Below are 57671 nucleotides of genomic sequence, written 5' to 3' on the forward strand. Positions count from 1 at the left end.
CTGCCCACGCTCCCACGCTACGCCCGGCCGCCTGCCCGGGCCCGGGAAACGGGGGCGCCGGACTGCCGACGATTCACGTTTCCACGATTTCCAGGTTTGCCGACACCGTCTCGGCACATCCGTATGGTGCATGGATTTCCGACGGATTGTGGAGGACAAGTGGGCATCATCGCCTGGATCCTGATCGGTCTGCTGGCCGGTGCCATCGCCAAGTTGCTGCTGCCGGGCAAGGACCCCGGGGGCATCATCATCACCATGCTGATCGGTATCGCCGGTGGCCTGCTCGGCGGCTGGCTGGGCAAGGTGATCTTCGGAGTCGACTCCATCGACGGCTTCTTCGACCTGTCGACGTGGATCGCCGCGATCGTCGGTTCGCTGATCCTGCTGGTGCTGTACCGGCTCGTCAGCGGCGACCGGCACTCACACCGGCACGCGTGACTCCGACGGTGGGGCAGGGCTCAGGACGCGGGCCCTGCGAACCCGCCCCCAAGAGCCGTGGCGCTCAGTCGGCCCGGTCGGGCAGCAGGGCGTGGGCCGCGGCGAGAATCTCGGTCAGGCGCAGACCGAAGACGGCGTCGCACGCATGGGGCCGACCCGTGCGGGCGGCGCCGATCAGTGCGTCCACGGCCCGGCCGAAGGCGGCGAGGGCGCCTTCGGCACTCTCCGGAAGCGCGCTCACCCCGGCCGCCCCCCGCAGTTCGACGGTGGCTCCGGCCGCCCCGGGCGGGGCGGTGAGGCTCAGGGTCAAGGTGCTGGAGGCACCCCCGGCGTGCTCCAGGATCACATGAGTGGTGTCTCCGGGGCCGTGCGCGGCGGCCGCCACGCGCCGCACGTCGCCCAGGACGGGCAGCAGCACGGACAGGGCGTGCGGTCCGACGTCCCACAGGCCGCCCTTCTCCCGGCGCCACGGTGAGGCCGAGAACGGGCTGTCCGTCGTGAACACCGCGCCGAGCCAGTCCGCTCGCGCGGTGAACCAGTCCGCCCGGCCCGCCTGTTCGGTGATCCACGCCTCGGTCTCGGGCTGGAACCGGGTGGTGAGGAAGACCACCGAGGCGACGCCGGCATCCCGTACCGCGTCGACGACCGCCCGGCCCTGCGGCACCGTCGCGGCCAGCGGCTTGTCGAGCAGCAGATGGCATCCGGCGCGGGCCGCACGCTCGGCGAGCGGGGCCTGGACGTCCGGCGGCAGGGCGACGGCGACGGCGTCCACCTCGGCGAACAGGGCGTCCACATCGTCGTAGGCGCGCGTGCCGTGACGTTCCGCCAGCTCGGCGGCGGCCTCCGCGCGCCGCCCCCACACGCCCACGAGCTCCGCCTTCTCGTGTCCGCTCAGGGCTGGGGCGTGCACCATGCTGGCCCAGGGGCCGGTGCCGAGCAGTCCGATGCGCATCGCGTCAGCGTCGCACACTCCGGGCTCGTCGGGGAGGGCGGGGCATTCACCGGGGAACGAGGCGCCTCAGGCGGCCGGCCGCTCCACAGCGGCCCGCTCGCCCGTGATCGCCGTCCGCGCGTGCTCCGCCGGCCCGCTCCGCCGGTCGCCCCGGACCAGACGCAGATGCCTCCGCCGTCCGGCATGCCGTGGCCGGTCCGGGGCGGAGGTGAGCAGGCGCTCCTCCACCCGGTCCATGACCACCAGCAGGGCGGCCAGCAGCGGCAGCAGCAGTACGGCGACGATGACCACGACATCCTCTCGGCCGGACAACGCACTTCGAGTGCTCGCAACGGCGTCACGGATGCGTGCGGTGCGCGTGAAGGAATGGTGACGATCCCAGGCCGGCCGGCGGCCGCACGAGGATCCCGGCCCGGCTCGCGTGCGACACGATCGCGTCATCTCCTCGGCGTGGCGCGCGAGATGGGCATGATCCACGGACTTGCGGGCATACGGTGCACAAAACTCTAGAGAGGGGCACCTCGTGCTGGTCCCGGACCCGAAGGTCGTCAGGAAGCTGCTGACCCGCTACGCATCGCTGCGGATCGCCCAGGCCGAGCAGAACACGCCGGCGGTGACACGGGAACTCGAGGACGTGAGTTACACGCTGTGCGTGATGATGGCCACGATGGACATCGGCGAGGCCGTCGCCCGGGCGGACGCCCTGCTGCCGGCGGAGGGGCGGTGGGCCGGAACGGACACCGAGGGGGACGGCGGGCTCTCCCTGGCCGTGTGACGGGGGAACCCGTACACGGACCCGCCCGGATCCTTACACTCGTCAACCGTGCCCATGTCCATGGGCCGTTGTCGGAAAGGCATGTTGACGGGTGTTCCAGGATTCTCCCATATACGACCGGCTTGTCGCGGAACGCGGCGACATACCCGCGGGGGTACGCAGAGAGGCCGACCGCCTGCGCAGGGAGCTGGAGGTCGTCATGCTGCCACTGCGGTCGCAGGGACTCGCGCCCGGCGCCGGACTGCCGCCGGCCGCGGCACCTGCCCCGGCGTGGGAGCGGATGCCGCAGTTGCCGGGCCCCGGGTCGCCCTGAGGCACCGGACACCCCGTGCGGTCCGGCCGCGGCGCCGCGGCCGGTACGGACGTGATCAGCGGGCGGACCTCTTCGTTCCGTTCGCCGGTGAGCACGGTTCGGCCGAGCCGCACGCCAGCCAGTCGGCGATGCTGCGGGCGATCGGCTGGCCGGTGTCCATCTCCACGAAGCCGAACTGACCCGACTGGTTGCACTCCAGGAACCACCAGATCCCGTCGGCGTCCTCCGCGAAGTCGAAAGCCCCGTAGGTCAGTTCGGCGTCCTTCAGGTATCTGTGGACGGCCTCCGCGACCCGCGGGGGCACATCCACGGGGGCCCAGGGGCCGGCCGACGGGGCGAAACGGACGTCCACGTCGTCGGGGTTCGCGTCCGGCGCCACCGGCTTGCGGGCGGCCAGCAGCCGTTCCCCGACGGCGGTGAGACGGATGTCCGCCCGCTTGGCGACCCGGCGCTGGAGCAGCGTCGGGCCGAAGGCGACGGCCGCGAAGTCGGTGTCCGGGGCGACCCGGCTGGTGGGCACCGCGCGCGGCGGCTCCTGCGGATGGGCGCCGGAGACCGGCTTGACCACCAGATCCGGGAAGCGCTCGGCGAACTCCCGGGCGGCCTGCGGAAACGTGGTGATCAGCGTGGCCGGCACGGCGAGCCCGCTGCGCTGGGCGGCACGCAACTGCCACGGCTTGTGGCGGGCCCGGCGGGCGGCGTCCGGATGGTTCATCCAGCGGGCGTCCGTCGAGCGGAGCATGCCGTACAGCGCCTGGGAGGACTCCTCCGTCAGCCACTGGGACGGCTGGGCGGCACGGGCGGCGGCTGCTCCCGGCCTGCGCACCCAGATGGAGCGCAGGCCGTTCATGCTGACCAGCCGGCCCCCGACGGACAGGTGTCCACGGCAGCCGCCGTGCACGTACTCGCCCGACAGGGCGACGCCGCGGGTCAGGTCGGCGGGGTCGAAACGGACCACCGGGACGCCCGACTCGTTGAGCCGGAGGACCACCATGTCGGCGGTCACGTCCTCTTCGGTGGTCAGAATGAGCACGGTCATCTTGCGGGGCCCGGCTCAGTCGTCGAAGTGCGTCTTGGAGCCGGCGGTGGAGGTCGTGGTCCCCAGTGCTCTGAGTGTCGCGTGGTCGGTTGCGGCGATCCGCCCGTCGGGGAAGACGTTCAACTGCAGTCCGGAGTCGTACGCGTACGGAGTGGTGACGTCCAACTGCACAGCGGGGCGCGCGTAGTTGAGCGTGAACGGTTGCATGGTCTCTCCCTGTTTCGGCTTCCACCCCCTTATACGAATCGAACGGGTGGTTGGTTTCCTTACTCTCCGTGATCACCGCCGGAAGCTGGGAAAACAGCGGAGCGTTGTTGCGCGAGTGCTGAGATAGCATCCGGCAGGGCGCCAGGGAGAAAGACGGATGTGGAAATGACGGACCAGCCCGATGAGCTGTTCGCGGCGGTCGACTCGCTGCTCGCCGCCGTCGACGGCGGCACCGTGCTGCCCGTCCCGGCGGAGCGGACCCGGCTGCGGGAGGCGGCCGGGCTGACCCGGGCCGCCGTGGCCCAGGCCCTCGGCGTACGCGTGCCCAGCATCGAGGCCTGGGAGGCGGGCCGCGCCGAGCCCAAGGGAGAACGCCTGGAGGCCTACCGACGGCTCCTCGCCGGTCTCGCCGACCGCTACCCGGCCCCACAGCCGCCCGCCGCCGTCCCGGCCGCACGCGATCTCACCGCCCGGCCGTCCACCGGCCGCCGGGCCGAAACCCCGGGCGAGGGAATCCCCGCCGCCGGGCAGCCGGCCGCCGGACGCGACGACGAGGCCGGCACGCGGCCCACGTCGCCCAGGCGTCCGGCCCCCGCGAAGGCACCAGGCTCCCGGCCCCGTACCCCCGCCGAGCCCGCCCCGGCCGGGGCCGTCGACCCCCGCTTCGCCCACGGCCCGCTCGCCGTGGTCGACGCCGCGGAGGGTGAGGTGACCGCGTACTGCGTCGGCGGGCTGGTGCTGGACGTGCCCGCGCGGTCGCTCCCGGCGCTGGTGGAGTGGGCGCTCGGCGAGGCGCGGCTCGGGCAGGCCCGGCTGCACCGGTCGGGCAAGGACGCCGACCCGCTGGTGGTGCTGACGGCGGCGGCCTGCGAGCGGTACGGGCTGCCCGCGCGGCTCACCGACGACGAGCGGCTCGCCGGCCGGCTCCCGGAGTCCCACAAGGCCGTACGGCAGCTGAAGCAGGCCGACTGGCTGCTGACCAGGCGCGGTCTCGGCCCGTGGGCCCGGATCTACCGCCCCGCACAGGGCGGCCGGCGCGCCTGCGTCCAACTGTGCGTCCCCGCCTGGCACGCGCTGGACACCCGGCACTGGGGCGAGGCCGCCTCGCTGCCGCCCGCCGACCTGGCCCGTGTCCTCGGCGCGTACGCCGCCCGGGTCCTGACCCCGCGCGGCTCCACCGCGGTCACCGGCCTGGAGCTGATGACGGCGCTGCATCCGCCCACCCGCGCGGTCAAGCAGGACGACGGCCAGTGGGTGTCCGCACCGAACCCGGGCGCCCTGACCGAGGCCGTGGACTGCGCCCCGTGCGAGGCCCCCGACGGCCACCCGCTCCTCGCCCATCTCCCGCGCTTCCACCAGCGCACCCCCGCCGAGGTGCTGCGCGAGGAGGCCTACGACTGGGCCCGGCCGCTGACCGACGAGGAGTGCATGCGGCCGTACCTCGTCGGCATCGACGTCAACATGGCGTTCGCGGCGGCGGCCAACCGTACGGTCGTGGGTCTCGGCGCGCCGGTCCACCTCCACAACCCCGCCTTCGACCCGTCGCTGCCCGGTTCCTGGCTGGTCGACCTGTCCCACGTCCGGCTCGACCCGCGCCTGCCGAGCCCGTTCACCCCGGACGGCGAGCCGCCGGAGGGCCCGGCCTGGTACGCGACGCCGACCGTGGCGTACGCGCTCGAACTCGGCCACGAGGTCGGCCCGCTGGAGGCCTACGTACGGCCCGAGCACGGCCCGTACCTGGACGCCTGGTACACCAGGCTGCGCGACGCCTACATCGCCACCATGGCCGATCTCGGCGTCACCACCGGCATGGCGCCCAAGGACTTCCTGGCCGCGATGGAGGTCCACAAGGACCGGGACCCGGAGCTGGCCCTGGTACTCGCGGCGATCAAGGCCACGGTCAAGGGCGGCATCGGCAAACTGCGCGAGCGCGCCCGCAGCGGCTGGCGGCCGGGCGAGCGCTGGCCCGCGCTGGACCGGCCCACCTGGCGCCCCGACATCCGCGCCGCCGTCATCTCCAAGGCGCGCACCAACATGCACCGCAAGATGCTCGCGATGGCCCGCGCCACCGGCCGGTACCCCGTGGCGGTGCTCTCCGACTGCGCGGTGTACGCCTCCGACGGCCCCACCCCGCTCGACCTCCTGCCCTACCGGGACGGCAAGCCCCTGCCCGGCGGCTTCCGCATCGGCGTCAGCCCCGGCATGGTCAAGCACGAGGGGACCCAGAGCGTGCTGTGGGCGGAGGGGCTGCGCGAGGAGCACGGCGACCACCTCAACCTGGCCCGCTACATCAAGTCCGGCCGGATCAGCGCGCCGGACGAGGGGGAGTAGGCGTACGCCGGCGGGGTGCCCGGTCAGCCGGCGAGGGCCCGCCGGGCCACCCTGAGGGCCTGCTCCGCGTACCCGCGGCCGAACAGCACCGTGTGCACCAGCAGCGGGAAGAGCTGGTGCAGGCCGACGCGGTCCGCCCAGCCGTCGGCGAGGGGCGCCGCCTCCTGGTAGCCGGCCAGGATCCGGTCCAGGTGGGGGCAGCCGAAGAGGTGGAGCATGGCCAGGTCGGTTTCCCGGTGCCCGCCGTGCGCGGCCGGGTCGATGAGGTGGACGTGCCCGTCGGCGCCCCACAGCACATTGCCGTTCCACAGGTCGCCGTGCAGCCGCGCGGGCGGCTCGGCGGGCCCGGCCAGACCGGGCAGCCGCTCGCAGACCCGCTCGACGGCGGCGGCCTCGGCGCAGCGTAGGGTTCCGTCGTCGACGGCGCGCCGCAGGTACGGCAGTACGCGGTGCTCGGCGTACCAGCGCGGCCAGTCGGCGCCGGTGCTGTTGCGCATCGGGGCGAGCCCGATGTAGGCGTCCTCGGGCCCGTCGGGCGGCGGCGCCCCGAACGCGGGCGCCCCGGCGGAGTGCAGGGCGGCCAGCGCACGGCCGAAACGCGCCGCGGACCCGGCGCCGGGCGGCCCGGTCGGGATCCGCTCGGTCACCATCCACTGCTCGTCGTGGCCGTGTACGGCGGGCATCCGGACCGCACCGGCGGCGGCCAGCCAGCGCAGTCCGGCGACTTCCGCCCGTACCGCGCGCGGGCCGTCCCCGCGTTTGACCACCACCACCACCGTGCCGCCGTCGAGGGTGACTTCGGCCAGTGCCCCGGACAGCGGACGCCCGCCGGTCACCGGACGCCCGGTGAGCCGGGACGCCACGGCCCGCGGTTCCTCGCTGCTGTCGACCACGGCCCCAGGGTACGGGCCCGGCCCGACCGGCGAGCGGATCACTCCCGGTCGGTGTCCGGGGCGCCGGTCAGGCCCACGGGGTTGCCGGACGGCAGCAGGCCGGCCTCGCGCACGGTCCTGGCCAGCGGTTCCAGAAGACGGGCGAGGCGTTCGGTGGCGCCCTGGTCCAGGACGGCCCACGGCCGCTCCGCGGCGGCGTCGGTCCGCGCCTCGACCGCCTCGTGCTCCGCGACGCCGGCCGCGGTGAGCGTCCCGTCGGCGGCGAGCAGCCCCCGCTCGCGCAGCTCGGTCTCGGCCGCCCGCCATGCCGTCAGGTCCCATCTGCGGCCCTCGCGCAGGACGGCGCCGTCGGACTCGCCCGCGGCCGACTTCAGCACCATCGCGGCGACCGGCCCGAGCCCGTGGCCCACCAGGACGGCGACGTGACCGTCGCCGCGGTGCTCGCGCAGCGTGGTGACGGCCTGCCAGAGCCGCACGTGCGGCTCCTTCGGGCGCTCCAGGGCCTGGTTGGCGGCGCCGAGGACCCGGCCCTCGGTGTCGGCGGCCATCGCCGCGGCCCAGGCCAGGTCGGCGGCCTCGGTCAGCTCGGGGGAGGTGACGGCCGCCGGCCCCAGCAGCCGCGTCATCGCGGCTTCCACGGCCCGCTCCCGCGCCTCGAGGACCTCGGCCGGGGCGGCGTACCCCCAGGCGTCGGGCAGGGCCCGTTCCACCCGGCTTCGGTGGAAGACGTAGAAGCAACTGGTGACGACCGCCGGGGGCACCGCGCCGAGCGGTGCGGCCCGCAGCGCGAAGTACCCCATCCAGAAGCCGCGCATCCCCAGGGCGTCGGTGGTCTGCTGGATCCCGGGCGCGTAGACCAGGTCGTGCACCGGTTCGTACCGTTGCCACATCGCCCGCGACAGTGCCTCGCCCACGGCTTCCTCCGGCTCCCGCCCGGCGCTCGCCGGGCAGTCGACGCGATTATGACCACCGTCATGGTCACCGGGGAAGCGCCCGCACGCGTCCGAGTGCGTTGCCGGGGAGCTCGGTGAACCACACGGAGCCGTTCGGGCCGGTGGCGAGGCGGAAGGGGACCTTGTCGGCGCCGGAGGGCACCGGGAACTCCTCGACGGCGCCGGCCTGCGTCACCCGGCCGATCCGTCCGGCCTGCTCGGCGAACCACACCTGTCCGTCGGGGCCCCGGGTGATCCCGCTCGGCCCGCTGTCGGGCTCCGGCAGCGGGAAGCGGGTGACCCGGCCGGTGGAGTCGACGCGGTCCACGGAGTTCGTCCCCGAGGCGGTGACCCACATCCCTCCGGGTCCGGCGACGATGTCGTCGGGGAAGTCGTCGGCCCCCAGCGGGAATTCGGTGATCCGCCCGGTGCGATCGATCCGGCCGGCCTTGCCGCCGAGCAGTTCGGTGAACCACAGGGCTCCGTCCGGCCCCGCGGTGATGCTGTGGGGGCTGCCGTCCGGGGTGGGCACCGCGTACTCGGTGATCCGGCCGGCGGTGGTGATGCGCCCGATCCGGTTCGCGTCCGATTCCGTGAACCACAGGGCGCCGTCGGGCCCGGTCGTGATGCCGAGCGGTGTGCTGTCCGCGCGGGGCAGCCGGTACTCGGTGATCCGGCCGGCGGTGGTGATGCGCCCGATCCGGTCCGCGCCCGACTCGGTGAACCACAGCGCGCCGTCGGGCCCGGTCGTGATGCCGAAGGGGGCGCTGCCCGCGGTAGGCGTCGGGTGGTCCGCGACCGTTCCGTCCGCCGCCATCCGCCCGATCCGGTCCGCACCGGACTGCGCGAACCACAGTGCCCCGTCCGGCCCGGTCGTGATCCCGGACGGGAAGCCGGCGGCGGTGCTGGTGATCGGATACTCCGTCACCTCGCCGGCCCCGGCGCGGGCGGGGGAGGCGACGGCGGCCACACCGGCCAGGGCGCAGAGGACCGCCGCGAGGACACGACGGCCCCCTCGGCGGACGGCCGGCGCAGGTGTGTCGGGCATGGGGCCGGCCCCTTCTGGGCATGAGCGCGCACCGGCACCGGCGCCGGCGGCATCCCTGATCTCGCGCCCCACGCTAAGGTCCGCCCCGCCACCGCTCGAGCCACCGGACCCGGACGAGTGACCCCCGCGTGTCGGCGTCTCAGCCGGCCGCGGGGCCGGTGCGGGCGTGCAGCAGCCTGGGCGACGCCTCGAAGCCGTGGCGGGCGTAGGCCGGGACCGCCCGGGGACTGGAGTGGACGGTGACCCGCTCCAGGCCGAGTTCCCGGGCACGGTCGAGGACCGCGTCGATGAGCCGGCCGCCGAGGCCGTCGTCGCGCTCGCCGGGGATGACGTAGACGCACTGAAGATCGCCCGAGGCCCGCTCCAGGGCGTGCGGAGTGGGCACCCGCGGCAGGACCGCCGGCCAGGCCATGCCGATCACGGCTTCGCCACGGAGCAGGACCAGGCAGCGGTGCGAGGCGGCGTTCTCCCGCGCCCAGCCGGTGAAGTGACGTACGGACTCGTCGCGTCCGGTGTGCGGTTCGCCGCCGTTCTCGAGGATCCACCGCCAGCGGAGCCCGGCGACGGCGGCCAGTTCGCCGGGCTCGGCCGGGCGGATGATGATGTCGTCCACCCGTGCATTCTGCTGTGTTCCGCCAAGTCCTGGACGGTGATGGCGAGTTCCTGGTCGGTGAACGCGCTGTAGGACGGGTTGACGTCGCTCTCCCCGCCCCGGCCGTCTCAGCCGCGGTTCGGGTTGGACATCAGGTACGTGCCGGACGAGCAGGGGTCAACTCGGGCGCCACGATCAGCGGCAACGTCGTGGTGAAGGACAACGCGATCGTGCAGAGCGGCGCCAACCTCTCCGGCGGCGCCGGTGACGGTCAGGGCTGCCGCAGTGGCCCCGGCCGCGGTGAGGAACGACCGTCGGCCATGTCGCCCTCGCCGACGACCTGCTGGCGGTAGCCTCCTCCTACTCTGTGGCGACCTGGGTGAAGCTCTCCGGCCGCCCCGACGCCTGGACCCGCGTCTTCGACTTCGGCACGGGCGTCACCGCGAACATGTTCCTGACGCCGCTGAGCGACGCCGGCACCCTGCGGAACGCCATCACCGCGGGCGGCGGGGGAGCGGAGCAGCGGATCGACGCCGACCCGCTGCCCACCGACCGCTGGGTGCACGTGGCCGTGACCTACGGTGCCGGAACCGCCGTGCTCTACGTCGACGGCAGGGAGGTGGGCCGCAACACCGAGGTCACCGTCGAACCCCGCTACTTCGGCAACCACATCCGGGCCGCGTACATCGGCAGGTCCCAGTACTCCGACCCGTACCTGAAGGCGGCCGTCGACGACTTCCGTGTCCACGGCCGGACGCTCACCCCGGCCGAGGTGGCGGCGCTGGCCTCCGGTTCATGACACGACCGTCGCCTTCCGCGGCGCCGTACGGTGTGCCCGCCGGGCGCGCTCCCCGCCGCCCGCCCGGCGTACGGCGAACGGCGCCGCGAGGCCGGTCAGGGCGAACATCGCCCCCACGACGTACCACCCGGGGCGGCCCCAGCCGATGCACAGCGAGATGAGCAGACCGGGACCGAGGGCCTCGCGAAGGAGACCTAGCCGCTCGGTCACCTCGCCCGTGGCGGGCGGGCTCGCCTACCACCGGGCGGGGCTGGCACGATCGGCGAACTGTGGCACTCCGCCGCAGGGTTCGACTGGACGGCCATCAGCCCGTCGAGGGAGGAGGAGGTACGGCCGGTCCCGCAGGGCGAGCCGGCGGGGGCCGCCGCCGGCCGGGACGGGCGTGACCGGCGGGAGGAAGGCCAGGAGGGCCGCGGCGGCCGTACAGGCGACCGCCGTGCCGAGGACCATGAGCCGGTAGGCGGCGAGGGTGCCGACCTGGACGGCCCAGCCCGCCAGCAGGGCCCCGAGGGAGACGCCGACGTTGGTCACGGCACGCAGATGGGCCCGGAACTCCTGCGGCCGGTCCCCGCCGTAGTGCCGGACGAGCGGACTGCGGGCGGCGACCCCGGCGGCCTTCGCCCCGGTGGCGGCGCTGACCACGAGGACGAACGGTCAGAACCCCCTCGCCGGCACGAAGGCGACCGCGGCCGGCGCCTGGACGACCAGCGTGGTGGCGTAGACGCCGCGCGCCCCGCCCCGGTCCGCGAGGTGCCCCACGGCGATGCCCAGGACGAGCGAGAGGAGACCGGCGACGGCGAGCCCTCACCCTGCCGGTGACCCGAGGGCGGTGACGGCCGCGCGGAGGTGTCCGCGGGTCGACCGCTGACGCGGTGACAGTTCGCCACGTTCGGGGGAACCGGCGGCGCGCCGGTAACCCGGCTGGGCGGCCCGGATGGTGCGTCCCGGTGGCGTGGCTGACGGTGGTTCATGTCGGAGGTCGGGTCATGACAGCTGATGGAGTATTGGCTGCCCGGCACCGGCGGAAGGATTCCGAGATGCGATCTGCCCGCATGATCCTGGCCACGGCGGCAGCGACGGCCGCCCTCGCCATCGCCGCTCCCGGGGCCCACGCCTACGGGGGCGACGAGGGCCGCGATGACTCTTCCTACAGCAAGAAGCAGGACGACGACAGCAGCCACGACGAGGAGCGTGGCGGGGGCCACTCCGGTGGCGGCAAGCACGAGTCGAGCGGAGACGACTACGACTCGGAAGGGGACGACAGCGGTTTTGACTCCGGTTCCTCCAAGGACGACGAGCACGACAAGGACAGCGGCGGCTGGAGCAAGGAGAAGGACCACGACAAGCCGCGCGGCGGCATGCACACCGGAGGCGGCGCGCTGGCCACGCCGGGCGTGACCGCCGCCGGGCTGTCCGTCGTGGCCGTGGCCGCCACCGGCATGTACGCGCTGCGCCGCCGCAAGGTCGCCGAACCGGCCGTCTGACCGGAGTCCGATGCCCCAGGGCTACGGCCGCCGCCCGCGCACCTCGCGCTCGGCGGCCGGCTGCCCGCCCCCGACAGCCGCGCTGCCGTGTCCGAATGAGGTGGTTTCCCATGGCAGCTGACCCGCAGACGCCCACCCGCACCCCCACCGTCACCGGGCCGGCCCCGGCCGGGCCGGGCTCCCGCTCCGGTGGGCGGCTGGTGTGGACCGCCGCGATCGCACTCCTGGCCGTCGCCCTGATCGGCGGCAGACAGGGACCGTCCGGCTCCTCCGACCCGCCCGGCGCGGCGAGCGTCGCGGGCGCCCCCACCGCATCGGCGTCCCCGGACGCCCCCCGGTCGGACAGGTACCTGTCCCGCTCCCGGCCGACGCGCCTGTCCATCCCGGAGATCGCGGTCGACGCCCCCTTCACATCCCTCGCCATCGGCGACTCCGGCCGGCTCCAACCGCCGCCCGCCGACAACACCAACCTCGTCGGCTGGTACTCCGACGGTGTCTCGCCCGGGGAGGCGGGCACCGCGATCATCGCGGGCCATGTCGACACGAAGACCTCGGCCGCGGTCTTCGCGGAACTGGGCGAGCTGAAGCCCGGCGACCGCTTCACCGTGGAGCGGGCCGACGGTACGAAACCGTCCTTCGTGGTCGACAGCGCGGAGACCTTCGCCAAGGACGAGTTCCCCAGCGAACGTGTCTACGCCGACACCCCCAGGGCGGAGGTGCGGCTCATCACCTGCGCCGGGGACTACGACCGAACGGTCAAGGACTACACGGACAACCTTGTGGTCTTCGCCCATCTGGTCTGAGTCCGGTGCCCCCGGAAATGCGGAAAGGACCGGCGGTCGAGGAAAACGAGGTGAAACGACGGCCGGAAAAGGCGGCCGGAATTCGACGCAACCATTCATCCGTTCCGGGTGCGCGGGCGAATTCCCGGAAATCGCGGGAACCGGCGCGGTGGGAAAGCGGTCTTAGGGTCCGCCGACGGCGAGGAACGCCTTCGCCGTCATGACCGAAGAACCGAATGCACCGGGGGAACGAAAAACAATGGCCATCCGTATGCGCACCCGCAGGACACTGCTCACCGCCGCCACCGTCACCGCGGCCCTGTCCCTGGCCGCCGTGACCCCGGCCCTCGCCGGAACCGGCGACGGCCATCACACCCGGGCGGCGGCCACCGTACAGGGCGACCCGCGCGACGTCACCCAGCGCGTCGCCGACTTCTACGGCGCCTACATCGACTCCGTCTGGGACAACGAGGACCCGGCGGCGGCCGCGAACGCCAAGGCCCTGCGCTCGTTCTACCTGTCCGCCGCCGCCCAGCGGAAGGTCACCGCGTACGAGGCGGAGGAACACGCGGACGGCATCCTGTTCGCACAGAACGTGCCGGTGAAGTGGAAGGTCGCCTACACCGGCTCGGGCGCCGGCCACGCGACCAGCAGGGTCACCCTCACCTGGGGCGACGGCTCCGACGCACAGGTCACCCGCATCGACGTCCAGTCCGACCTGAGGACGAAGAAGATCACCGACCTGAAGCAGGCCGGCTGACACCCTCCCCGCGCGACCACCCGCCCCGGTGCGCAAGCGCTGCCAGGGCGGGTACCCGGCGACCGTGCCTGTGTCGCATCCCGCGGAGCGGTCCCGGAACGGGCGAGGGTGGTTCGAGCGGCTGGCCGAAGGTGCCTCCAACCTCACCAGCTCGATCGCCTTCTACTGCTTCTGCCTCGCCCTGGTGGCCGCGTTCGTCGCCGTCCACGTCGCCGGCCTCCCGTTGACCTGGCAGCTGCTCGTCGGCGACATCATGACCTCGGTCAACCTGCTCCTGCTGGCCCTGTTGAAGAACTCCGAGCGACGCGCCGAGCGCGCGGTGCAGCACAAGCTGGACAGCATCGCCGCCGCGCTGCTGGAGCAGAGCGAGGGCAGGACCGGCCAGGCCCACGAGGACCTGCGCAACGCCATCCGCGTGGAGGAGGAGATCTGAGCCCGGCCGGCTCCGGGCCCCGCTTCAGTGGTCCTGGCCGCGTCCGCCGCCGCGCTGACGCGTGTCCCCGGCCGGGTGGGACGCTGCCGTGCCACTCGACTGGCCGCCGCCGGTCGAGCCGTAGCCTCCGGGGACGCCCGGCGGCATGTCGGCGTCGGCATCCGCCGTACTGACGCGGCGGCGGGCCCGCACGTTCGGCCGGCGCTCCGGGTACGGGTAGTCGAACGGACGCGAGGCCTCGCGCTCCCGGTCCGCCTCGGTCTGCTCGCGGGCGGCGCGCTCGGCCGCTTCCCTGTCGTCGTGGCGGTGGTCGTGTTCGCTGTCGTTCATGCGCCGCCGAGTACCCGGGGCCCCGCGTCGGCAACGTCCGGCGTGTCGAAGCACCGGCACGGGGCACTGAGAGACGATGGGAACACCGCGGAGAGCCACAGGCAGGGCCGGAGAGGCAGGGCTCCATGGAGCAGCGGGTCGCATCGCATGCGGCGGGCGGTAGCGTCCCGGCGGACCCCGACGTACGCCGGCGGATCCCGCGCACCGATGCCGTGCTGCGCGATCCGCGGCTCTCCGAGGCGGCGGCACGGCTGGGCGCGGCCGTGGTGAAGACGGCCGTGCGGCAGGCGCAGGAGCGGGCGCGGGCCGGTGCCGTCCCGCCCGAGCGGGTGGCGGACGCGGCCGTCGCGCTGCTGCCGGACACGGCGGGCGGGCTCCGCCCGGTGATCAACGCCACCGGGGTGCTGCTGCACACCAACCTCGGCCGGGCCGCGCTGTCGGCGGCGGCCCGGCGAGCGGTCGAGGAGGCCGCCGGCCCCACCGACGTCGAGCTGGACCTGGTGACGGGGGCGCGGGCCCGCCGCGGGCGCTCCGCCCTGCGCGCCCTGTGCGACCGGGTGCCGTCGGCCGGCGCCGCGCACGTCGTCAACAACGGAGCAGCCGCCCTCGTCCTGGTGGCCACCGCGCTCGCCGCCGGCAAGGAGATCGTCATCAGCCGCGGGGAGATGGTGGAGATCGGGGACGGCTTCCGGCTGCCCGACCTCCTGGTCTCCACCGGGGCCCGGCTCCGTGAGGTCGGCACGACCAACCGGACGACCGCCGCCGACTACGCCGCCGTGATCGGCCCCGATACGGGCTGCGTGCTGAAGGTGCACCCGTCCAACTTCCGCATCACCGGCTTCACCCGCGCCGCCGCCGTCGGTGAACTGGCGGCGCTGGGCGTCCCCGTGGTCGTCGACATCGGCTCCGGGCTGCTCGCGCCGCATCCGCTGCTGCCCGACGAGCCCGACGCCGAGACCCTGCTGCGCGACGGCGCCGCGCTCGTCACCGCGAGCGGCGACAAACTCCTCGGCGGACCGCAGTGCGGGCTGCTGCTCGGCGACGAGGAACTGGTCCGCACCCTCTCGCGGCACCCCCTGGCCCGGGCCCTGCGTGTCGACAAACTGACACTGGCCGCCCTGGAGGCCACGCTCACCGGCCCCCCGACGCCGACCGCCGTCGCACTGACCGCGGACCCCGCACGGCTGCGGTCCCGCGCCGACCGGCTGGCCGCCACGCTGAACGCGCACGGCGTCGACGCGCGGGCCGTCGAGAGCGCGGCGACGGTCGGCGGGGGCGGCGCGCCCGGCGTGGCCCTGCCCAGCGCCGCGCTGTCCCTGCCGGAGCGGTTCGCCGCGCCCCTGCGCACCGGCCGGGTCCCCGTGGTCGGGCGCCTGGAGGCCGGCCGCTGCCTGCTCGATCTGCGGGCGGTGCCGCCGGAGGACGACGAGCGGCTCGTCCACGCCGTCCGCTCGGTCGCGGGGAGGTAGCCGCCATGCGGGTGCTGGCCACCGCCGGGCACGTCGACCACGGCAAGTCGGCGCTGGTCCGGGCGCTGACCGGGATGGAACCCGACCGCCTGGAGGAGGAACGCCGCCGGGGACTCACCCTCGACCTCGGTTTCGTCTGGACCCGGCTGCCGCCGGACGGTGAGCACCTGGCGTTCGTGGACGTGCCGGGGCACGAGCGGTTCGTCGCGACCATGCTGGCCGGGGTCGGGCCCGTGCCCGCCGTCCTGTTCGTGGTGGCCGCCGACCAGGGCTGGCAACCGCAGTCCGAGGAGCACCTGGCGATCCTGGACGCGCTCGGCGTGCGGCACGCCGTGCTCGCGGTGACCCGCAGCGACCTGGCGGACCCCGAGCCGGTGCGCGCCGACGCCGCCGAGCGCATGGCCGCGACCTCGCTCGGCAAGGTGCCGTCCGTGGCGGTGAGCGCGGTCACCGGCGCCGGGCTGGACGACCTGCGCGCCGAACTGGCCTGCCTGGCCGGAGCACTGCCCGTGCCGCCCGCCGACGCGGACGTACGGCTGTGGCTGGACCGGGCCTTCACCGTGCGCGGCCACGGCACCGTGGCGACGGGCACCCTCGGCGCGGGCACCCTTCGGGTGGGCGACCATCTCGTCACCGCGGACGGCACCGCCGAGCTGAGGGTGCGCGGTCTGCAGTGCCTGCACGAGGAACGCTCCGAGGTCAGCGGGGTGGCACGGGTGGCCGTCAACGTGCACGGCCCCTCGGACGGCGCGCTCGGCCGCGGACAGGTGCTGCTGACCCCCGGCCGCTGGCTGACCACCGGCCTGGTGGACGCCCGGATCGTCGGCGAGCCGGTCGACGATCTGCCCCGGACGGTCACCCTGCACATCGGTACGGCCGCCGTCCCCGTGACCGTCCGTCCGCTGGGCCCGGACGCCGCACGGCTCACCCTGGCCCGCCCCCTGCCCCTGCGGGTCGGTGACCGGGCGGTGCTGCGCGAGCCGGGTGGCGGCCGCACGCCGTGCGGGGTGACCGTGCTGGACGTACGGCCGCCACGGCTGGCCCGGCGGGGCGCCGGGCGGGCCCGGGCGGCGGAACTCACCGCCATGACCGGCCGCCCGGACGGCGTGGCGGAGCTGCGCAGGCGCGGCCTGGCGCGCCGCTCGGACCTCCTCGCGATGGGCATCCCGCCACCCTCCGCGCCCGTCGCCGGCGACTGGCTGGCCGACGAGACGCACTGGACGGCGCTGCGCGAGCGCCTGGCGGCGGAGGTGGACCGGCACGCGAAGGCCCACCCCCTGGAGCCCGGCCTGCCCACCGAGGCGGCCCGCCACCTGCTGGGCCTGCCCGACCGGACCCTCGTCGACGCCCTCGCCCGTACGCCCGGTGAGCCGCGGCTGACCAGCCGTCAGGGCCGCCTGTACGGCCCCGGCAGCACCCGCCCGACACTGCCGGCGCCGGTCGCGGCGGCCGTCGACGCCGTACGCCGCGACCTGGCCCGTACGCCCTACCGCGCGCCCGAGGCCGACCGGCTGACGCGGCTGGGACTGAACCGCAGGGCGCTGGCCGCCGCAGTCTCGGCGGGCGCGCTGCTGAAGATCGCCGACGGCATCGTGCTGCTCCCCGGCGCGGACGAACAGGCCGTGGCCGTGCTGCGGGGGCTGCCCCAGCCGTTCACGTTGAGCGAGGCCCGCCGGGCACTCGACACCACGCGGCGGGTCGCCGTGCCGCTGCTGGAGTTCCTGGACGCCCGGGGACACACCGAGCGGGTGGACGAGCAGCGCCGGCGCTGTCGCGACGGTCCGGGGAGCGGAGGCGGACGGGAATCGAACCCGCCTGCCCGAGATCCTCGGGCACCTCGGTTTTGAAGACCGGGAGGGCCACCAGGCACCCACACGCCTCCACCGACCGCCAGGCTAGTTCCCCAGGAGACCGGCATGACACCGACCCGCCAAGCAGCCGTCAGGCTCACGCAGTTCGCTCACGGCGGCGGCTGCGCCTGCAAGATCCCGCCCGGGGAGCTGGAGGAGGTCGTCAGCGGTCTGACGGCACCCTCGCTCACCGGGGCCGACAGTCCGCTGCTGGTCGGGCTCGCCACCGGCGACGACGCGGCCGTCGTCACGCTTCCCGGGCAGCAGAACACGGCCGTGGTGTCCACCGCCGACTTCTTCACCCCCGTCGTCGACGACCCGTACGACTGGGGCCGCATCGCGGCCGCCAACGCCCTCTCCGACGTCTACGCGATGGGCGGCCGTCCGCTCCTCGCCGTGAACCTGCTGGCCTGGCCCCGCGACCGGCTGCCCTTCGACCTGGCCCGCGAGGTGCTGCGCGGCGGACTGGACGTGGCCACGGAGGCGGGCTGCCACGTGGGCGGCGGACACAGCGTCGACGACCCCGAGCCCAAGTACGGCATGGCCGTCACCGGCCTCGCGGACCCGGCCCGGCTGCTGCGCAACGACGCCGGCCGGCCCGGCCTGCCGCTGTCCCTGACCAAACCCCTCGGCCTGGGCGTGCTGAACAACCGTCACAAGACCACCGGCGAACGGTTCGAGCAGGCGGTCGCCACCATGGTGGCGCTCAACCGGGACGCGTCCGCCGCCGCCCTGGCCGCCGGCGCCTCCTGCGCCACCGACGTCACCGGCTTCGGCTTCCTCGGCCATCTGCACAAGCTGGCCCGGGCGTCGGGCGTGACCGCCGTGGTGGACACCGCCGCCGTGCCCTACCTGGACGGCGCCCGGGAGGCCGTGCGCGACGGGTACGTCAGCGGCGGCACCCGGCGCAACCTGGAGTGGGTGGCGCCGTTCACGGACTTCGGGGACACCGACGCCGACACCCGGCTGCTGCTGGCCGACGCCCAGACCTCGGGCGGGCTGCTGGTCGCCGGGGAGGTACCCGGGGCCCCGGTGGTCGGGGAACTGGTGCCGCGCGGAGCGCACTCGATCGTGCTCAGGTGATCACCGTGCTCAGCTGATCACGGCTCCGTGCCGGTCCGCTCGTCGATGCCCGCCCGCGCCCGGTAGACCCGCACCAGCTCCACGGCGGCCGGCCCCCGGGGGCGGCGGCCCGGCCGGATGTCGACGGCGAACGCCTTCGTCTCCTGGATGTGGGTGTTGGGGTCGAGGGACAGGTGCACCAGTTCGTTGGCCGCGTCGCCGGTGCTGTAGCCGTTCGGCCCCCAGTGGTAGGGCAGCCCCACCTGGTGCAGGGTGCGCCCGTGCACGGTCAGCGGCACGACCCGGTCGGTGACCAGCACCCGCGCCTCGATGACGCCCCGCGCGCTGACGATCGTCGCCCAGCCGGTGTGCTCAAGGCCGCGTTCGGCGGCGAGTTCCGGCGACACCTCGCAGAAGAACTCCGGCTGGAGCTCCGCCAGATAGGGCTGCCAGCGGGACATGCCGCCCGCCGTGTGGTGCTCGGTGAGCCGGTAGGTCGTGGCGACGTACGGGAACACCTCGGTGCCGGGCTCGCCGGCGCTCGGCTGGTAGCGGTTGTCCGGGTGCGCCGGCAGCAACTGCCGTACCGGGTTGCGCTGCCGGCCGTACAGCAGGTTGGGGAACGGCGAGTCCTGCGGCTCGTAGTGCGTCGGCAGCGGGCCGTCGGTCAGCCCGGACGGCGCGTACAGCCAGGCCTTGCCGTCGGCCTGCATGATGAACGCGTCGGTGCCCGACAGCGCCTCGGGGCCCTCCGCGTCGGGCGGCGGCCGGTGGCCGGGGGACTTGTCCTTCTTGAAGTCGGGGACGTCGTGGCCGGTCCACTCTCCCTGCTCCGCGTCCCACCACACCAGCGCCTTGCGCTCGCTCCAGGGTTTGCCGTCCGGGTCGGCCGAGGCGCGGTTGTACAGGACGCGCCGGTTGGCCGGCCAGGCCCAGGCCCACTTCGCCGCGACCCAGTCCTGCTCCTGGCCCGGTGTGCGGCGGGCGGCCTGGTTGACGCCGTCGGCGTACACCCCGCAGTAGATCCAGCAGCCGCAGGCGGTGGAGCCGTCGGGCTTCAGCTGCTCGTACGAGGACAGGGGGCTGCCGTCGCCGTCGCGGCCGTTGATCTCTGCGAGGACGGCCTCCGCGTCCGGCTCGGCCTGGAAGCCCTTGGTGGGGTAGTCCCAGGTCAGGTCCAGCACCGGCCGGTCCATCGGGTCGGTGGACCCGGCGAGCTTCTCCCGGATGATCCGCCCGAGGTGGTAGGTGAACCACAGGTCGCTGCGCGCCTCACCGGGCGGCTCGACCGCCTGGTGGTGCCACTGGAGGAGCCGCTGGGTGTTGGTGAAGCTGCCGTCCTTCTCGGTGTGCGCGGCGGCGGGCAGGAAGAACACCTCGGTGCCGATGTCCTCGGTGCGCAGCTCACCCGTCTCGATCTCCGGCCCGTCCTTCCACCAGGTGGCCGACTCGATCAGGGAGAAGTCCCGCACGACCAGCCAGTCCAGGTTGGCCATGCCCAGCCGCTGGAGCTTGCAGTTGGCCGAGCCGACGGTCGGGTTCTCACCGATGAGGAAGTAGCCCTTGCAGGTGCCCTCCAGCTGGGCCATGACGGTCTCATAGGTCGAGTGGGAGCCCGTCAGGCGCGGCAGGTAGTCGAAGCAGAAGTCGTTCTCCGCCGTCGCGGCGTCACCCCAGTACGCCTTGAGCAGGCTCACCAGGTAGGAGCGCATGTTGCCCCAGTAGCCCTTGGGCGCCGCGTCCGCCCTTACGAAGGCGTCCAGGTCCTGGTTCTGGTGGGCGTGCGGCATCGGGATGTAGCCGGGGAGCAGGTTGAACAGGGTGGGGATGTCCGTCGAGCCCTGGATGGAGGCGTGCCCGCGCAGCGCGAGGATGCCGCCGCCCGGCCGGCCGATGTTGCCGAGCAGGCTCTGCAGGACGGAGGCCGCGCGGATGTACTGGACGCCCACCGTGTGCTGGGTCCAGCCGACCGCGTAGGCGAAGGCCGTGGTCCGGTCCCGTCCGGAGTTCTCCGTGACGAGCTCGCACATCCGGCGGAACACGTCCTGCGGCACCCCGCAGATCCGCTCGACCATCTCCGGCGTGTAGCGGGCGTAGTGCCGCTTGAGCACCTGGAAGACACAGCGCGGGTCGGTCAGCGACTCGTCCCGCTCCGGCTCGCCCTCGCCGATCGCCGCGCCGCCCGCGCCGTGCGCCTCGCCGCGCGCGGCCTCGCTCACCGTGCTGCCGCCGGCGGTGCGTTCCTCGTAGTGGTCGTCGCGCTGGCCCGCGGCGGCCGCCACGTCCAGGCCCTCGTACTGCCAGGTGTGGTTGTCGTAGCTGCGGGTGTCGGTGTCCAGGCCGGAGAAGACGCCGTCCAGGTCCTCGGTGTCCTGGAAGTCCTCGCGCAGGATCACCGGCGCGTTGGTGTAGGCCACGACGTAGTCGTGGAAGTACTTGTCGTTGGCGAGGACGTAGTTGATGATCCCGCCGAGGAAGGCGATGTCCGTGCCCGCGCGCAGCGGCACGTGCAGGTCGGCCAGCGCGCTGGTGCGGGTGAAGCGCGGGTCGACGTGGATCACCTTCGCGCCGCGGGCCTTGGCCTCCATCACCCACTGGAACCCGACCGGATGGCACTCGGCCATGTTCGAGCCCTGGATGACGATGCAGTCGGAGTTCTGGAGGTCCTGCTGGAAGGTGGTCGCGCCGCCGCGTCCGAACGAGGTTCCCAGACCGGGAACGGTGGAGGAGTGTCAAATGCGGGCCTGGTTCTCGATCTGGATCGCCCCGAGCGCCGTGAACAGCTTCTTGATCAGGTAGTTCTCTTCGTTGTCCAGCGTCGCTCCGCCCAGGCTGGCGATGCCGAGGGTGCGCCGCGTACGGACCTGGTCGACCTCCCACTGCCAGCCGGCGCGCCGCGCCGCGATGACCCGGTCGGCGATCATGTGCATGGCCGTGTCGAGGTCGAGGCGCTCCCAGTCGGTGCCGTGCGGGCGCCGGTAGAGCACCTGGTACTCACGGGCGTCACCGGTGGTCAGCTGGAGGCTCGCCGAGCCCTTCGGGCACAGCCGCCCCCGCGAGATGGGGGAGTCGGGGTCACCCTCGATCTGGGTGACCCGGCCGTCCTGTACGTAGACGTTCTGGCCGCAGCCCACCGCGCAGTACGGGCACACCGACTTCACCACCCGGTCGGCGGTGGCGATCCGCGGGGTGCGGCGCGCACTGGTCCCGCTCTTGGCGGCGGCCCCGCGGCCCAGCGGGTCGGTGCCCGTGAGCTGGCGGTAGACCGGCCAGGAGTCGATCCAGGTGCGTACGCCCATGCCCTGCGCCCTTTCGGTGCCGGATGCCGTGCCGGCGGTTCTCCCGCTCCTCCTGCGGACAGTGTCCCGCCGCGGGGCCGCCCCGGCATCCGTCGCCCAGGTACCCGGAGGGCGACCGCTGAAAACGCGGTTGTCAGCGGGGCGGTGCGCCGACCGTCCCGCCACGGTGCCAGTGCGGGTGCGGGTGTCGCGGTCGGCGGCTTCCGCTCCTGAAAGGGAGCCGTCAGCCGGTGCGGGACGCCACTCGCTCCCGCTGCGGTACGACCGTGTACCTGGGGTCCCGCGCGGAGGCCACCCCGGCGTGGAACACGCCGAACCGCAGCGCGGCGGAACCCGTCAGCAGGGCGGCGCCCGCCAGCACCGCGAGCCGCCGGTCCCGGAACCGTCCCGCACAGGCGGCCAGCGCGGCCCCGCCCGCCGTCAGCAGCTCCGCCGTCGGCAGTAGCACCTGCGCCCTGCCCTGCTCGTACGGCTCGGCCATCAGACCCATGTGCCGCTTCATCGCCCGGAAGGCCCCCAGCTCCAGCGCGGCTCCGAGGACCGCCAGGCGGCGCGCGGGCCCCGCCTGGTCCACCGGGGAGCAGACCAGGGCCAGCCCGGCCGCCGCGCTCGCTCCCGAGCCCGCGAAGACGAACGGCAGCTGCCGGAAGCCCTCGTGCCAGGACGGCACGGCGGTGTCCGCGATCAGCACGGCGGTGTAGCTGACGACCGCCGGACCGAGGACCGCGGACGCCGCCGTCGCGGCCGAACCGACGAGCCGGTAACGGCCCGCGACATCGGTGGCCGCCGCGACCGCCGTGAGCGGTGCGTAGCCGGCCAGCAGCCACGACCCCACGCTCATCGGCGAGGTGGGCTTGAAGACGCGCAGCATGTTCAGGAACCGGGCGGGCCGCCCCAGGTCGTGGACGAGCGCGCCCAGGGAGAGCGTGATGGCGCCGGCCGCGCCCAGCTTCGCCGGCCGGGCGAGCGCGGGCCGCCCGGTGGCCTGCGCCCCGGCGGCGAGCAGCGAGGAGGAACCCGCGAGCCCGCCGAGATACAGGTATCCGGCGATGTCCAGTGCCTTCCACGTCGGCTCGTGCAGGATCGGCCGGCCGTAGTACGACGAGAACTCGGCGTCCGGCACCATGGCCTGCTCGCCGCGTCCGCCGCCTCCCCGGCGTCGCCGCCGCCGTCCGCCCTGGGCCCCCGGCGCGGCCTCCCGCGCGGGTCGCGCCCCCTGCACACCGTCGCGGGTGACGTCCGAACCGGTCATCGCGGCCTCCTGGCGAAGCTGACGGCGGCCATCGCCACGAGCGAGACGGCCGCCGCCGCGGCATGCCGCCACATCGCGGGCAGGTCCCGGGTGGTGACCACCGGGTCCGGTGGCAGACCGTAGACCTCCGGCTCGTCCAGCAGCAGGAAGAACGCCCCGTCGCCGCCGACGCCGTCCTGCGGGCTCTCGCCGTACAGCCGGGCCTCGGTCGCCCCGGCCGCGTGCAGCTGTGCCACCCGGCCCGCCGCCCGCTCGCGCAGCTCGTCCAGCGGGCCGAACTGGATCGAGTCGGTCGGGCACGCCTTGGCGCAGGCCGGTTCCGTCCCGGCACCGATCCGGTCGTAGCACAGCGTGCACTTCCAGGCGCGCCCGTCACCCTTGCGCTGGTCGATGACGCCGTACGGGCAGGCCGGCACGCAGTACCCGCAGCCGTTGCAGATGTCCTCCTGGACGACCACCGTCCCGAACTCGGTCCGGAACAGCGAGCCGGTGGGGCACACGTCGAGGCAGGCCGCGTGCGTGCAGTGCTTGCAGACGTCCGAGGACATCAGCCAGCGCAGCTCGGTCCGGCCGTCGGGGGCCACGGGGGCGATCGTCCCGGCCGGTGCGCCGAGACCGTGCGCCGCCTCGAAGACGTCGACGCCCTCCTCACCGGTCCCGGGCTCCGCGCCGACCGGAACCCTGCGCTGCTCGATGAAGGCCACATGCCGCCAGGTGTCCGCGCCGAGGCCCTGGGTGTTGTCGTACGACATGCCCGTCAGCTCCAGGCCGTCCTCGGGCACGGCGTTCCACTCCTTGCAGGCCACCTCGCACGCCTTGCAGCCGATGCAGACGGAGGTGTCCGTGAAGAACCCCATGCGCGGCGGGGCGTCGGCGTACCCGGCGGCACCGGCCACGTCCGGCTGCGGTCCGTACCACTGGTTGTCCCGGTCCATCGGGAACCTCCTCGCTCGCGGCTCGTGCACGGCGAAGTCCCGCCCCTCACCCGGAGCGCTCTCTTCCGAGCCTGGCACGGGTGCCCGTCCACCGCTCGCCCGAAACGGTGCCGGGAGACGGCCGGGACCGGTGGCTCACACCTCGTCGGGCTGTGCGGGTGTCGTACGGCCGTGGATCCCGTAGCGGGCGAGTGCCGACTTCAGTTCGGTGAGCATCGGCTCCGGCAGGGTGCCGCCCTGCCCGAAGACCAGGACGTGATCGGCGACGGTGCGCAGTTTCGTGTTCGTGCGCTGCGAGACGTCCCTGAGGACGCGCCAGCCCTCCTCCGGGGCGATCCGGCCCACGGCCACCACCACACCGATCGCCTGGTCGATGACGGCGTGCGAGGTGACGGCCTGTCTGAGCTGCGCACTCTCCTGCTCCAGCCGCTCGTACTCCATGGCCAGGTCCGTCGAGGACAGCAGGACCAGGGGACGATGCCTGGAAATCGTGAAGAACGCCATCTTGTCCCCCTTCTGTGGTGCGAGTCGCCGGGATTTCTGCTGCCCGTCGAGCGCCGCTTCACGCGGGCGCGCGGATGTGCGCTACATCTCGCCCGACGCCGTCTGGTCTACTGGGTGAGCGGCCGGGCGGTGCGGAACGAGGGCGGGGTAACGGGGGCTCATGAGCGCTGCGGGCATGCCCGGGGAACCGGACGCGGGGCCGGTGCCGGCCGGTCGGGACGCGCAGATCGCCGTGATCGAGTCGGCCCTGGCGGACATCGCGGCCGCCGGGACGTGGATCGTGCTGCGGGGCGATCCCGGGATGGGGAAGACCGCGCTGCTGAAGGCGGCCGGGGCCGCGGCCCGGCGCGCCGGTCTGCGCGTGCTGCGGATGACCGGCGCCGAGGCGGAGTCGGGCCTGCCGTTCGCCGCCCTGCACCAGGTGCTCTGGCCGCTGCTCGACGACACCGACGCCCTGCCGGAGGGCCAACGGCACGCTCTGGAGAGCGCGTTGGGCGTACGGGAGGGCACACCGCCGCACGGCTCCACGGTGGCCGGCGCCGCCCTCACCCTGCTCGCCCGGGCCGCCGCGCACCGGCCCGTCGCCCTGCTCCTGGACGACCTCCAGTGGGCCGACCCGGCCAGCCTCGCCGTGTTCGACCACGTCCGGCGGCACTTGGCCCCGCTGCCCGTCGTCGTCATCGGCGCGACCCGGCCCACCGGAGCCACGGCCCGGCTCAGCGGTGACGGCGCCGACGGCCCGCCCGGCCGGGTGATGGACCTGACGCCCTTGACCGAGCGGCACGCCGAGCGGCTGCTGCGCGCCCTCCACCCGGGCCTGCCCGAGGACACGCGCCGCCGGGTCCTGCGCACCGCCGGCGGCAACCCGCTCGCCCTGCACGAGCTGCCGGCCCCGGGAACGGCCGGGATCGCCGAACTCTTCGACGAACCGCCGCTGGGCGAACGTCTCGGACGCCTCTACGAGGACCGGCTGCGGGCCCTCCCGGACGGCGCCCGGCAGCTGCTGCTGGTGGCTGCCCTCGGCGGGAGGTTCACGCAGCGACTGTCGGTGCTGAGGGACGTCACGGCACGCGACGCGGTCGCGCCCTGGACGGAGACCTGGGCGCACATCGAGGCCTCCGGGCTGGCCCACGCCGACCCGGCCGCCGGCCGTCTGGTGTTCCACCATCCACTCGTGCGGGCCTGCCTGCCGCACACCGCCGCACCGGCCGAGCGCCGCGCGGCACACCGTCTCCTCGCCGCCGCCCTCCCCGCCGACAGCCCCCGGCGGCTCACCCACCGGGCGGCCGCCGCCGTCGGCCCCGACGGCGAACTGGCCGAGCTGCTGCACGCGGAGGCCGACCGCACGGCCGCGCACGGCGCGGACACCGAGGCGGCGGCCCTGATGGCGCGGGCGGCCGGCCTGAGCGCGGACCCGGCGAGCCGGGCCGCGCGCCTCGTCGCCGCCGCCGCCATGGCCGCCCGGGGCGGACGGCCGCACGCGGCGGCGGACCTCGCCGCCGAGGCCGAGACCGAGGCCCGCCCGGGACGGCCCGCGCCCGCCGCCGCGCACGCGTTCGCCGTCGCCTGCGCCCGCCTCCAGCTCGACGGCGACCCGACACCCGCCGTCGAACTGCTGCCCGGTGCCCTCGACCACCCTGCCGCGCCGGGGGCCGGGGAGCCGCGCGCCGGGCTGCGCGAGCCGATGCTGTTCCTGCTCGTCGTCGTCGCCGTCCACACCGGCGACGAGCGGGCGTGGGCCGCCGCCGAACACCACATGACCGGCGCCTCCGAGCCGGCGGCGCTGTGTTTGCGGGCCTGGTCGGGGCCGTACCGGGACGACAGCGACCTGCCGGACCGGCTGCGCGATGCGGTGGCCGCCCTGCCCGAGGACGGGGCGAGCGCCACGGCCCGGCTCCTGCTGTGGACGGCCGCCGCGCTCGACGTCGTAGGCGAGCACGACGCGCTGTGCGGCCGCTTCGAAACCCACCAGGCGTACGCCCTCAGGGCCTTCGTCGACGTCCTGCGCGCGCACGACGACTTCCTGCGCGGCCGCTGGGAGGCCTCGCTCACCGCCTCCCGCCGGGGCGCCGAGGTCTCGGCCGCCCACGGCCACGCCTTCGACGAGATGCTGTTCCTGCTGAACGTCGCCCAGGTGCTCGCCGCCCGCGGGGACCGCGCCGGTCTCGCCGCGCTGGAACCGACCCTCGGGACCATGGCGCGGGAGCGGCGGATGCGTCGCGTCACCGAGCGGCTGCGGGCGCTGGAGGTGCTGTGCGCGCTCGGTCACGGCCGGACCGAGGAGGCCTGGCGGTACGCGCGCCGCCTGACCCCGCCCGGCACCGTCCCCTCCCGCACCCCCTGGTTCCACCTGTCGCTGGTCGACTGGGTGCAGGCCGCCGTCGACAGCGGGCGGCCGGAGGAGGCCCGGCGCCACCTGCGGGCGGTCCGGGCAGCCGGAATGGCCCGCGTCTCGGACCACCACGGCTTCCTGGTGGCCGTCGCGGAGGCCCTCGCGGCCGCGGACGAGGACGTGGACGCAATGTTCGAGGCCGTGTACGCCCACCCGGGCGCCGCCGGCCGGCCCTTCCCGCTCGCCCGGGCCCAACTCGCCCACGGCGGACGGCTCCACCGCGCCGGCCGGGGCGAGGCCGCCGCCGGTCACCTCCGGGCCGCGCTCACCGTCTTCACCCGCCTCGGCGCCACCCCCTGGGCGGAACAGGCCGCCCGCGCCCTCGACGGGCCGGCCCCGGGCAGCGGGGCGCCGGACGACGCCGGCGTACCGCATCCGCTGCTGTCCGCACGGGAACTGCGGATCGCCGAGCTGGCGGCCCAGGGGCTGACCAACCGCCGGATCGGCGAGCGGCTCGGACTGTCACCGCGTACCGTCGGCGCCCACCTCTACAAGATCTTCCCCAAGCTCGGCATCACGACCCGCGGCGGAGTGGCACGGGCCCTGGCGGAGACCCGGCACCGGCCCGGTCCTCCGGCAGGGCCCGCGCCAGGGCCGCCCGCGAGGTGATCCCCAGTTTCGGGAAGATGCGGTACAGGTGCGCCCCGACCGTCCGGGGCGACAGCCGCAGCTCGGCACCGACCTCCTTGTTCGTCAGCCCGGTGGCGACGAGGCGGGCGATGCGCAGCTCCTGCGCCGTGAGCGGACCGGGGCCCGGCGCGCCGGTGTCACCGGGGGTGCCGAGCGCGGCCCGGCACTGCTCCTCCCAGGGACCGGCGCCCAGATCCCTGAAGGCGCGGCTCGCGGCCCGCAGCCGGTCGTCCGCCTCCGCCCGCCGGCCCAGGCGGCGCAGCCGGGAACCGTCCGCCAGCCGCAGCCGGGCCAGGTCGAACACCCACTGGCCGGCGCCCGGCACGGCATAGGCCGCCGCGTAAGCGGCGTCTGCGGCGTCTGTCGCGTCGTCCTCGGCCGTGAGCGCGGTCGCCGCGGCCAGCAGGAACGCGTGGTGCGCGGAGATCGCGTCCATCCGCGCCGCCCGCCCGGCCGCGACGTGCGCCAGCGCCTCGGCCCGCCGCCCGCAGCGCAGGCTCGCGGCCACGAAGTCGAAGAACGGCAGGTGGAACCAGGGCACGTCATGGGGAAGGTCGCCCGGGGCCATCAGCCGGCGCAGCCGGGTGTACGCCTCCTCGTACCGCCCGTGGGCCAGGGAGACGAGAGCGTCGAGGTGGTCCAGACGGTCCGTGACGAACCGCATCCGCGCCCTGGACGCCGCCGGTTCGATCCGCGCCCGCGCCTGAGCAAGACCCCGCTCGTCACCGCGGCCCGCCAGGAAGTGCGCGTAGTAGTGGCGGAAGAGCAGCGCGTTGGTGTGGTAACCCAGTTCCTCCGCGGTCTCGGCCTCCCGCAGACACTCCTGCGCCGCCTCCCAACGGCCCCGCAGGAACCCCTGGTAGCACCTCGCCTTCGCCAGGGAGCCCTGGGTGGCGTAGGCGTGCTCCCCGGAGAGGAGCCGCCACAGGGCGGTGTCGGCACCGTCGACCGCGGCGGCCGTCCACAGCAGCAGCCAGGCGCCGCCCGTCTCCCGTCGCGCCGCCGACTTCGCCACCAGCGCCCGCAGTTCCGCCTCCGCCCCGTGCGCCGTGCGCGGCGGATCCGCCCACGCGCGCAGACACAGCCGGGCGGCGGGGGAGACCTGCTCACGGTGCCGCCGCAGCGTCTCCCACCCCCGCGGGTCGCCCGTGTACACGGAGGCCAGCAGCAGCTTGAAGACCATCTGCTCCACGAGATCGCCGAAGACCGGGGCGCCTGGCGCGGTCAGCGCGTCCAGGGCCCGGGGCAGCAGCGAGAAGGAGGAGTCGAAGTCGACATGGTGACTCTGGTCGACGTACACGACCGCGTACGCGAACAGCGGGGCGACGTCCTCGGGCACCGGTCCGCGCCGCAGCTCCCGCACCAGTCGCGCCGCGTACGCCAGCCGTCCGCCCCGGGCGGACATCACCGCCGCCCAGGTCAGCCGCCGCGCCCGGTGCGCGGGGTCGGCGCTCAGGTCCGCCGCGCGGTCCAGCAGCAGCGCGCCCTCCGCGTCACCGCCGCGCAGCGCGATCCGGGTGCCCGCCTCCTGCAACCGGGCGGCGAGCCGTTCGTCCGGCTCCTCGGCGGCCGACGCCTCGTGCAGCAGCCGGCGCGGGTCGTCCTCGGCGAGCCGCTCGGCCAGCGCCCGGTGCGCGGACCGGCGTTCCGCGTCCGAGGCGGCGGCGATCACGGCGCTGCGCACCAGCGGATGCCGGAAGACCAGCCGCCCGGTGTGGTCCAGCCGGGCCAGGCCGCTGCCCTCGATGTCGCCGAGCGTCCGCTCCGCACCGCCGCGGCCGCCGGGCACGGCCTCCGGGACGACGCCGCTGCCCTCCAGCGCGCCGAGCAGCAGGACCCGCGCCGCGTCCAGGGGCAGCGAGCGCAGCCGTCGTACGTACTCCGCCTCCAGCCGCCGACCGAGCGGGAGGCGTTCCGGGAGCGGTACGACGCCCCTGCGGTGCTCGGCGGCCAACTGGCCGGGCAGCTCCGCCAGGGCCAGCGGATTGCCGGCCGCCTCGTCCAGCACCCGCTCGGCCGTCGCCGCCGTCAGCCCGGGATGCCGTCGCCGCAACAGCACACGCGACTCCTCGCGCGACAGCGCCCCCACGTCCACCGGACGGACGGGCCGGCCCTCCAGCGCGCGGCCGTCGGGACGGCCGGCGCACACCATGACCGCACGCAGGTTTCCGATCCGCTGGTGCAGGAAGAGCAGGACGGCGGCACTGGAGGCGTCCACCCAGTGCAGGTCGTCGACGAGGATCAGCACCGGGCGGCGGCGCGCCTCGTGAGCGAGCAGGGCCAGCGTGGACGCGCCGACCATGAAACCGCCGGAGGGCAGCCCGTCCCGCAGCCCCAGCGCCCGTTCCAGCGCGTGGCGTTGCGGCCGGGGCAGCACCCGCGAGTCCTCCAGCAGCGGCCCCAGCAGCTGGTGCAGGACCCCGAAGGCGGTACCCGCCTCCGCCTCTTCGGCCCCGGCCCGCAGGACGGTGAACCCCTGCTCGGCGGCGCGCACGGCAGTCCAGTCCAGCAGTGCCGTCTTCCCGATGCCGGCGTCGCCGCGCAGTACGGTCGCCGAGCCGCCCGCCCCGGACCGCACGCCGGCCAAGGACCCCTCCAGCGCCGCCCGTTCACGGAGCCTGCCGACGAGGGCCGTGTCGCCGTGTCCTCGTCCCACGGTGCCCCTCCTTCGTCCTCGCGCCATCGTGGCACCGCCGCGTTGCCCGAGCGTGCACAGCTCTTGCCCGTGCCCGCAGGGACGGCCGGACCGCCGCCCCGCCGGACCGGTGCCGCCGCAGGCTGAACGCCGTACGAACGCGTCGACCAGGGGGGGCCTATGAGCCTGACACCCGCATCCGCCCACAGCCTCGGCTTCCTGCACGTGTCCACCGTGCGGGGCACGGGAGTGTCCTACGTCCACGATCCCGGCGCCGTCGCCGACCCGTCGCTCCTGCTGGGCCTGTACGCCTCCGGCCGGGCGGCGCTCGTCCGCCGGGGGACCGCGGAGCCCGGCGGGCCCGACGACCTCTTCCTGTGCGACGCGGCGGAACCCTTCGAGCTGCAGGCGCCCGACGACGTCACCCTGCACCTGGTGCGGATACCGCGCTACGCCCTCACCCTCACCGACGCCCAGGCCGGTGCCCTGAGCGGCCGGGCCCCGTTCGCCGGGGGCGCGGTGGCGCCGCTGCTGGGCTCCCTGGTGCGGGAGGTCGCCGGGGCGACGGAGCCCTACTCCGCCCGGACGGCACTCCATCTGGCCGGAACGGTCGCCGAGTTGGTCGCGCTGCTCGCCGTCGAGGACGCGGACGCCGGGCCCCGGGGCGGCGGCGAGGGGCGCGACAGCCTGGTCCGGCACCTGCGTGCCCACGTCGACGCGCGCCTGTGGGACCGGGAACTGACACCGGGGACCCTCGCCTCGGCCCAGCACATCTCGATCCGCTACCTGCACAAGCTCTTCGAGGACCACGGCAGCACGGTGGGCCGCTGGATCCAGCACCGCCGCCTGGAGGAGGCGCGGCGCGAACTGGCCCGCCCCGGGCGGAGCGACACCACGGTCTCCGCGGTCGCCCGACGCTGGGGCTTCGCCAGCGCCACCCACTTCAGCCGCAGCTTCCGTGCCGCGTACGGCGTGTCACCCAGCGCCTGGCGGGACGCCCGGCTCCGGCCGGCCAGGGAGGCCGGAGCGACGGACGGCTGACCGCGAGGGCGCCTCGGGCCGCCGGGGGAGCGGGGTGCGGGTGGTGGGCCGCTGCTCGGTGTTTCACCGGTCGGCGGCGTGCCGTGCGGCCCGCGGTCGCTGTCGCACCGGATGCGTGGAGCCCTCGGCCGAGCCCTCGGCCGAGCCCTCGGACGAGCCCTCGGACGGGGACAGCCGGCCACGGGGGAACGTCAGGCGGTCCGGGTGGTCCTGGCGGAGCCGTCAGGCTGTCGCGGCCCGGTCGGCGCGCCGGAGGTGTCCCCGCTGCCCGGGGTGCCGTGGGCAGGGCGGCCGGCCGTGCCGGGGCCGGTCGCCGGTGTGTCCGCCAGCCGGAGCCACTGCTGGGGCGCGTACCCGTGGACGGCCTTGAAGGCGCGGCTGAAGTGCGCCGCGCTGCCGAAACCCCAGCGGGCGGCCACCACGGAGACGGACGGGCTCACCCGGCCGCGCCGGGCCAGCTCCCGCGCGCACTCCTCGACCCGGCGGCGCTGGATCAGCCGCCCCACGGTGACCCCCTCGCCCTGGAAGAGGCGGTGCAGATAGCGGACGGAGACGAGATGTGCCGCGGCGATCCGCTCCGCGGACAGTCCGGGATCCTCCAGATGCCGGTCGATGTACTCGCGGATCCCGGTGACCAGCCGCTCCCGTCCGGTCTGCGCGGGCCGGCCCGCCTGCTCGGCGAGCTCGTCGACCAACGCCGCCACCAGCTCCGTGACGATCCCGCCCAGCCGTTCGCCCACCGCGGGCGGGACCCGGGGAGCCGACCGCTCCAGATGCGGCAGAACGGTGGCCAGCAGCGCGGCCATACCGCCCGCCGGCGTCAGGGCGCGGGCGGTGACGGACCGCAGACCGGCCACCGGTACGTGCAGGGCGTGGACCGGCAGGCGGAGGACGAGCACCCGGGCCCGGTCCCGCTGTTCGACCGAGAAGGCCCGGCGCAGGTCGATCAAGGCCGGCTGCCCGCTCTCGACGCAGGCACCCCGCCCGTCCTGGGCGATCCGCACGGTCCCGTGCAGGGGGATCACCAGGGCGACGGCGTCCCCGGCGTCCCGCGCGATCGAGCCCGCGCCACGGGTCAGGCGCAGTGCTCCGGTCTCCCAGGCGAGCATCCGTACGTAGCCGAGGTGATGCCCCGTCACGCGGCCCCGCGCGGGCCCGTCCCCCAGGTCGTGCTCGACGACCGGCGCGAGCCAGCGTGAAACGGCGGCCGCCACCTGGCGGGACGCTCCGGTGCCGGGCGCCGCGGCCGTCTCGGATCGAGCGCTCACTTGGGCTCCCTTCAGCCGTCCAGGATCGCGGTGCGCGGGCGCGCGAGGGGGGACGGTCACCCCTGTCCAAGGCCCGTGAAAACGATTCTTCGGCAGTGACCGGGGGAGCTGATAGGTCATATGACTGCACATCCCTGACCGGGCGCCCGAAGTGTGCACGCAGCGACACGGATGAGTACGGTGGCCAGCCGCCCGCTTCCGGCGAAGCGCCCCTAGGGTGGCGAACGGCCCATGGTTCGCCCGTCAGGCAGGAGTTCCCGTGGAAGAAGACGTGCCGGCCTTCCGGGCGACGCCGGTCCTCGAGAGACGGGCACGGGACTTCGTCGCCGAGTACGCCTGCCCCACTCCGGCGACCGCCGACGTGATGGCCTCCCGGGCGCGCATGGCGGCCCTGTGGAACGGCGGCGGCCGTGACGAACCCGACATCGAGGAGGAGTGGCTGGCCCTGCCGGGCGGCGACGGCAACCGCATCCGGGTGCGGATCCTGCGCCCGGCCGGCGCCGACGAGCCGCTGCCCGTGGTGCTGTACCTGCACGGGCTGGGCTGGATGCTCACCGACGCCTACGCGCACCGGAAACTGGTCGCCGACCTCGTGCTGGGCGCGGACGCCGCGGTGGTCGTCCCGGAGTACGACATGCCGCGGGACGCCCGCCACCCGGGCGCCGTCGAGCGGGCGTACACCGTCGCCCGGTGGATCGCCCGGCACGGCGGCGAATGCCGGCTGGACGGGAGCCGGATGGCCGTCGTGGGCGTGAGCGCGGGCGCCCAGCACGCGGCCGCCCTCACCCTGGTGGCGCGGGAGCGCGGCGGGCCGGACCTGCGCCACCAGGTGCTGGTCTGCCCGGTCACCGACGCGGCCATGAACACCCCGTCCTACCGGCAGTTCGCGGACGGCTACTTCCTGGGCCGTGCCGCCATGTGCGGCTACTGGCAGCAGTACGCCCCGGACCCGCTGACCCGCGCGCACGGCACGGTCTCGCCGCTGCGCGCGGCCGTCCGCCGGCTGCGGGGTCTGCCTCCGGCGCTCGTCGTCACCGCGGAGGCCGATGTGCTGCGCGACGAGGGCGAGGCGTACGCGGCACGGCTGAGGGAGGCGGACGTCCCGGTCGTGTCCGTCCGCTACCACGGCACGATCCACGCGTTCGTCCTGTTCGACCTGCTGCGCGGCACCCTCGCGTCCCGGGCGGCCCGCGTCCAGGTGACGGACACGCTGCACGCCGCCCTGCACGCGGCCTGAACCGCAGCGGGAAAAAGCGCCCGAGTACCCTGCTCTCCGCTGCTCATGCCTACCATCCGCTCATGGGTCTCCCGGTTGCGCGAACATGGCCGGAAGCTTTGTGGGGGGTCGTGCACCTGGGTTAGCCTGCGACGTATTTTCACTCCGTGGACACATCCGTGAAGTGCGGAAACGCGTGCACGAACGGCCGGGCCGCAGAACGTTCCCGGCACGGTTCCGAGCCTTCGACCGGGGGCTCTGGGGAGCGGAACGAGGGGACGCATGGCCGGCAAGGCGACCGAGGTGACCGAGGCGGTTCTGGGTGACCAGGAGCTGAGACGACTCCTCGCGGGTCTGACAGCCGTCCGGGACGGCGACTTCGGGACACGCCTGCCCGACGACTCCGACGGGCTCATGGGCGACATCGCCACCGTGTTCAACGGCATGGTCGACCAGTTGTCGGTGTTCACCTCCGAGGTGACCCGTGTGGCGCGGGAGGTCGGCACCGAGGGCACGCTCGGCGGACAGGCGGAGGTACCGGGCGTCTCCGGCACCTGGGCCGACCTGACGGACTCCGTCAACGCCATGGCGGGCAACCTCACCACGCAGGTGCGGGACATCGCACAGGTGGCGACCGCCGTCGCCAAGGGCGATCTGTCGCAGAAGATCGACGTGCCCGCGCGCGGTGAGATCCTCCAGCTGAAGGAGACCGTCAACACGATGGTCGACCAGCTCTCGGCCTTCGCGGACGAGGTGACCCGGGTCGCCCGCGAGGTCGGCACCGAGGGCCGCCTGGGCGGCCAGGCCCAGGTGCCCGGTATCGCCGGTGTGTGGCGCGACCTGACCGACTCGGTGAACTTCATGGCGGGCAACCTCACCAACCAGGTGCGCAACGTCGCCCAGGTGACCACCGCCGTGGCCAAGGGCGATCTGTCGCAGAAGATCACCGTCGACGCGCGCGGTGAGATCCTCGAGCTGAAGAACACCATCAACACGATGGTCGACCAGCTCTCCGCGTTCGCCGACGAGGTGACCCGGGTCGCCCGCGAGGTCGGCACCGAGGGCCGCCTGGGCGGCCAGGCCGACGTCAAGGGCGTCAAGGGCACGTGGCGCGACCTGACCGACTCGGTGAACTTCATGGCGGGCAACCTCACCGCCCAGGTGCGCAATGTCGCCCAGGTGGCCACGGCCGTCGCCGAGGGCGATCTGTCGCAGAAGATCACCGTCGACGCGCGCGGTGAGATCCTTGAGCTGAAGAACACCATGAACACGATGGTCGACCAGCTCTCCGCGTTCGCGGACGAGGTGACCCGGGTCGCCCGCGAGGTCGGCACGGCCGGCAACCTCGGCGGTCAGGCGACCGTGCGGGGCGTGTCCGGCACCTGGAAGGACCTCACCGACAACGTCAACGTGATGGCCTCCAACCTGACCGGTCAGGTGCGCTCCATCGCGCAGGTCGCGACCGCCGTCGCCAAGGGCGACCTCTCGCAGAAGATCACGGTCGAGGCCAAGGGCGAGGTCGCGGCGCTGGCCGACGTCATCAACACGATGGTCGACACGCTCTCCGCGTTCGCCGACGAGGTCACCCGCGTCGCCCGGGAGGTCGGCACCGAGGGCCGCCTCGGTGGCCAGGCCCATGTGCCGAACGTGGCCGGCACCTGGAAGGACCTCACCGACAACGTCAACTCCATGGCCAACAACCTCACCGGCCAGGTCCGCAACATCGCCCTGGTGACCACCGCGGTGGCCCGCGGCGACCTGTCGAAGAAGATCGACGTCGACGCGCGCGGGGAGATCCTGGAGCTGAAGACGACCATCAACACGATGGTCGACCAGCTCTCCGCGTTCGCCGACGAGGTCACCCGCGTGGCCCGCGAGGTCGGCACCGAAGGACGCCTCGGCGGCCAGGCCGAGGTGGAGGGCGTCTCCGGCACCTGGAAGCGCCTCACCGAGAACGTCAACGAACTGGCCGGCAACCTGACCCGGCAGGTGCGCGCCATCGCCGAGGTGGCGAGCGCCGTCGCCGAGGGCGACCTGACCCGGTCCATCACCGTGGACGCCTCAGGGGAGGTCGCCGAGCTCAAGGACAACATCAACTCGATGGTGGAGTCCCTGCGCGAGACCACCCGCGCCAACCAGGAGCAGGACTGGCTCAAGACCAACCTCGCGCGTATCTCCGGCCTGATGCAGGGCCACCGCGAACTGCCCGTGGTCGCCGAGCTCATCATGGACGAGCTGGTGCCCCTGGTGTCCGCCCAGTACGGCGCCTTCTACCTCGCCGACGACGGCGACCGGGGCCCCGAGCTGCGGCTCGTCGGCTCCTACGGCCGTCCCGAGGAGGACCCGCGGCCCACCCGTATCCCCTTCGGCCGCTCCCTGGTCGGCCAGGCGGCCCGCAGCCGCCGCACCATCGCCGTGGACGACCTGCCGCCGGGCTACGTCACGATCTCCTCCGGGCTCGGACAGGTCGAGCCGAGCGCGCTGATGCTGCTGCCCATCGTCTTCGAGGAGCAGGTGCTCGGCGTGATCGAACTGGCCTCGGTCAGCTCCTTCGCCCAGATCCACCGGGACTTCCTGGAGATGCTGATGGAGACCATCGGCGTCAACGTCAACACGATCGTGGCCAACGCCCGCACCGACGAACTGCTGGGCGAGTCCCAGCGCCTGACCTCCGAACTCCAGGCCCGTTCCGCCGAGTTGCAGGCCAGGCAGGAGGAACTCCAGAGCTCCAACGCCGAACTGGAGGAGAAGGCCTCGCTGCTGGCCGAGCAGAACCGGGACATCGAGGCGAAGAACCTCCAGATCGAACAGGCACGGCAGGAACTGGAGGCCCGCGCCCAGCAGTTGTCGCTGGCCTCGAAGTACAAGTCCGAGTTCCTCGCCAACATGAGCCACGAGCTGCGCACCCCGCTCAACAGCCTGCTCATCCTGGCCCAGTTGCTCGCCCAGAACCCGTCCCGCAACCTCACCCCGAAGCAGGTCGAGTACGCGGGCATCATCCACTCCGCGGGCTCCGACCTGCTCCAGCTGATCAACGACATCCTCGACCTGTCCAAGGTCGAGGCCGGCAAGATGGACGTGACACCGGAACGCGTCCCGCTGCGGCAGCTCATCGAGTACGTCGAGGCCACCTTCCGGCCGATGACGACGCAGAAGAGCCTAGAGTTCACGATCAGCACGGCCACCGGCGCGCCCGCCGACCTGCTCACCGACGACTCCCGGCTCCGGCAGATCCTGCGCAACCTGCTGTCCAACGCGGTGAAGTTCACCGAACAGGGCTGTGTCGAGCTGCGGATCGAACCGGCGCTGGACGACGAGACGCCCCAGGGAGTGCTGCGCAGCGGCAGTGTCGTCGCCTTCCGGGTGAAGGACACCGGGATCGGCATTCCGGAGCAGCAACTGGAGACGATCTTCGGGGCCTTCCAGCAGGCGGACGGCACGACGAGCCGCAAGTACGGCGGCACGGGCCTCGGCCTGTCCATCACCAGGGAGATCGCGCACCTGCTCGGCGGCGCCGTCACCGTGGACAGCACCCCCGGCAAGGGCAGCACGTTCACCCTGTACCTGCCCGTGGCCCGGCCGGACTTCGCGGAGGCGACGCGCGGCGGCCGCCCGCCGCAGAAGGCGCTGGAGACCCTCGCGTCCGAGACGACGGCCGAACCCGATCCCCGGGAAGGGATCGTCCGCACCGGCACCAAGCGGCGTCCGCGCCGGCTGCTGGTCGTCGAGGAGCGGCCGCGCGGACTGCTGACCCTCGTCGCGGAGAGCGTGGTCAGGGACCTGGCGCACGGCCGGGAGAGCGATCCCTCGCACGCCCCCGTCGACATCATCACCGCCGTCGGAGCCCAGGAGGCGGCCGGCGCCCTGGCCGCCGAGCCGTGCCACTGCGTCGTCGTCGAACTCGGCACGCCGGAGGGCGAGTCGGCCCGCTTCCTGGACGCCCTCCAGGGCGACTCGGCGCTGGCGAGCGTTCCCGTCCTGGTGCACAGCGGTCACCGGGCCGGACCGGTCGGGGAGGAGGCCGCGCGCTCCGGTCCCGACGGCCGCTCGCTGGAGTACCTCTACAGCCTGGACGAGCTGCGCGAGCGCATCGCCCTGCACCTGTCGACCGAGGAGCCCGGTGAGGTGCTGACCCTGGTCCGGCCCGAGGAACCACAGGTGCCGGTGCTCGACACCAGCAACGCCGCCGCCGGCCGTACCGTCCTCGTCGTCGACGACGATGCGCGCAACCTCTTCGCGCTCAGCGGGATCCTCGAACTCCAGGGATTCCGGGTCCTGCACGCGGAGAACGGCCGCAAGGGAATCGAGACACTGGTCAACAACCCGGACATCGCCCTCGTGCTGATGGACGTGATGATGCCGGAGATGGACGGCTACACCGCCACCGCCGAGATCCGGAAGATGCCGGGGTACGCCGAGCTGCCGATCATCGCCGTCACGGCCAAGGCGATGCCCGGCGACCGGGAGAAGAGCCTGGCCTCCGGAGCCAGTGACTACGTCACCAAGCCGGTGGACACCCAGGACCTCGTCGCATGCGTCCGACGCTGGCTCCCCGCATGACGAGGCCCGCGCCCGCCCCAGCCCCGCGTGCGCACCGCCGCACGCAGGGGCCGTCCGCCAGCCGAGGAGCCCGCACACCGTGACCACGTACGACTCGACCCCCGAGCCGGCGAACGACCCTCCGTCCCCCGACCTGGACCGGCCCACCGCCGATCCCGCGGCTCTCGACCCCTCCGCCTTCATCCCCCTCCAGCCCGCACCGCAGACCGGACCGGCGGGATCCGCCCGGACGACGCCCGTGGGCAGGCTCGCCGCGACGGTGGAGCGGCTGCGCCGCGAGGTGCGGACGGCACAGGCGGAGGCCGAGGGGCGGGCGCTGATCGAGCTCGCCAAGGGCATCCTCGTGGAGCGGCTCGGCTGCGGCCCCGCCCAGGCCGCGCGCCAGCTCGCCGAACTCGCCGAGCAGGCCCGGGTGACGCCCCTGGAATTCGCCGTGGAGGTCATCAACCAGGCCGCCCGGGACCGTATGTCCGAGGTGACCGACACCTTCCTCGCCGCCACCGCCGGAGCGCCGGACCAGGCCGACGAGTCGGCCGCCGTACGGCTGCGCGCGGCCGAGAGCGGCGCCCTGGCCGCCGGTGACACCCAGGCCGTGGCCGACTCCCTGCTCCAGCACGCGCTGCGGCCGCTCGGCGCGGTCGGCGTGGCCATCTGGGCCGCGGACTCCGACGGTTCGCTGACCCTCGCCGGCAGCGCCGGGTTCCCCGAGGCCGAGGCCGCCCGCTGGCGCTATGTCCCGCCGGACGTGGCCACGGTGGCCCGGCGCGGCCTCACCGAGCGGTCGGGGCAGTGGCTGCCGTCGCTCTCGGAGTCCGGCCTGCCCACGATCGGCCGGACCCTGTACCCGGACGGCGCGCGGGTCGCCGTACCCGCCGGGGCGGGCGGCCGTATCCACGGCGTGCTGGAGATCGCCTGGCCCGGGCCCGAGGAACCGCAGCCCCCGCAGGTCGTCCGGCAGGTGGAGGCGCTGGCGGAGCTGTGCGCGCACACCCTGGAGACGTACCCGCTGCTGCCGGGGGCGTCGTACGAACCGCGGGTGGTGCCGGACGCGCAGGAGCTGAGCGACCTCGCGGACGGACTGCACGACCCGGCGCTGGTCCTCGTACCGCACCTCGACGGGGCCGGACAGCTCGTCGACTTCCGCATCCAGCACGTCAACAGCCGCTTCCTCGACCCGGCGGGCCGGCCCCGCGCCGTCGTGGGCGGCGCCCTGCTGCTGGAGGCGTACCCGATGGCCGCCGGCGAGAGCGAGCTGTTCCAGCGCGTCGAGCGGGTCTACGCCACGGGTGAGCCGTTCCGGGCGCGGAGGATGAACCTGACCGCGCTCGTCGACCAGGTCCCGCTCGCCGCCGTCGCCGACATCAGCATCAGCCGCCACGGTTCGAGCGTGCTGCTGATCTGGCGCATCGAGGACGAGACCGCCCGGCTCGCGAGCCTGCTCCAGCACGCCCAGCGCCTCGGCCGCATCGGCGGCTTCGAGGAGAACCTGCTGACGGGCGAGATCACCTGGAACGGCCAGCTCTTCAGCCTGTACGGCCGGCCGCCCACCAGCACCCCGGTCGCACTGGAGGACCTGCCCGCCCACGCCCACTCCGACGACGCCGTGACCATCAGGCGGTTCCTGCGCACGCTGCTGCACCACCGGCGTGGGGCCTCCGTCGCCTTCCGTCTCATGCGGCCCGACGGGGTCACCCGCCACATCCGGGTGGTGGCGGAACCGGTCCTCGACACCGACGACGGGCTGGTCGGGGTACGCGGCGCCTACCAGGACATCTCGGCCCAGCACTGGACCGAGGTCGCCCTCGCCGCCACCCGCGACCAACTGGCCCACACCGAGCAGCAGGCCGACGAACGCAACCGGCTGGCCCTCCAGTTGCAGCACGCGATCATGCCTCCGGCGCAGGCCCCGCTGCACGTTCCGGACCTCCAGGTGGCGGTGCGCTACCGCCCCGCCGAGGCGGAGCAGCTGGTCGGCGGCGACTGGTACGACACGGTCGTCCTGCCCTCCGGCCTGGTGCTGCTGTGCGTCGGGGACGTGGCCGGGCACGGCATCGAGGCGGCCACCAGCATGGTCGTCCTGCGCAACGCGCTGCGCGGGCTCGCCGTGACGGGCGCGGGGCCGGCGCAGCTGCTGTCCTGGCTGAACATCGTGGCGCACCACCTCACGGGCGCCGTCACCGCCACCGCCGTCTGCGCGCTCTACGACGGGGACAGCCGCACCCTGCGCTGGGCCCGGGCCGGGCACCTGCCCCCGGTGCTCGTCCGGGACGCCGAGGCGACCGCGCTGCCCGTCCTCAAGGGACTGCTGCTCGGCGCGGTGCCGGAGGCGGTCTACGAGGAGACCGAGGTCGAACTGGAGCCGGACGACACACTGCTGATGTACACCGACGGCCTGATCGAGCGCCGGGACCGGTCCGTGGAGGAGTCCCTGTCGCATCTGCTGGCCACCGCCAGGTCCGCGCCCCGCACGCTGGACCAGCAACTGGACCGGCTGCTCACCTACAGCAGGTCGGACACCGACGACGACACCTGCATCGTCGGCATCCGGGTGGCATGACGCCGCCGGCCGGGGCCCCGGAGAAGGGGACCCCGGCCGGCGGAGTGCGGTGCGGTCCGGATCAGACCGCCGGGGCCGGGTACGTCGGGTACTCCACTCCGGAGACGTGCTGGACGACACGGACGACCTGGCAGGAGTAGCCGAACTCGTTGTCGTACCAGAGGTAGAGGATCGCGTTGTCGCCCTCGACCTTGGTGGCGCCGGCGTCGACGATCGAGGCGTGGCGGGAGCCGATGAAGTCGCTGGAGACCGCGTCGGGGGCGGTGGTGAAGTCGATCTGCCGCTTGAGCGGCGAGGTCAGCGACACGTTGCGGAGGTAGTCGAGGACCTCCTGGCGGTCGGCCTCGCGCCCGAGCTGGAGGTTGAGGATCGCGATCGAGACGTCGGGCACGGGCACGCGGATCGAGCTGCCGGTGATCCGGGCCTTGAGGTCGGGCAGGGCCTTGGCGACGGCGGAGGCGGCACCCGTCTCCGTGATGACCATGTTCAGCGGCGCGGAGCGGCCGCGGCGGTCCGACTTGTGGTAGTTGTCCAGCAAATTCTGGTCGTTGGTGAACGAGTGGACGGTCTCCACGTGGCCGCGCAGCACGCCGAACTCGTCGTCCATCGCCTTCAGCGGCGGCACGATCGCGTTGGTGGTGCAGGAGGCGCAGGACAGGATCTGCTCGTCCGGCTTGATCGTGTCGTGGTTGACGCCGTGCACGATGTTGGGCACGTCGCCCTTGCCGGGCGCGGTCAGGACGACCTTGTCGATCCCGGGGCGCAGGTGCTTCGACAGGCCCTCGCGGTCGCGCCACTTGCCGGTGTTGTCGATGAGGATGGCGTTCTTGATGCCGTACGCCGTGTAGTCCACCGACGTCGGGTCGTCGGCGTAGATGACCTTGATCTCGTTGCCGTTGGCGGAGATCGTGCTGCTGTCCTCGTCGACGGTGATGGTGCCCTGGAACTGGCCGTGCACGGAGTCCCGGCGCAGCAGCGAGGCGCGCTTGACCAGATCCTGCTCACCGCCGCCGCGCACCACGATGGCGCGCAGCCTCAGGCCGTTGCCCGAACCGGACTTCTCGATCAGCAGGCGGGCGACGAGGCGGCCGATGCGGCCGAAGCCGTAGAGGACGACATCGCGCCCCTCGCGGCGCTCGATCTTGTCGGCGCCGGTGGCGCCGGCGACGGCCTCGGCGGTGAACTCCGCGACCGTCAGACCACGGTCGTCGGCCTTGTAGGTCGCGGCGAGCATGCCGAGGTCGATCTGGGAGGGGCCGAGGTCGAGCGTGGTGAGCGCCTGGAGGAACGGCAGCGTCTCGGTGACCGAGAGCTCCTCGCCCGCGATCTGCCGGGCGAACCGGTGGGTCTTCAGGATGCTGACCACCGACTTGTTCACCAAGGAGCGGCTGTGCAGCAGGACCGTGACGTCCCGCTCGCGGTGCAGCTTCCCGATGATCGGGATCATCGACTCCGCGATCTCCTCGCGGTTGTTCCAGTTGGTGAACGAGTCGTCGTTGACAGTCACAGATCTATCTTTCGAGCTAGGCGGCGCTCATATGGTAACCACACGATACTTCGAGCTTTCGGGTGGTCGAACGCGGGGTGCTCTCGCGGGTGCGAGGGCGTACCGGAAGGAGAGCGGGCCGATGGAGCTTGAGCTGCGGCACCTGCGCGTGCTGTGCGCGATCGCCGACGCCGGGAGCGTGGGCCGGGCGGCGTCCGCGCTGCGGTACTCCCAGCCCGCGGTGAGCACCCAACTCCGGCGCATCGAGCGGCACTTCGGCGAGCCACTGTTCGAGCGCGGGGCGCTGGGCGTACGGCCGACACCGTACGGCGCCGAGGTCGTCGCCCGGGCGCGGGACGTCCTGGCCCGCGCCGACGCGATCGGCCGGCGTCCGGCAGCGGGCGTGCCGGGCGTCCGCCGGGCCCTGCGGATGGCGTCGACCAACTCGCCGATGCTGTCGGGCACCGTGTCCGGGATGCGCACCCGGCTGCCGGACGTCCCGCTCGCCGTGAGCAGCGTGTACGCCTCCTCGAGGATCGTCGAGCTGCTGGAGGAGGGCGCGGTGGACGCGGCCATCGCCGCCGACTATCCAGGCATGGAGCTCAGGCATTCGGCGGCCGTGACACACCGCGGGATCGTCACCGAGCCGAGCTTCGTGGCCCTGCCGGCGGGCCACCGGGCGACCCGGGGCGCCGAGGTGCCCCTCGCGGAGCTGGCCGGCGACGCGTGGTTCCTCACGCCGGACGACGGGGCGGGCTGGCCGGGCGTGTTCTACGCGGCCTGCGCGGCGGCGGGCTTCACGCCGGTGGCCGTGCACGAATTCCTCGGCGACCAGAGGCAGTTGCAGAGCATGATCGCCGACGGGCTCGGAGTGTCCGTCGTACAGGCGACCCTGCGGCCGATTCCGCGCGTGATGGTGAAACCGCTGGCCGGTACGCCACTGTGGTGCCGGTACGTACTGGCCTGGCGACACGACACGGTGGCCGAGGAAGTGGCGGAGGCCCTGTGCCGGGCCGCCACCGCCGCCTACCGCGACCTCGTCGCCGGCTCCCCGCACCTGAGGGCGTGGGCCGCGCGCATGTGGAGCGTGGACGGCTCGTAGCGGCGGCCGGTGCCGGATGTTATGGCCTGCCGCGCCAGGTGCTATGTCACACAGCATTGTTGCGGGGACAGGGCGTTGGGACATTGCCTCACACGCCTCACACCCCAGCCGAGGCGCATCCGTCCGCGAAGGAGCCCCGATGCGCTACCGCCCGACGCTGCCCGGACGCATGGCCTGCGCCCTGGCCCTCTGCGTCACCGTCGCGGGTCCGCTGTCGACCCCGGCGACGGCGGCACCCCAGGCCCGCACCGCCCCCGCCACCGCATGGACTGGGGGCCGCGAGACCACGCCCCCGCCCACCGGCCCCACCCTCGGCGCCTCCGAGCGCCCCGCCGCACAGCACCAGCCGCTCACCCCCGCCCAACTGCCGCCCCTCGCCGCCACGTCGCCCCACCGCGAGGACCAGCAAGCCGGTGCGCACACCGTCGCGGCAGCGGCCTCGTGCACTCCCGCCGATTTCGGTGGCAGAACCGGTGCGGCGCTCGTCGCGTTCGTCAAGGCCTCCACCACCGACTGCGTCAACACCCTGTTCGCGGTCACCGGCACCGACGCCCGCGCGGTCTTCCGCCAGCCGCAGATGGTCACGATCGCGAACGCCTTCGGCGACGCGGCCGCCCGGTACCGGGGCGACAACTCCGCGCACCTGAAGCAACTCGTCCTCTTCCTCCGCGCCGGCTACTACGTGCAGTTCAACCACCCGGCCGACGTCGGCCCGTACGACACCCGGCTGACCCGGGCCACCACCCGCGGCCTGGACACCTTCTTCGGCCGCCGGCACTCCCGGGACGTCACGGAGGTGAACGGCGGCATACTGGGCGAGGCCGTCGTCCTCACCGACAGCGCCGACCAGCAGGCCCGCTACCTGGACGTCTACCAGGAGCTGCTCGACGGGTACGACAGCTCCTACGACGCCGTCGACAGCATGGTCACGGCCGTCAACGACGTCTACACCCCGCTCTGGCGCGGCAACTGGAACCCGGACTACGTCACCGCGGTCGCCGCCGACCCGGGCATCACCGGGACGCTGGAATCCTTCGCGCTCGGCCATCTGGACCTGCTCGGCACCGACCGGGCCCACCTCGACTCCAACGCCGGGATGAACCTCGCCCGCTACGTCGAGCACCCCGCTCTGCGACCCGTGGTCCAGCCCCTCGTCAAGGGCCTGCTGGACACCTCGCGGATCACCGGCCCGACGGCCGGCCTGTGGGTGGCGGTCGCGAGCCAGGCCGACGCCTACGACCACGCCGACTGCTCCTACTACGACATCTGCGACCTGGCGGCCCGACTGACCCGGGCGGCCCTCCCGATCACGCACAGCTGTGACGCGACGCACACCGTCCGGGCCCAGGCCCTGACCGCCGCCGAGCTGGAGGCCGTCTGCGCGAGCGTGCTGGGGCAGGACCGGTACGTCCACGGCCTCGTCCGGGACGAGGGACCGATTCCCGGTCAGTACGTGTCGACCATCGACCTCGTGATCTTCGCCGGCCGCCCCGACTACCGCACGTACGCCGGGGCGATCTACGGCGTCAGCACGGACAACGGCGGCATCACCCTCGAAGGAGATCCGGCCGATCCGGCGAACCGGCCCGTGTCGATCATGTACCAGAAGGACTACGACGACGGCTTCGCGGCCCGGGTCTGGAACCTCAACCACGAGTACACGCACTTCATCGACGCCCGCGACGACATGAAGGGCGACTTCGCCCAGCAGACGACGGTGCCCGACGTGTGGTGGATCGAGGGGTTGGCCGAGTACGCCTCCTACGGCTACCGCGGCCTCGCCGACGAGCAGGCGGTCGCGGAGGCGGGCAAGCACACCTACCGGCTCAGCACGCTGTTCCAGAACACCTACGCCAACAGCGACGTGACGCGCACGTACCCCTGGGGCTACCTCGCGGCCCGCTACATGTTCGAGCGGCACCCGGCGGACATCCGGCGGATGCTGGACCGTTTCCGTGTCGGCGACTATCCGGGCGGCTACGCCGTCTACGCCACCGGCGTCGGCACCCGCTACGACGCCGACTTCGACCAGTGGCTCACCGCGTGCGCCGCGGGCGCGTGCTCCTGACGGACATCAGGCGCTCAGCGGCGGCAGACGCAGGTCCGCTGTCACGCGTTTGCCGCCGTTCAGCGGCCCGGCCCGCAGGTCGGCACAGAGCATGGCGACCAGCCTCAGCCCGTGACCGCCGATCCGGCGGCCGTCCCTGGGCTGGAGTTCCGGCAGGAGGGTGGACGTGTCCCACACGGTGATGTGCAGCACATCCGCGCCGGGCGACAGCTCCAGCAGCAGCCCGCACGGGCCGGGAGCGTGCCGCAGCGCGTTGGTCACCAGCTCGCTCACCACCAGTTGGGCGTCCTGGTCCACCCGCTCGCCGGGGAGATACCCCAGGCGCCTCAGAAACGCCGAGACCGCCCGCCGCGCATCGGTGCTGCGCAGGGTGTCGGCGTCCCAGGTGGCGCTGTAGCGCAGCGGGGTGGGAGCGCGGTAGTCCTGTCCATCCGTCGCCTGATTCCTAAGCGGGATGACCATGTTCCATGTGCCTTCGTCTGTGTGGGGGGATCCTTGTCTTCGAATAACCGGCGGCCGGCCTGCGTCGGATTAGCGCCTACCCGCAGTGGCCACGGTCATGACGGCCATCTGGGATCAATCGGCCGGGCCGGTGCGAGACGACCGTCAAGGTCGAGGTCATGGCAGAAGTACGTGGTGGCCGCCCGCGGGCCTGCGCGTGCTGCGGGCGAGAACGCGGGTACCTGTACACCGGCCCGGTGTACAGGTACCCGAAAGCCGGACGGCCCGCTGTGTCCGTGGTGCGTCGCGGGCGACGACGTACCCCGAGAGGTCCTGGTGGCCATCGCGCCGGCGCACGCCGGGTTCGCCTGCGCGGACTTCACCTGGTCGCCCGCAGGAACAGGGGAGGGGCCGGCTCGGCCGGCCACTCCCGGGTGGGTGCTACAGGTTCACGGACCGCATGCCGGCCTCGTCGTAGCGGTCGCCGGCGGCCTTGGGCAGTTCGGCGTCGATACGGGCCAGGTCCTCCTTGGTCAGCTCCACGTCGATCGCGGCGGCGTTCTGTTCGAGGTAGCCGCGGCGCTTGGTGCCCGGGATCGGGACGAGGTCCTCGCCCTGCGCCAGCACCCAGGCGATCGCCAGCTGGGCCGGTGTCACGCTCTTCTCGGCGGCGATCTCCTTCACCTTCTCGGCGAGCCTCTGGTTCACCTCGAGGTTCTCGCCGGTGAAGCGGGGCCCGCTGCGGCGCCAGTCCCCCTTGTCGAGTTCGTCCGGCGAGGAGAACCGGCCCGCGAGGAAGCCGCGGCCCAGCGGCGAGTAGGGGACGAAGCCGATGCCGAGCTCCCGGCACGTCGGCAGGACCTCGGCCTCCGGGTCGCGCGTCCACAGCGAGTACTCGGTCTGCACGGCCGCGATCGGGTGGACGGCGTTCGCGCGGCGCAGGGTCTCCGGCCCCGCCTCGCTCAGGCCGATGTGCCGCACCTTGCCCTCGGCGACCAGCTCCGCCAGCGCGCCGACGGTCTCCTCGACGGGGACGTTCGGGTCGACGCGGTGCTGGTAGTAGAGGTCGATGTAGTCGGTGCCGAGCCGCTTGAGCGAGCCGTGCACCGAGCTGCGGACGTGCTCGGCCGAGCCGTCCTGCCGGCCCACCGTGCTCATGTCGCCGGGGACGGCGTCGTCCATGCGGTAGTTGAACTTGGTGGCGATCACGTACTCGTCGCGATGGCCCTTGACCGCCTGGCCCACGAGCGTCTCGTTCGTGAGCGGGCCGTACACCTGCGCGGTGTCGAGGAAGTCGATGCCCAGTTCGAGGGCGCGTCGGATGGTCTGGACGCCTTCGTCCTGATCGGCGGAGCCGTAGAAGGCGGACATGCCCATGCAGCCGAGGCCGATGGCAGACACCTCGAGGTCCCGCAGCCTGCGCCGCTTCATATGAGTCCAGCCTTTCCTGCGGAGTGGATCGTCTCTCTGTCAAAGGACGCTAGGACTTGAAGCGCACTCCAAGTCAAGCGTGGAGCCCACCGACCGCTGTCACCCGTGACCGACCGAGGAGCGCCGTGGCGATCCGTACGAAGGACCGGACGAGCGGGGTGTTCCGCTCGCTGTCCCAGGCGATGACGAGGTCGCTGGACGGCACCCCGGTCAGCGGCACGGCGGTGAGGCCCGCGGGCAGATGGACGGGGAGCGGCGCGAGCCCCACCGTGCCGTCCCACAGCACGGACTGAAGGCACTCGTGGGCCGTGCGCACGACGGGACCGTCGCGGTCGTCCGGCCGGCCGGTCACCCCCGTGGCGGTCCCCGCGAGCCCGGCCGCCGCCGTCCGGGCCCCGCACGGGTCGGTCCAGAAGGCCCGCCACACGGGGTCCGTCCCGTCGGGGAACCGGAACCACTGGCGGTCGGCCAGCTCCGCCACGGCCAGCCGCCCGCGTCCGGCCAGGGGATCGTCGACGCGCAGGATCACACCGACCGGGTCCGAACGCAGTACGCGCAGGGCGATGCCCGTGTCGTCGAAGGGCGCCCGGGTCAGGGCCACGTCCACGAGTCCGGCCCGCAGCCCGGTGGTCGGGTCGGTCAGGTCGGCCTCACGGACCCGGACCCGCACGGTGGGATGGCGCTCCCGGAAGACGGCCGACAGCCGGGCCCCCGCCTGCTGCGCGCTGTCGGCGAGGGTACCGAGGGTCAGGGTGGGCGCGGCGGCGGCGACGCGGTCGCGCGCCTGGTCGGCCCGGGCCAGCAGGACGCGCGCCTCGTCGTAGAGCCGGCCCCCGGCGGGAGTGAGGGTCACACCGGCCGGCGACCTCAGCAGCAGCTCGCAGCCGAGGTCGCTCTCCAGCTGTCTGATGGCCCGGCTGAGCGGCGGCTGGGTCATGTTCAGCCGCGCGGCGGCCCTGCCGAAGTGCAGTTCCTCGGCGACGGCCACGAAGTACCGCAGGGTGCGTAGCTCCATCACCGGCCACGATACCCGCGCGGTATCGGGCGTGCCGGATCGGTCTTGGACGTCCCCGGGCGCCGCGCTGTGCACTGGGACGAGCGGCAGTTCGCCGACCGTTGCCCGTACCGAGGAGCCGTAGTGACCCAGCCCGTGACGCAGGACCCCGTCGTCGACGTGACCGGCGCCCAGGAACTCGCCGAGGACCTCCTGGTCGTTCCCGACCGCGGCGTCGACCTGGTGCCCAACATAGGCGTCATCGGAGGACGGCACTCCGTCCTGGTCGTCGACACCGGCATGGGCCCCGCGAACGCGGAGGCGGTGCTGACCCTCGCGGCCGAGTATGCCAGGGGGCGGAAGCTCTATCTGACGACCACCCACTTCCACCCGGAGCACGCGTTCGGCGCGCAGGTCTTCAAGGAGCATGCGACGTACGTGGTCAACGCGGCCCAGGCCGAGGACCTCAAGGTGAAGGGGCCGGGTTACCTCGGGATGTTCCGGGGGCTGGGCGAGGTGGTCGCCGACCGGCTGCGGGGCGTGGAACTCGTGGAGCCCGACGTCGTCCACGACGGGACGTACGAACTCGACCTCGGCGGACGGGTCGTCCGGCTGGAAGCCACCGGCCGCGCGCACAGCAGGGGTGACCAGGTGGTGCGGGTGCCGGACGCGGACGTCCTGTTCACCGGGGACCTCGTGGAGGCGGGGCAGTTCGCGATCTTCCCCTGGTTCCCGCCGCACGACACCGACGTGTCCGGCCTGCGCTGGCTCACGGTGCTGGAGCGGCTGGCCGCCCGGCCGCCCCGAGTGGTGGTGCCCGGGCACGGGGCGATCGGCGGACCGCGGCTGCTGGCCGACGTACGTGACTACCTGCGGCTGCTGCGGGACGAGACCTGGGCGCGTCGGGACACCGCGGTGAGCCGGAGCGCCATCGTCGAGGAGGTCTCGGCCCTGATGATCGAGCGGCACCCCGAGTGGGCCGGGCGCGAGTGGATCGAGAAGAGCGTGGGGTGCCTGTGCGCGGAACATCCGCACCAGGAGCGGCTGCCCATGACATGATCATCACGCTGCTGCTGGACCGTCGGGCGGGGGAGTGCGGATGCTGAAGGACGTGGCCGGGGTACGGGCGCCGTCGGGGCCGGCCGTGGACGCGGCGCGGCTGGTGTGCGCGGAGTACGCGGACGAGGCGCTCCACAACCACTCGCTGCGGGCGTACTTCTTCGGTGCGGCCTGGGCCGAGGCGCGCGGCCTCGACTTCGACCGTGAGCTGCTGTTCGTCTCGGCGATGCTGCACGACCTGGCCCTCACCCCGCCCTTCGACAGCCATGCGCTGCCGTTCGAGGACGCCGGCGGCCATCTGGCGCGGGTCTTCACCGCCGGCCTCGGCTGGCCGGCCGAACGGCGCGACCGGGCGGCCGAGCTGATCGTGCTCCACATGCGGGACGACGTGGCGCCCGAAGTGGACGTGGAGAGCCATCTGTTGCAGGTCGGTACGAGCGCCGATGTCTCCGGCACCGGATTCGGCAGGTTCGACCCCGGCTTCTGCGAGGCCCTGGTCGCCGCCCACCCCCGCCGGGGTTTCGCCGCCTCCTTCGTGCGCCTCTTCCGCGACCAGGCCCGGCGCAAGCCCGGCTGCGCGGCGGCGGAACTGGTCGCGGGGGACTGGGCGGAACGCACGCTGGCCCACCCGCTGGAACGGGGCTGACAGGGCGGCGGCGTGCGGTATGACGGGCCCGGCGCGGCCGCTGAGCGGGGTACCGGCGGGCTCGGCGCGGTGGGATGATCACGGGCAGGTCCTACGCCCCCCGCTCACCCACCGCGACAGGAGCCCGCAGTGAGCAGTGTCCACCACGACGTCGCCACGCTTCCCCCGGCCCGGGTCGAGGAGGTCGGCGACGGTGTCTTCGCCTACATCCAGCCGGACGGGACCTGGTGGGTCAACAACACCGGCTTCCTCGTCGGCCGGCGTGGGGTGATCAGCGTCGACGCCTGCTCCACGGTCCGCCGCACCCGCGCCTACCTGGACGCCATAGCCAAGGTCACGCCGCAGCCGGTGCGCACGCTCGTCAACACCCACCACCACGGCGACCACACCTTCGGCAACCACCTCTTCAACGGCGCCACGATCGTCGGACACGAGGCCACCCGGGCGGGCGTGCTCGAATGGGGCGAGCCCAAGGACGCGCCGTTCTGGACGGAGGTCGACTGGGGCGAGTTCGTCCTCGAACCGCCGTTCCTCACCTACACCGACTCGGTGACCGTGTGGGCGGACGACCTGCGTGCCGAGGTACGTCACGTGGGGGTGCCGGCGCATACGACGAACGACTCGATCGTCTGGTTGCCGGAGCGCGAACTGCTGTTCAGTGGCGATCTGTTGTTCAACGGAGGCACACCGTTCCTGCTCCAGGGGTCGGTGGCCGGTGCGATCCAGGTCCTCGAGGAGGTCGTCAGACCGCTGGGCGCGAGGACCATCGTCCCCGGGCACGGCGCCGTCGCGGGGCCCGAGGTCATCGATGACGTCCTCGGGTATCTGCGGTTCGTGCAGAAGGCCGCCCGCGACGGCCGTGACGCCGGGCTGTCTCCGCTTCAGACCGCCCGCGAACTGGACCTGGGGGAGTACGGCGAACTCCTCGACCGGGAGCGGATCGTGGGCAATCTGCACCGCGCCTACGCGGAGTTGGAGGACGGACCGCTCGGCCGGCCCGTCGACGCCGTGGCCGCGCTCAGCGACATGGTCACCTACAACGGCGGCCGCCCCCTGACCTGCCTGGCCTGACCCCGCTCAGCCCGCCGCCGGCGGCACCGCACGATCGTCCGATCACGCGGACGTACGGCCGCCGGGCGTTGCCGGTGTGCACAGAGCAAAGCCGGGCAGTAGGTGTGGCGTGCGCCGGTGTGCGATCTGCAGGGCACATCGGTCGCGTGTGCGAATTGCGGTAAGAACGAAGAAGGGTGGCGGCATGGTCGACACCATCACTGACGGTCAACAGGAATTCCCCGGAGGGCGAAGGGGCGCGAAGCGTGTCGCGAGCCTCCCACGGCAGGTGCGTGAGGATCTCACCCGCAGGCTCCGCCGGAACCGGCGCGCCTTCCGCAAGGAGGACGTCCAGGTCATCGAGCCGCCACTGCTCCGGCGCGCGGTCGGTGCTTCGGCCCTCGGCAACTGCATGGAGTGGTTCGACTTCGGCGTCTACAGCTACCTGGCCGCGACGATCGGCAAGGTCTTCTTCCCGGGCGCCTCACCCGCCGCCCAGGTGATCTCGTCCTTCGCGACCTTTGCCGCCGCGTTCGTCGTGCGCCCGCTCGGCGGCCTCGTCTTCGGCCCCCTCGGTGACCGCCTCGGCCGGCAGAAGGTGCTGGCCACCACGATGATCATGATGGCGGTCGGCACCTTCGCCATCGGGCTGATCCCCTCCTACGGCACGATCGGCATCGCCGCTCCCGTGCTGCTGCTCCTCGCCCGCATGGTGCAGGGGTTCTCCACGGGCGGTGAGTACGGCGGTGCCACCACCTTCGTCGCCGAGTACTCGCCGGACCGCCGGCGCGGGTTCCTCTCCAGCTGGCTCGACTTCGGCACCTTCGTCGGCTACGCCCTCGGCTCCGCGCTGGTCACCCTGCTGAACCTGATGCTGACCGACACCCAGATGCTCTCCTGGGGCTGGCGGATCCCGTTCCTGATCGCCGGGCCGCTCGGTGTGATCGGCCTCTACATGCGGCTCAAGCTGGAGGAATCGCCCGCTTTCCAGCAGCAGTTGGACGAACACGAGAAGAGCCTCGCCCAGGAGTCGGCGGGCAGCGAGCTCAAGGCCATCGTCCGGAACCACTGGCGGGCGCTGCTCGTCTGCGTCGGACTGGTACTGCTCTACAACGTCACCAACTACATGGTCACCGGCTTCCTGCCGACGTACCAGACGGAGACGCTGCACCGCTCCAGCGGCTTCGCCGACGTCCTCGTGCTGGCCGGCATGGTGTGGATCGTCGTACTGATCACCTTCATCGGCCGGCTCAGCGACCGGGTGGGCCGGCGCCCGGTCTACGGGGTCGCCGCGGCCGCGATGGTCGTCCTGGCCGTCCCGGCCTTCCTGCTGATCAAGATGCACGGCACCTGGGGCCCGGTCCTCGGAGTGCTCCTGCTCTCCACCCTGCTGGCCTGCTTCGCCGCGCCGAGCGCGGCCACCCTGCCAGCGCTCTTCCCGACGGCCGTGCGCTACGCGGCCATGGGCATCGGCTTCAACTTCGCCGTCGCGGCCTTCGGCGGCACCACTCCGCTGGTCACCGAGGCCCTGGTGAACCTCACCGGCAACGACATGATGCCCGCCTTCTACCTCATGCTGGCCGGCGCCATCGGCCTGGTGACGGTGTGGTTCCTGCCGGAGAGCGCCCAGGTGCCGCTCAACGGCTCCCAGCCGATGGTCGGTTCGAAGGAGGAGCGGCGGGAGCTGATCACCACGTCGGAGGAACTGTACGTCGCCGCGCGGGCGCACGCCGGTCGGCGCTGACCCGCGCCGGACGCGGGGTCACGACCCCTGGGGGCCGGTCCCCCAGGGGTAGGTCACCACCCGGGGGAACCCCTCCGGCCTGCTGTTGCCGGTGTACGTCAGGGTGATCCGGGTGAAGTGCTGAAGCTGCGGGTGCTTCTTCGAGGGTTCCGGGCGGTCGAGCCGCACGGCCACCGCGTACGCGTGGAATCTGCCGGCCGCGCAGTACGGCTTGCAGTCGTTCACCAGGTTCACGCCCATCGCCGTCGCCGACATCGGACCCCACTCGGACCAGCGCATCTTGGCGAGGCGGCTGTTGCCGTCGCCGCACGCCAGGATGAAGGCGGACGGGTGCACGTCCGGATGCCCGAAGCAGTCGACGAGCACGGGTCTGTTCTGCCGTGCCGCCGTGGTGTTCGCCGCAGATGCCGCTGCCGACGTCGCTGTCGGGGGCACGGCCGCCGCGAGCAGCGTGCCCGCCCCGAGCGTGATCGCTGTCCATACAACCGGTCCGCGCATATCGACACCGCCTGTTCGCGATCGACTCCTTATCGACGCTACGACCGTCCCGGGCGATGCACCACTCGCACGGGTCAACCACCCTCGTTGTGTGTTCCTACGAATTTGCGCGTGAAGGGTTACCGCTTCGACAGCTGATTGATAGGAAACTTTCCTATCAAGCGCCCTTCGCGGGCCAACCGGCCACCCCCCACACCCACTTGGAGCCACCGTGCAGCACCCCGACCGTGAATCAGCCCCCACCCCGCTGTCCCGCAGGACCGTCGTCGCCGTGATCGGTGCCGTTGCCTCCGGGGCCCTGCTCAGTGTCCCGCGAGCCGTCGCCAAGCCGGCGGCCGCCCCGGGGCTCGACGACCCGGCGAAGAAGGAGATCGCCATGAAGCTGGTGTCGAGCGCGGAGAACTCCTCGCTCGACTGGAAGGCCCAGTACAAGTACATCGAGGACATCGGGGACGGCCGCGGCTACACCGCCGGCATCATCGGCTTCTGCTCGGGCACCGGCGACATGCTCGACCTCGTACAGCTCTACACCGACCGCAAGCCCGGCAACGTCCTCGCCAAGTACCTCCCGGCCCTGCGCAGGGTCAACGGCAGCGACTCGCACGACGGCCTCGACCCGAACTTCCCCAAGGACTGGCGCAAGGCCGCCCAGGACGCGGCGTTCCAGCAGGCGCAGAACGACGAACGCGACCGCGTGTACTTCAACCCCGCCGTCGCGCAGGGCAAGGCGGACGGACTGCGCGCCCTCGGCCAGTTCACCTACTACGACGCCATCGTCATGCACGGCGACGGCGACGACCCCACCAGCTTCCGCAACATCCGCAAGCGGGCCCTGCGCAGCGCCAAGCCGCCGGCCCAGGGCGGCGACGAGACCACGTACCTCAATGCCTTCCTCGACGCCCGGGTGTGGGCCATGAAGCAGGAGGAGGCCCACAGCGACACCACCCGGGTCGACACCGAACAGCGCGTTCTCCTGCGCAAGGGCAACCTCGACCTGAACCCGCCGCTGGACTGGAAGGTGTACGGCGACAGTTACCACATCGGCTGAATCCGGACGGCGCGATGCCGTGAGCCCCGTCCCGCCGCGCGCGGGCCGGGGCTCACGGCATCGCCGGGGCTAACGGGTGGTGAACGCACCACCGTTGACGTGGATGGTCTGACCGGTGATGTGCCGGGCGCCCGGCGACGCCAGGAAGTGCGCGGTCGCGGCGATGTCGTCCACCGTGCCCGGGCGCTTGTCGTGCGTCTCCGCGACGAGGGCGCTGTGGCGTTCGTCGGTCATCCCGCCGCGGAAGAAGTCGGTACCGGCGATGTAGCCGGCGGAGATCACGTTGCAGGTGACGCCGAGCGGCCCGAGTTCGCCGGACAGCGAGGCGTTCCAGGCGGCCAGCGCGGCCTTGGCCGCACCGTAGGAGCCGCCCCGCCGCTCGGCCCCGATCGAGCCGATGCTGATGACGCGGCCGCCCGCGGTGAAGCTGTCGCGCACCGAGGCGGTGGTCAGGACCGCGCCGAGGAGGTTCTGCGCCAGACTCGCCCGCCACTGGGCCAGCAGCAGCTCCAGGGCCGCTCCGTCGCCGTCCGCCTCCGGGGGCAGGCCGCCGGCCGCGTTGACCAGGACGTCGACCGTGCCGAGCTGTCCGGCGACCTCCGCGACCCGGCCGGGATCGGTCGCGTCGCAGACCACGCCCCGCACACCCAGTTCCTTCGCGGCGCGTTCGACGGCGTCGGCGCGGCGCCCGGTGATGACGACCTCCGCCCGGTCGTCGGCGAACCTCGCGGCGATGGCGCGGCCGATGCCGCTGCTGCCTCCGGTGACGAGCACGGTGCGGGTCACGGGTCCTCCTCGCTCACTGCTACGTTTAGACCTAAACGTAGGTGCTACCGGCAAGGGATCGCAAGCATGTCCGACACCACGGCCGCACAGGGAGACCCAGGGGAGCAGGCGGGCCCCCTGCCCCCTTACTCGGCCGCGGACATCGCCGCGGCCTGGCGGCGGGAACGCCCGGGCACCCCCACCGAGTCGATCGAGATCGTCACGCCGATCTGGTGGCTGGGGAAGCTGTTCGCCGACGACCGCGGCCGCGCGCTGCGCGAAGCGGGCATCGACGCGGCCACCCTCGACCTGCTCTCCGTGATCCGCCGCTCCGGTCCGCCCTACGCCCTGAGCACCCGGGAGATCGCCCGGAGGACCCTGGTGACCGCCGGAGCGATCTCACAGCGGGTCGCCCGCGCCGAACGGGACGGCCTCGTGCGGCGAGCTCCCGGGACCGGGGGCCGCCGGAGCGTCGAGGTGTCGCTCACCGTCGAGGGGCACGCGCTCATCGAGCGGTCCGTCGACGCCGTGCTCGGCCGCGAGGCCGCGCTCGTCGGCAGCCTGTCCCCCCAGGAGCGCGACACGCTCACCGGGCTGCTGGACAAGCTGATGACCGATGTCCGAAGGCGTACCGCCGTCGAGCGGGGCTGAACCACAATCCAAGGAGACCACCCGGTTCCCGGCCACCTGGCTGGATCCGCTCATGTCAATGTGACGTATCCCGCCCTCCGGCAGGCCCAGAACCCCCTAACGTTCATCGCGTGGCACGGCAGGGGAGTGGCCGACACCATGGTGTTCGTCACCGGCAGGCTGGAGGGATCGACAATGTTCCGCAAGGTGCTGGTCGCCAACCGTGGAGAGATCGCGATTCGCGCGTTCCGCGCCGGCTACGAGCTGGGCGCGCGCACAGTCGCCGTCTTCCCGCACGAGGACCGCAATTCGCTGCATCGGCTGAAGGCCGACGAGGCCTACGAGATCGGTGAACCCGGGCATCCCGTGCGGGCGTACCTGTCGGTCGAGGAGATCGTCGCCGCCGCCACCCGCGCGGGCGCGGACGCGGTCTACCCCGGCTACGGCTTCCTGTCCGAGAACCCCGAGCTGGCCCGCGCCTGCGAGGAGGCGGGCATCACCTTCGTCGGACCCAGCGCCCACGTCCTGGAGCTGACCGGGAACAAGGCGCGCGCGGTCGCCGCCGCCCGCGAGGCGGGCGTACCGGTGCTCGGCTCCTCCGCCCCGTCGACCGACGTCGACGAACTGGTCCGGGCCGCCGAGGAGATCGGCTTCCCCGTGTTCGTGAAGGCGGTCGCGGGCGGCGGCGGGCGCGGCATGCGGCGCGTCGAGGACCCCGCCCAGCTGCGCGAGTCCATCGAGGCCGCGGCCCGCGAGGCGGCGTCCGCGTTCGGCGACCCCACCGTGTTCCTGGAGAAGGCCGTCGTCGAGCCCCGCCACATCGAGGTGCAGATCCTCGCCGACGGCCAGGGCGACGTCATCCACCTCTTCGAGCGCGACTGTTCGTTGCAGCGCCGCCACCAGAAGGTGATCGAGCTGGCGCCCGCCCCGAACTTGGACCCGGAGCTGCGGGACCGGATCTGCGCCGACGCGGTGCGCTTCGCCCGGCAGATCGGCTACCGCAACGCCGGCACCGTGGAGTTCCTGCTCGACCGCGACGGCAACCACGTCTTCATCGAGATGAACCCGCGCATCCAGGTCGAGCACACCGTGACCGAGGAGGTCACCGACGTCGACCTGGTCCAGTCCCAGCTGCGCATCGCGGCCGGTGAGACGCTGGCCGACCTCGGTCTGTCCCAGGACACGGTCACCCTGCGCGGCGCCGCCCTCCAGTGCCGTATCACCACCGAGGACCCGGCCAACGGCTTCCGGCCCGACACCGGCCGCATCAGCGCCTACCGCTCGCCGGGCGGCTCCGGCATCCGCCTCGACGGCGGCACCACCCACGCGGGTACCGAGATCAGCGCGCACTTCGACTCGATGCTGGTCAAGCTCACCTGCAGGGGCCGGGACTTCAAGACCGCGATCGGCCGGGCCCGGCGAGCCGTGGCGGAGTTCCGCATCCGTGGCGTGGCCACGAACATCCCGTTCCTGCAAGCCGTCCTGGACGACCCGGACTTCCAGGCCGGGCGGATCACCACGTCGTTCATCGAGCAGCGCCCGCACCTGCTCACCGCGCGAACCTCCGCGGACCGCGGCACCAAGCTGCTCACCTATCTCGCCGACGTCACCGTCAACAAGCCGCACGGCGAGCGGCCCGCGCTGATCGAGCCGACCACCAAGCTGCCCCCGCTGCCCGCCGGTGAGCCGCCCGCGGGCTCCCGGCAGCGGCTCGTCCAGCTCGGCCCGGAGGGCTTCGCCCACTGGCTGCGCGAGTCGCCGACCATCGGCGTCACCGACACCACGTTCCGCGACGCGCACCAGTCGCTGCTCGCCACCCGCGTGCGCACCAAGGACCTCCTCGCCGTGGCCCCGGTGGTCGCCCGGACCCTGCCCGAGCTGCTGTCCCTGGAATGCTGGGGCGGCGCCACCTACGACGTCGCCCTGCGCTT

50 protein-coding genes, 1 tRNA gene and 1 pseudogene (2 of these 52 cut by a window edge) are annotated in these 57671 nt (G+C 73.3%); 27 read left to right on the top strand and 25 right to left on the bottom strand.

Annotated elements, in window-relative coordinates; all coding sequences use genetic code 11:
• On the bottom strand, positions 1–8 hold the beginning of the coding sequence (locus ACFY01_RS36245; RefSeq protein WP_390740011.1) for a PP2C family protein-serine/threonine phosphatase. 1126 nt of this gene lie to the left of the window's left edge; 8 of the gene's 1134 nt are visible here — the first part of the coding sequence; it begins with the start codon at positions 6–8; the stop codon falls past the left edge of the window.
• Between the two features lie 151 nt (positions 9–159).
• On the opposite strand from ACFY01_RS36245, the gene ACFY01_RS36250 reads away from it, so the two are divergent.
• Positions 160–438, top strand: coding sequence for a GlsB/YeaQ/YmgE family stress response membrane protein (locus ACFY01_RS36250; RefSeq protein ID WP_390740012.1), 279 nt, complete (start codon positions 160–162; stop codon positions 436–438).
• 64 nt (positions 439–502) lie between these two features.
• Here ACFY01_RS36250 and ACFY01_RS36255 read toward each other — a convergent pair whose 3' ends face one another.
• Positions 503–1390, bottom strand: a complete 888-nt coding sequence (locus tag ACFY01_RS36255; protein WP_390740013.1) for a Gfo/Idh/MocA family protein — start codon at positions 1388–1390, stop codon at positions 503–505.
• Between the two features lie 66 nt (positions 1391–1456).
• Complete coding sequence (locus ACFY01_RS36260) at positions 1457–1702, bottom strand: hypothetical protein (protein WP_390740014.1); 246 nt, start codon at positions 1700–1702, stop codon at positions 1457–1459.
• 211 nt (positions 1703–1913) lie between these two features.
• Here ACFY01_RS36260 and ACFY01_RS36265 point away from each other — a divergent pair, with 211 nt between their 5' ends.
• Positions 1914–2165, top strand: coding sequence for a DUF5133 domain-containing protein (locus ACFY01_RS36265; protein ID WP_390740015.1), 252 nt, complete (start codon positions 1914–1916; stop codon positions 2163–2165).
• Between the two features lie 91 nt (positions 2166–2256).
• A complete protein-coding gene (locus tag ACFY01_RS36270; protein WP_390740016.1) occupies positions 2257–2478 on the top strand; it encodes a hypothetical protein in 222 nt (73 codons plus the stop codon).
• Between the two features lie 55 nt (positions 2479–2533).
• On the opposite strand, the gene tgmB is transcribed toward ACFY01_RS36270, so the two are convergent.
• On the bottom strand, positions 2534–3517 hold the full coding sequence (gene tgmB, locus ACFY01_RS36275) for an ATP-grasp ribosomal peptide maturase (RefSeq protein ID WP_390740017.1): 984 nt from the start codon (positions 3515–3517) through the stop codon (positions 2534–2536).
• 15 nt (positions 3518–3532) lie between these two features.
• Positions 3533–3724 (bottom strand): putative ATP-grasp-modified RiPP, encoded by a 192-nt coding sequence (gene tgmA / locus ACFY01_RS36280; RefSeq protein WP_132853957.1) that lies wholly within the window; start codon positions 3722–3724, stop codon positions 3533–3535.
• A 165-nt stretch (positions 3725–3889) separates the two neighbouring features.
• Here tgmA and tap point away from each other — a divergent pair, with 165 nt between their 5' ends.
• Complete coding sequence (gene tap / locus ACFY01_RS36285; protein WP_390740018.1) at positions 3890–6055, top strand: telomere-associated protein Tap; 2166 nt, start codon at positions 3890–3892, stop codon at positions 6053–6055.
• Between the two features lie 23 nt (positions 6056–6078).
• On the opposite strand, the gene ACFY01_RS36290 is transcribed toward tap, so the two are convergent.
• The 4 genes from ACFY01_RS36290 to ACFY01_RS36305 form a co-directional block, all read right to left on the bottom strand.
• Positions 6079–6948, bottom strand: coding sequence for a fructosamine kinase family protein (locus ACFY01_RS36290; RefSeq protein ID WP_390740019.1), 870 nt, complete (start codon positions 6946–6948; stop codon positions 6079–6081).
• Positions 6949–6986: 38 nt separating this feature from the next.
• Positions 6987–7862 carry a hypothetical protein gene (locus ACFY01_RS36295; RefSeq protein ID WP_390740020.1) on the bottom strand — a complete coding sequence of 292 codons (876 nt, stop codon included), beginning with the start codon at positions 7860–7862 and terminating at the stop codon, positions 6987–6989.
• A 64-nt stretch (positions 7863–7926) separates the two neighbouring features.
• The gene (locus ACFY01_RS36300; protein ID WP_390740021.1) at positions 7927–8928 is read right to left on the bottom strand and encodes a hypothetical protein; all 1002 of its coding nucleotides are present in this window, start codon (positions 8926–8928) and stop codon (positions 7927–7929) included.
• Between the two features lie 139 nt (positions 8929–9067).
• Positions 9068–9541, bottom strand: coding sequence for a GNAT family N-acetyltransferase (locus tag ACFY01_RS36305; protein ID WP_390740022.1), 474 nt, complete (start codon positions 9539–9541; stop codon positions 9068–9070).
• 188 nt (positions 9542–9729) lie between these two features.
• Between ACFY01_RS36305 and ACFY01_RS36310 the strand changes: the two genes are divergently transcribed.
• Together ACFY01_RS36310 and ACFY01_RS36315 are read left to right on the top strand one after the other, a co-directional pair.
• Positions 9730–9873, top strand: a complete 144-nt coding sequence (locus ACFY01_RS36310; RefSeq protein WP_390740023.1) for a hypothetical protein — start codon at positions 9730–9732, stop codon at positions 9871–9873.
• A gap of 14 nt (positions 9874–9887) precedes the next feature.
• The gene (locus tag ACFY01_RS36315) at positions 9888–10319 is read left to right on the top strand and encodes a LamG domain-containing protein (protein ID WP_390740024.1); all 432 of its coding nucleotides are present in this window, start codon (positions 9888–9890) and stop codon (positions 10317–10319) included.
• Here the strand turns inward: ACFY01_RS36315 and ACFY01_RS36320 are convergent.
• Positions 10314–10529: a hypothetical protein gene (locus ACFY01_RS36320; RefSeq protein ID WP_390740025.1), complete on the bottom strand. Its 216-nt coding sequence runs from the start codon at positions 10527–10529 to the stop codon at positions 10314–10316. The two genes, ACFY01_RS36315 and ACFY01_RS36320, sit on opposite strands and share 6 nt — an antisense overlap.
• Before the next feature lie 24 nt (positions 10530–10553).
• Positions 10554–10961: a hypothetical protein gene (locus ACFY01_RS36325; protein WP_390740026.1), complete on the bottom strand. Its 408-nt coding sequence runs from the start codon at positions 10959–10961 to the stop codon at positions 10554–10556.
• Between the two features lie 395 nt (positions 10962–11356).
• Between ACFY01_RS36325 and ACFY01_RS36330 the strand changes: the two genes are divergently transcribed.
• From ACFY01_RS36330 to ACFY01_RS36345, 4 genes are all read left to right on the top strand, one after another.
• Entirely contained in the window at positions 11357–11803 is a 447-nt protein-coding gene (locus tag ACFY01_RS36330) for a hypothetical protein (protein WP_390740027.1), read from the top strand.
• Between the two features lie 110 nt (positions 11804–11913).
• On the top strand, positions 11914–12606 hold the full coding sequence (locus ACFY01_RS36335; RefSeq protein WP_390740028.1) for a class F sortase: 693 nt from the start codon (positions 11914–11916) through the stop codon (positions 12604–12606).
• Positions 12607–12844: 238 nt separating this feature from the next.
• Positions 12845–13345 carry a hypothetical protein gene (locus ACFY01_RS36340; protein WP_390740029.1) on the top strand — a complete coding sequence of 167 codons (501 nt, stop codon included), beginning with the start codon at positions 12845–12847 and terminating at the stop codon, positions 13343–13345.
• A gap of 64 nt (positions 13346–13409) precedes the next feature.
• Positions 13410–13778 (top strand): low affinity iron permease family protein, encoded by a 369-nt coding sequence (locus ACFY01_RS36345; RefSeq protein WP_390740030.1) that lies wholly within the window; start codon positions 13410–13412, stop codon positions 13776–13778.
• Positions 13779–13802: 24 nt separating this feature from the next.
• Here the strand turns inward: ACFY01_RS36345 and ACFY01_RS36350 are convergent, their stop codons facing one another.
• The gene (locus tag ACFY01_RS36350; RefSeq protein ID WP_390740031.1) at positions 13803–14108 is read right to left on the bottom strand and encodes a hypothetical protein; all 306 of its coding nucleotides are present in this window, start codon (positions 14106–14108) and stop codon (positions 13803–13805) included.
• A gap of 125 nt (positions 14109–14233) precedes the next feature.
• Between ACFY01_RS36350 and selA the strand changes: the two genes are divergently transcribed.
• Entirely contained in the window at positions 14234–15577 is a 1344-nt protein-coding gene (gene selA / locus ACFY01_RS36355; RefSeq protein ID WP_390740032.1) for an L-seryl-tRNA(Sec) selenium transferase, read from the top strand.
• 5 nt (positions 15578–15582) lie between these two features.
• A pseudogene (locus tag ACFY01_RS36360) lies at positions 15583–17331 on the top strand (SelB C-terminal domain-containing protein); the annotation flags it as partial.
• Between the two features lie 35 nt (positions 17332–17366).
• Here ACFY01_RS36360 and ACFY01_RS36365 read toward each other — a convergent pair.
• A tRNA-Sec gene (locus ACFY01_RS36365) sits at positions 17367–17459 on the bottom strand.
• A 34-nt stretch (positions 17460–17493) separates the two neighbouring features.
• On the opposite strand from ACFY01_RS36365, the gene selD reads away from it, so the two are divergent.
• On the top strand, positions 17494–18510 hold the full coding sequence (gene selD, locus ACFY01_RS36370) for a selenide, water dikinase SelD (RefSeq protein ID WP_390740033.1): 1017 nt from the start codon (positions 17494–17496) through the stop codon (positions 18508–18510).
• Positions 18511–18527: 17 nt separating this feature from the next.
• On the opposite strand, the gene fdh is transcribed toward selD, so the two are convergent.
• From fdh to ACFY01_RS36390, 4 genes are all read right to left on the bottom strand, one after another.
• Complete coding sequence (fdh, locus tag ACFY01_RS36375) at positions 18528–21788, bottom strand: formate dehydrogenase (protein ID WP_390740034.1); 3261 nt, start codon at positions 21786–21788, stop codon at positions 18528–18530.
• 223 nt (positions 21789–22011) lie between these two features.
• Complete coding sequence (gene nrfD / locus ACFY01_RS36380) at positions 22012–23040, bottom strand: NrfD/PsrC family molybdoenzyme membrane anchor subunit (RefSeq protein ID WP_390740035.1); 1029 nt, start codon at positions 23038–23040, stop codon at positions 22012–22014.
• Positions 23037–23975: a 4Fe-4S dicluster domain-containing protein gene (locus ACFY01_RS36385; RefSeq protein WP_390740036.1), complete on the bottom strand. Its 939-nt coding sequence runs from the start codon at positions 23973–23975 to the stop codon at positions 23037–23039. Before ACFY01_RS36385 ends, nrfD begins: the two co-directional genes overlap by 4 nt.
• 135 nt (positions 23976–24110) lie before the next feature.
• Entirely contained in the window at positions 24111–24479 is a 369-nt protein-coding gene (locus ACFY01_RS36390) for an ANTAR domain-containing protein (protein ID WP_390740037.1), read from the bottom strand.
• A gap of 160 nt (positions 24480–24639) precedes the next feature.
• Between ACFY01_RS36390 and ACFY01_RS36395 the strand changes: the two genes are divergently transcribed.
• Positions 24640–27480, top strand: a complete 2841-nt coding sequence (locus tag ACFY01_RS36395) for an AAA family ATPase (protein ID WP_390740038.1) — start codon at positions 24640–24642, stop codon at positions 27478–27480.
• Here the strand turns inward: ACFY01_RS36395 and ACFY01_RS36400 are convergent.
• Positions 27386–30157: an ATP-binding protein gene (locus ACFY01_RS36400; RefSeq protein WP_390740039.1), complete on the bottom strand. Its 2772-nt coding sequence runs from the start codon at positions 30155–30157 to the stop codon at positions 27386–27388. The two genes, ACFY01_RS36395 and ACFY01_RS36400, sit on opposite strands and share 95 nt — an antisense overlap.
• A gap of 159 nt (positions 30158–30316) precedes the next feature.
• Here ACFY01_RS36400 and ACFY01_RS36405 point away from each other — a divergent pair, with 159 nt between their 5' ends.
• Positions 30317–31177: a helix-turn-helix domain-containing protein gene (locus tag ACFY01_RS36405; protein ID WP_390740040.1), complete on the top strand. Its 861-nt coding sequence runs from the start codon at positions 30317–30319 to the stop codon at positions 31175–31177.
• A 191-nt stretch (positions 31178–31368) separates the two neighbouring features.
• On the opposite strand, the gene ACFY01_RS36410 is transcribed toward ACFY01_RS36405, so the two are convergent.
• Entirely contained in the window at positions 31369–32445 is a 1077-nt protein-coding gene (locus tag ACFY01_RS36410) for a helix-turn-helix domain-containing protein (RefSeq protein WP_390740041.1), read from the bottom strand.
• Between the two features lie 259 nt (positions 32446–32704).
• Here ACFY01_RS36410 and ACFY01_RS36415 point away from each other — a divergent pair, with 259 nt between their 5' ends.
• From ACFY01_RS36415 to ACFY01_RS36425, 3 genes are all read left to right on the top strand, one after another.
• A complete protein-coding gene (locus ACFY01_RS36415; protein WP_390740042.1) occupies positions 32705–33682 on the top strand; it encodes an alpha/beta hydrolase in 978 nt (325 codons plus the stop codon).
• A gap of 261 nt (positions 33683–33943) precedes the next feature.
• Positions 33944–38221 carry a HAMP domain-containing protein gene (locus ACFY01_RS36420; protein WP_390740043.1) on the top strand — a complete coding sequence of 1426 codons (4278 nt, stop codon included), beginning with the start codon at positions 33944–33946 and terminating at the stop codon, positions 38219–38221.
• A gap of 79 nt (positions 38222–38300) precedes the next feature.
• Positions 38301–40778: a SpoIIE family protein phosphatase gene (locus tag ACFY01_RS36425; protein WP_390740044.1), complete on the top strand. Its 2478-nt coding sequence runs from the start codon at positions 38301–38303 to the stop codon at positions 40776–40778.
• 61 nt (positions 40779–40839) lie between these two features.
• Here the strand turns inward: ACFY01_RS36425 and ACFY01_RS36430 are convergent, their stop codons facing one another.
• On the bottom strand, positions 40840–42285 hold the full coding sequence (locus tag ACFY01_RS36430; protein ID WP_390740045.1) for a glyceraldehyde-3-phosphate dehydrogenase: 1446 nt from the start codon (positions 42283–42285) through the stop codon (positions 40840–40842).
• Positions 42286–42406: 121 nt separating this feature from the next.
• Between ACFY01_RS36430 and ACFY01_RS36435 the strand changes: the two genes are divergently transcribed.
• Positions 42407–43366, top strand: coding sequence for a LysR family transcriptional regulator (locus ACFY01_RS36435; protein WP_390740046.1), 960 nt, complete (start codon positions 42407–42409; stop codon positions 43364–43366).
• A 139-nt stretch (positions 43367–43505) separates the two neighbouring features.
• On the top strand, positions 43506–45434 hold the full coding sequence (locus tag ACFY01_RS36440; RefSeq protein WP_390740047.1) for a collagenase: 1929 nt from the start codon (positions 43506–43508) through the stop codon (positions 45432–45434).
• 6 nt (positions 45435–45440) lie between these two features.
• Here the strand turns inward: ACFY01_RS36440 and ACFY01_RS36445 are convergent, their stop codons facing one another.
• From ACFY01_RS36445 to ACFY01_RS36455, 3 genes are all read right to left on the bottom strand, one after another.
• The gene (locus tag ACFY01_RS36445; RefSeq protein WP_390740048.1) at positions 45441–45896 is read right to left on the bottom strand and encodes an ATP-binding protein; all 456 of its coding nucleotides are present in this window, start codon (positions 45894–45896) and stop codon (positions 45441–45443) included.
• A gap of 420 nt (positions 45897–46316) precedes the next feature.
• A complete protein-coding gene (locus tag ACFY01_RS36450) occupies positions 46317–47306 on the bottom strand; it encodes an aldo/keto reductase (protein ID WP_390740049.1) in 990 nt (329 codons plus the stop codon).
• A gap of 73 nt (positions 47307–47379) precedes the next feature.
• On the bottom strand, positions 47380–48321 hold the full coding sequence (locus ACFY01_RS36455) for a LysR family transcriptional regulator (RefSeq protein ID WP_390740050.1): 942 nt from the start codon (positions 48319–48321) through the stop codon (positions 47380–47382).
• 123 nt (positions 48322–48444) lie between these two features.
• Here ACFY01_RS36455 and ACFY01_RS36460 point away from each other — a divergent pair, with 123 nt between their 5' ends.
• From ACFY01_RS36460 to ACFY01_RS36475, 4 genes are all read left to right on the top strand, one after another.
• On the top strand, positions 48445–49359 hold the full coding sequence (locus ACFY01_RS36460; protein ID WP_390740051.1) for an MBL fold metallo-hydrolase: 915 nt from the start codon (positions 48445–48447) through the stop codon (positions 49357–49359).
• Positions 49360–49399: 40 nt separating this feature from the next.
• Positions 49400–50005, top strand: coding sequence for an HD domain-containing protein (locus tag ACFY01_RS36465; RefSeq protein ID WP_390740052.1), 606 nt, complete (start codon positions 49400–49402; stop codon positions 50003–50005).
• A gap of 129 nt (positions 50006–50134) precedes the next feature.
• Positions 50135–51076: an MBL fold metallo-hydrolase gene (locus tag ACFY01_RS36470; RefSeq protein ID WP_390740053.1), complete on the top strand. Its 942-nt coding sequence runs from the start codon at positions 50135–50137 to the stop codon at positions 51074–51076.
• A 184-nt stretch (positions 51077–51260) separates the two neighbouring features.
• Positions 51261–52799 carry an MFS transporter gene (locus tag ACFY01_RS36475; protein WP_390740054.1) on the top strand — a complete coding sequence of 513 codons (1539 nt, stop codon included), beginning with the start codon at positions 51261–51263 and terminating at the stop codon, positions 52797–52799.
• Positions 52800–52817: 18 nt separating this feature from the next.
• Here ACFY01_RS36475 and ACFY01_RS36480 read toward each other — a convergent pair whose 3' ends face one another.
• Positions 52818–53297, bottom strand: coding sequence for a hypothetical protein (locus ACFY01_RS36480; RefSeq protein WP_390740055.1), 480 nt, complete (start codon positions 53295–53297; stop codon positions 52818–52820).
• A gap of 211 nt (positions 53298–53508) precedes the next feature.
• Between ACFY01_RS36480 and ACFY01_RS36485 the strand changes: the two genes are divergently transcribed.
• On the top strand, positions 53509–54345 hold the full coding sequence (locus tag ACFY01_RS36485; protein ID WP_390740056.1) for a chitosanase: 837 nt from the start codon (positions 53509–53511) through the stop codon (positions 54343–54345).
• A gap of 69 nt (positions 54346–54414) precedes the next feature.
• Here ACFY01_RS36485 and ACFY01_RS36490 read toward each other — a convergent pair whose 3' ends face one another.
• Complete coding sequence (locus tag ACFY01_RS36490; RefSeq protein ID WP_390740057.1) at positions 54415–55131, bottom strand: SDR family NAD(P)-dependent oxidoreductase; 717 nt, start codon at positions 55129–55131, stop codon at positions 54415–54417.
• A gap of 66 nt (positions 55132–55197) precedes the next feature.
• On the opposite strand from ACFY01_RS36490, the gene ACFY01_RS36495 reads away from it, so the two are divergent.
• Positions 55198–55761 carry a MarR family winged helix-turn-helix transcriptional regulator gene (locus ACFY01_RS36495; RefSeq protein ID WP_390740058.1) on the top strand — a complete coding sequence of 188 codons (564 nt, stop codon included), beginning with the start codon at positions 55198–55200 and terminating at the stop codon, positions 55759–55761.
• 174 nt (positions 55762–55935) lie between these two features.
• Positions 55936–57671: the 5' portion of a pyruvate carboxylase gene (locus tag ACFY01_RS36500; RefSeq protein WP_390740150.1), read on the top strand. Its footprint extends 1639 nt past the window's final position; only the first 1736 of its 3375 coding nucleotides appear in the window; its start codon is at positions 55936–55938; its stop codon lies off the right edge, out of view.

The organism is Streptomyces sp. NPDC001480, assembly GCF_042894725.1.
GTDB lineage: Bacteria > Actinomycetota > Actinomycetes > Streptomycetales > Streptomycetaceae > Streptomyces.

Bases quoted from the DNA above. Each gene is read 5' to 3' on its own strand.
- ACFY01_RS36350 (WP_390740031.1), bottom strand. From the start codon at position 14,108: ATGAACGACAGCGAACACGACCACCGCCACGACGACAGGGAAGCGGCC.
- ACFY01_RS36420 (WP_390740043.1), top strand. From the start codon at position 33,944: ATGGCCGGCAAGGCGACCGAGGTGACCGAGGCGGTTCTGGGTGACCAG.
- ACFY01_RS36385 (WP_390740036.1), bottom strand. From the start codon at position 23,975: ATGGACCGGGACAACCAGTGGTACGGACCGCAGCCGGACGTGGCCGGT.
- tgmB (WP_390740017.1), bottom strand. From the start codon at position 3,517: ATGACCGTGCTCATTCTGACCACCGAAGAGGACGTGACCGCCGACATG.
- selA (WP_390740032.1), top strand. From the start codon at position 14,234: ATGGAGCAGCGGGTCGCATCGCATGCGGCGGGCGGTAGCGTCCCGGCG.
- ACFY01_RS36445 (WP_390740048.1), bottom strand. From the start codon at position 45,896: ATGGTCATCCCGCTTAGGAATCAGGCGACGGATGGACAGGACTACCGC.
- ACFY01_RS36465 (WP_390740052.1), top strand. From the start codon at position 49,400: ATGCTGAAGGACGTGGCCGGGGTACGGGCGCCGTCGGGGCCGGCCGTG.
- ACFY01_RS36475 (WP_390740054.1), top strand. From the start codon at position 51,261: ATGGTCGACACCATCACTGACGGTCAACAGGAATTCCCCGGAGGGCGA.
- ACFY01_RS36330 (WP_390740027.1), top strand. From the start codon at position 11,357: ATGCGATCTGCCCGCATGATCCTGGCCACGGCGGCAGCGACGGCCGCC.
- tap (WP_390740018.1), top strand. From the start codon at position 3,890: ATGACGGACCAGCCCGATGAGCTGTTCGCGGCGGTCGACTCGCTGCTC.
- ACFY01_RS36390 (WP_390740037.1), bottom strand. From the start codon at position 24,479: ATGGCGTTCTTCACGATTTCCAGGCATCGTCCCCTGGTCCTGCTGTCC.
- ACFY01_RS36255 (WP_390740013.1), bottom strand. From the start codon at position 1,390: ATGCGCATCGGACTGCTCGGCACCGGCCCCTGGGCCAGCATGGTGCAC.
- ACFY01_RS36495 (WP_390740058.1), top strand. From the start codon at position 55,198: ATGTCCGACACCACGGCCGCACAGGGAGACCCAGGGGAGCAGGCGGGC.
- nrfD (WP_390740035.1), bottom strand. From the start codon at position 23,040: ATGACCGGTTCGGACGTCACCCGCGACGGTGTGCAGGGGGCGCGACCC.
- ACFY01_RS36480 (WP_390740055.1), bottom strand. From the start codon at position 53,297: ATGCGCGGACCGGTTGTATGGACAGCGATCACGCTCGGGGCGGGCACG.
- ACFY01_RS36395 (WP_390740038.1), top strand. From the start codon at position 24,640: ATGAGCGCTGCGGGCATGCCCGGGGAACCGGACGCGGGGCCGGTGCCG.
- selD (WP_390740033.1), top strand. From the start codon at position 17,494: ATGACACCGACCCGCCAAGCAGCCGTCAGGCTCACGCAGTTCGCTCAC.
- ACFY01_RS36435 (WP_390740046.1), top strand. From the start codon at position 42,407: ATGGAGCTTGAGCTGCGGCACCTGCGCGTGCTGTGCGCGATCGCCGAC.
- ACFY01_RS36450 (WP_390740049.1), bottom strand. From the start codon at position 47,306: ATGAAGCGGCGCAGGCTGCGGGACCTCGAGGTGTCTGCCATCGGCCTC.
- ACFY01_RS36335 (WP_390740028.1), top strand. From the start codon at position 11,914: ATGGCAGCTGACCCGCAGACGCCCACCCGCACCCCCACCGTCACCGGG.
- ACFY01_RS36340 (WP_390740029.1), top strand. From the start codon at position 12,845: ATGGCCATCCGTATGCGCACCCGCAGGACACTGCTCACCGCCGCCACC.
- ACFY01_RS36300 (WP_390740021.1), bottom strand. From the start codon at position 8,928: ATGCCCGACACACCTGCGCCGGCCGTCCGCCGAGGGGGCCGTCGTGTC.
- ACFY01_RS36440 (WP_390740047.1), top strand. From the start codon at position 43,506: ATGCGCTACCGCCCGACGCTGCCCGGACGCATGGCCTGCGCCCTGGCC.
- ACFY01_RS36405 (WP_390740040.1), top strand. From the start codon at position 30,317: ATGAGCCTGACACCCGCATCCGCCCACAGCCTCGGCTTCCTGCACGTG.
- tgmA (WP_132853957.1), bottom strand. From the start codon at position 3,724: ATGCAACCGTTCACGCTCAACTACGCGCGCCCCGCTGTGCAGTTGGAC.
- ACFY01_RS36455 (WP_390740050.1), bottom strand. From the start codon at position 48,321: ATGGAGCTACGCACCCTGCGGTACTTCGTGGCCGTCGCCGAGGAACTG.